Origin of the sequence: Inquilinus sp. CA228 (assembly GCF_052078665.1) — a bacterium.
GTDB lineage: Bacteria > Pseudomonadota > Alphaproteobacteria > DSM-16000 > Inquilinaceae > Inquilinus.
In genome coordinates, this window is record NZ_JBQJIK010000065.1 from 1 (window position 1) to 48,203 (window position 48,203).

The window sequence follows — 48,203 nt, forward strand, 5'->3', positions numbered from 1 at the left end:
GCTGTCGACATAGGACGCCGTGTCCACCCCAGCACCACCGTCGATCTGGTCGGCACCGGCCCCGCCAATGAGCACATCGTCGCCTTCGCCGCCAAGGAGCACGTCATTGCCCTCTTCGCCGTCGAGCGTGTCCGTGCCCGCCCCTCCCTCGAGCCGGTCGGCCCCGGCCCCGCCGCGGAGCTCATCGTCGTCCTCGCCACCCAGGAGCACGTCATTGCCGTCTTCGCCGTCGAGCGTGTCCGCGCCCGCCCCACCGTCGAGACGGTTCGCTGCGCTGTTTCCGCTGAGCGTGTCGTTCAGGGCCGAGCCGACGACGTTCTCGATGCTGGAATAGATCCAGTCACTCTGGGCATCGCCACCAGAACCCACGCTATATGCCGACCACGTATTGCGGTAGTCGGCAAGATCGACAAGGTCGATAGTCACACCTTCACTGCTGTCGGCATAGGACACCGTGTCCACACCGTCCCCGCCATCAAGCATGTCGCCATTGGCTCCGCCCACCAGAAGATCATCACCATCGCCACCCGTAATGTCGTCGTAACCAGCGCCGCCATAGATCTCGTCGTTGTCATCCTCGCCGTATAGCTGGTCGTCGCCCCCTCCACCGCGGAGTACATCATCGCCGGCCATGCCATGGATCTCATCCTGGCCGTCGGTACCCTTGAGCTCATTGTCGCGGCTATCGCCCCAGATGCTCGGGGCCCCCTTGCCGATCGCTCTCTCTTCCCGGCCGCTGTCGGCATAGGCGATGTCGAAGTCGCCCCCGCTTCTCCGCCCCCCGCCGTCAACGGAGACGACGGCAGCGGGGCCGGCCGTCTCGTCGCCGTCATAGAACAAGGTCGCCAGATCGAGGGGCAGTGCACGGTCGTCGCGCATGGGTCGTTCTCCAGCGGATGTGGCGCCGGGGCACGGTCCGTGCTGACGCCGAAGGTAATACCAGGCCCGCAGGTCTGATCCCGCGGACGGTTGGCATGTGAGAGGCGGTCAGAACAATTTCAATACAATTAAACAATATTTAACTATTACCGAATGTCTTCTATTGAATTCCAAATTTTTATTGACATACCCAACCATCATTACCGAGAGCGCTGATGACAATCCGCTGAATGTCCCTTAGTGTCTGCCAACATCACGTATAGCGCACAATGTACGATGGCTCGCCCCGTTGCGTCGGATGCCTTGGCCTGTTCCGCCGTCGGAAAGTCTGCCTTCGCCCGGCGGCCGCTGGCCAAGGAGATCGGCGACTTCGTCTTCGACAGCCCGCCGATCAACGAGCCCCTGGTGCGCGACCTCGCTGAGGGCCGCTTCCTCGACCACCAGCGCAACATCGTCCTTGTCGGCGGCACCGGCACACTGCGGAGCTCGTCGAGACCGGCAAGGACGGCTGGCGCTTCAAGAACCGCGCCTGATCCCCCACCCCGGGGGTTCTTCCCCCGGTGGGTGCACAGGAACCTCCCGCGCGTGCCGCTCCGCCGCTCGCGACGGCCACTCCGCGGTCCACGCGGGTCCCTCCTATGCACTACCGGGACCCCTTTGTGTGCCGATTGACGCTGCGGCCGAACTGTTCGTCCTGGATCCGCGCTTGTTCTAGCCGCCGGGCGCGAAAGGGCTGATACGGCGACGGTCGAGCGGAAGAAAGTGACCGTCAGCATATTTCCGTCCGGGCGGGGCGATGCTCCGCCCTTCGATACGCCTTCCCTGCTGCAGCAGTTGGCAGCCTAGATCACGATCACCGCGGCTGGATACTGAACTGCCGGAGCTTCAGCCGGCTCGCGGGCCATGAATATTGCGGCCGGCATGGTGCCGGGAGGGGTACAAGGTGGCATCGGCATTCCGTGACATGTCGGTGTCCTTGGCCAGTTGCTCGATCAGGCCAACCAACTCCCGGTGGACCACGGAGCCGGGGTCGCGCAACGCAATGGCCGAATGGGCCTGAGTCAGCCGGCTCAGCCGGACCAGGGTGCGGATCCGTTGCCGCCGTGTTTGCTTGAGATCTGAGGTGCGATGCCGGAACAGGATCCGGGCGAGTTCGCCGTAGCCGAACAGGTTGTTCAGCTCGGCGACGGTCGCATAGATCAGAAACAGCACGAGAATCCAGATCTGGATGAACAGGAAGCGGTGCCAAAGGAAACGCTCCGCCAGCTCGGCGCCGAAGCCGGCGATCTGCCCGGTGTCGGCGATGTGGCGGACGAAGGCTTCAAGCAGCCGGGCGATGAAGACGAAGGCCCAGTAGACAGCTGTCTTGAACAGGATGGGCTGGATCAGCGGGGCGCTGTCGAAACGACGCAGGAACGGCATCTTGTCCGCCACCAGCACCGCCTTCCCGACCACCAGTGCCGCCGTGGTAGCGACCAGGAAACTAACCGAGCGCTGGACATATCCGGCGAGCACCAAGTTCTGCGTGAACACGATCAGGTTGAAGCCGACCAGGAAGAACAGGGTCGGTGGCAGCAAGTGGCGAACCTCCCGGCCGAGATGGCGGAGGACGGGACGCCACCGGCTGCCCTGTGTCATGGCCACGGCTTGCCTCCATCTCTTCGAGACCGGTCGGATCGAGCCTAAGCAGGGGCCGAACTCACCGTCACGACATGTCGGACCTGGCGATCCACGCCTTTGCGCCGATCGCAACCGCTTTGGTCCCACTCCACCGATTCCCGTCGCCATTATCCGGTATGGAGAACCGGAGTGCCATCGGGAACGGCGGAAGCGGAATTCGACCGATCCGGTGGCTCGAACACGGCGCCCTATCGGCAGAGATATTGCTTCTTGATCGACTTGATGCCGCCGAGCGGATGGATCTCTCATTTATCAAAAGGCAAATGATCGCAGGAAGTTTTTACATCATTATTTGTCAGAAAAGTATTTATCCTAAATCACTATCGAATAACGTCTCCCGCAATCAACCACGCCCCGCTCGCCACCTTCTCACCCCGGTTGCCGGGGGCGTGATCAGCGATCCGATGCGAGCGCCGTACGGACGGGGAGTACGACACCGGCATCGGTGCACGACGCATGATCGCAACCCGATCCGGCAAGCTGAAGTGTTTCGTATCAATTCATGTGGATTTTTTCTCTGCCGTGATTGACTATTCTGAATGTCGATAGCGACCATCCATAAATAGCGGTCATGGACCTATGTAATATGAGTATAGATAGAGTATCATGCGCCAAGTTAACTTTAGCATCGGCGTACTCTTGATGGGCGCATCGATGCTCGTTGGCCATGGGCCGATGCGTCGGCGGCACCGGCTTCCGCCGCCACTGAGCAGAGCAGGAAGCCAGACTCCAGGATGCGACGAGATGAAGGAGGATTCCAAATGATCGGTTGCGCAGCCCGAAACAAGACCAGCCCAGGCACTTCGATCCGGGCGGCCGCCACCGCGGCGGCGATCCTGGCGCTGGCGGCCTGCTCCAATCATAGCGGTGCGGCGAGTTCAGCTTCGGTGCAGAACCAGGCTCCTTCCGGCACGGTTGAGATGCATCAGGTGCAGGCCGCCTTCATCGGCAGCGGCAACACCGGGGACGGCACGCTCCGGTTCCAGGGCAAGCCCCACAAGTTCAGAGTCTCCGGGCTGGGCATCGGCGGGATCGGAGTCTCGACGATCGATGCCACCGGCGAGGTCTACGACCTGAAGAAGGTCGATGATTTCGAGGGCGCCTATGCCGAGGGGCGCTACGGCTTTGCGTTCGGTGACCAGAGCGGCGGGGAGCTCTGGCTGAAGAACGACAAGAATGTGGTGATGCATCTCAAGGCCAGGCGCGTCGGCCTGATGTTGAGCCTCGGCGCTGACGCCGTCGTGGTCACGCTCGAATAGGAAATCGGAAGGCGCCCGGCTCTAGAAGTCTCGGTGGCCCAGCCCGTAGAGCGGCCGGACGTCGATGCTCGCAAGCTCACCCGCCCCTCTTCGGGCCGGGATGGCGCGATGAACGCCCGGCCAAGCCGGCATATGGCAGGTGGCGATCTGCAAAGGTGCGGGGGCCGGCGGCGGCCGGCCCTCAGTCTCGGCTCAGAGCACGAAGTCGTCCGCCTCTAGGTGGATCGTGCCGACGAGCACGATCTCCAGATCGGCCTGGCCGTCGCCATTGGTGTCGCCCTCGACCACCGTGTTGCCATCCTGCTGCTCGTAGCGCAGCTGCCCGGCCGTCCCGCCAAGAGTCGCCGTGCCGATGAAGGTGAAGGACTGGCTGCCGTCCTTGGTGGTGTCGGCGTCGATCTGCGTCAGCCAGATCTCGTCCTCCCTCTGGCTGAAGTCCGCGATCACGTCGGCCTTCCCCGCCTCGCTGTCGCTCAGCGCAGAGAAGAAGAAGTTGTCCGAACCGGACCCGCCGGAAAGGGTGTCCTGTCCGGCCCCGCCTTCGAGCCAGTCGTGGTCGCTGCCGCCGTCGAGCACATCGGCGCCGTCGTTGCCATAGAGCAGGTCCTGGCTCTCCTGGCCCATCAGCACGTCGTTGTCTGCGCCACCATGGAGTGAGTCGCCACCCGCGCCGCCCTCAAGCACGTCATTGCCTACCTCGCCATAGAGGTAGTCGGTGCCGCCGCCACCGGACATCCGGTCATGACCATCGCCGCCCAGGAGCCGGTTTCCTGCCTCGTTGCCGGTGATCCGGTCGTCCTCGGCCGAGCCGATGACATCCTCGATCCCGACCAGCAGGTCGCCCTCGGCCCAGCCGCCCGAGCACCGGCCGCCCGACAGGTCGAGCACCACCCCGGCACTGCTGCCGCTGTAGTCGACCCGGTCCACACCGGCCCCGCCGTCGATCCGGTTCGCCGTCTCCCCAGCGAGGAAGACATCACCATAGGCCGAGCCGACGACGGCCTCGATGCCGATCAGCACATCACCCATGGCGTCGCCGCCCCAGCCGCTGCCGGCCGCGAGGTCGATCAGCACACCTTCGGCACTGTCAGCGTAAGACGCCGTGTCCACTCCTGACCCGCCGTCGAGCTGATCCGCCCCCGCACCACCGGTCAGCAAGTCGTCACCTGCATGCCCATACAACATGTCACTGCCATCTCCACCATCCAAGGTGTCGCGGCCCGCTACGGAACTGTCGCTTTCCTGGGAGCCCCGATTGTCACCATACAGGGTGTCATCATCGTCACCGCCATCGAGCCGATCGTCGCCAGCGTCACCGCACAGCCGATCGCTAGCGCTGCCGCCTTCGAGCCAATCGTTTCCAGAGAGACCCAAGATATGGTCTTCATGATATCCAACACCACGCAAATGATCATCACCCTCCCCGCCCTCAATAGTGTGATGTGGATTCACCAACCAAATGATAAAACCGATAATTCCCATCGAATAGGCAGCCTGATAACCATCACTGGCGGCAGACGTCCCGTTGGCCGCGTGAAAAAGATGGTCATGGTTCCGTTGCCCACGCGCGGTCTCGACAGCCATCGGGCTGCTGCCGAAAGACAGATCGGCCGCATCTTCAGTCAATTGATATTGGTGGATGGTCACTCTCTCTGACATCTCATCTCTCCGGGATAGGGCAGGGCCGCGCCCCGTGCTGATGTTTATGGACAAGCCAAGCTCATGGATCGGATGGCACTCAACCATACGCAACTTTATAGGCGTCTCAATAACTATTTTTGAAAACCATCCCTATATTACCACAATAGGAAAATTTATTACCTAGATCTATTTTAAATACGAGAACGGAGATAATTACAATGGCGGACGGATATCTGCCCATTCGGAATGACCGAGCCGAAAGGTCTCCCGGACCACCGCCATGCCACATCAGCCCTCGGCTCTAGCACCACCCATTGCGCGATGCCTTCAGCGACGCTGCATTCACATCCAGATCCGTGAAGGAGCATCTATAACAGCGCATCATGCATGCATAAGCGGACGAAACTTGATCCGTCCTCTTCGATATGTTTCCTTCTTCCGGACAACTGAAAATCCAAGCACCGAACCCTGCAATCCAAGATCACGCGGACAGGTGATCCGAAATTTATGTTGGCATCCTGACCTGGAAGTCGTCTAAGCAGCATGCACACCGGCGAGAACGGACGCGATCGTGACCAGATTGGCGATCGACGTCGCGGCTACACGGTCGCCAAAGGCCAGCATATTGACTTTGAACAGTATGGGTTGTCCGACCATTGGCATCTCCAATCCTGACCGAGAGCGAGGGTTCTTCCAGCGCCCCGGGCCTGAGGTCTCAACGCCTCACTTGAAGCGCACGGCGCCAGAGACGGAGCCTGCGTCTCCGTGGGCTCCCACTTCCCGTTCCAAACCGAATGCCGTCCCACGACATGAGATCCACCTTTCCACTTCGCCCTCGGGCAACGCCCGCGTGCCAATGGACTGACCGCCTCAATCAGGGATGAAGCAACCATGCATCAGTCGCGACCGATCCTCTCGGGACTCTTCACCTTGAGCCTTGCGGCCGTCGCTTTGAACAGTATCGAGTTGGCCGGATCCATCGCCAAGGCCGAGCCGGTGGCCAGCCCAGCACGGACGATCTTCGTGAGCGATTTCGAACTCGATGCCGCGAGTGGGCAGGAGGGGGCACCAAATGCCGGTCTCGGCATTCTGCCGCGAGGCGGATTGGTATCGACCCTCCGCCAAGGTCTCGCCCAGGGCCCCACCGATCCGCAAGCCGGGGCCGCCGCGCTCGTGAATCGCATCGCGGACGCCCTGGTCGCCGAGTTGAGCAAGTCCGGATTCGCGAGCCGACGGTTACGCCACGGCGAGCCGTATCCTCCGGCTGGCTGGCTGGTCCGAGGCATCTTCACAGAGATGGACACGGGGAACCGACTCCGCCGCGCGGTCATCGGCTTCGGGGTCGGCGGGACAGAGATGCAGCTTCAGATCGTGGTCAGCGACTTGGCCAAGCATCCCAATGAGGCATTCTACAGCTTCGGAGTTGGAACCAGCAGCGATAAGGGGCCAGGAGCAGTCCTGTTTCGCAATCCCTATGTGGCGCTTGCCAAGTTCGTACTGTCGACGAACGCGCCGGAGCGCGACATTGACAAGACGGCTCGTCAGATTGCCGACGAGATCGCCAAACATGCGGCCGCCCTCCCGCCATAGAATTTCAAAGACAGCCCCGACGAGGGGCTCGATCATTCGGCCTCATCATATAGTCAGGCCGTGCGCCGTCGACATCCCAGCAGCGCATTGCGTGAGCAGGCTCGGCGCCCTCGCCACCGCGCTGGATTGCAACGGCTTTCCAAAATCGGCGCCACGGCCGACCGGATATGACCTCGGAAGCGTCTCGTCGGATTTCAGATAGGCTTCGACCGCCGGGACATGGAACCTCTCCCACACGGACCGGACGCCGCATGCAATAGAGCCAGGCAATTGGTGCAAAACCCATATCGCAGGCCGCTTTCGCACGGATGTCTCGTCCGATAATCGACCTCCGATTCCCGTGATACTCGGGGTGCCATCCGCGCACATGACGGACGCATAGATCCGGCCGCGATAGTCGCCCCCAGATCTTCAAGTGCAATCGACCAGGACGCCGAGCGGCCGAACCCCGACGCCCCCGCGAAGCGCCCGCCCCGTGGATCATGGGCCGGAGGACCGACCGATCAACAGCAAACAGGCGCAGCGCTGCACGGTCGAGCGCCACGGCGCTCCAGTCCCGAGAGGTGGGCCGGCCCACCTCAGGCTCAGAGCACGAAGTCGCGTTCGTTGAGGTTGATCGTGCCGACGAGCACGATCTCGAGGTCGGCCTGGCCGTCGCCATTGGTGTCGCCCCGCACCAGCGTGTTGCCGTCCTGGTGCTCGTAGCGCAGTTCGCCGGCCGTCCCGCCGAAGGTCGCCGTGCCGATGAAGGTGAAGGACTGGCTGCCGTCCTCGGTGGTGTCGGCGTCGATCTGCGTCAGCCAGATCTCGTCGCCCTCCGTCTGGCTGAAGTCCGTGATCACGTCGCGGGTGCCTTGCCCCGCCTCGCTGTCGCTCACCGCATAGTAGTTGAAGTTGTCCGAGCCGGAGCCGCCGGTCAGGGTATCCTGCCCGGCCCCGCCTTCGAGCCAGTCGTGGTCGCTGCCGCCGTCGAGCACATCGGCACCGTCGTTGCCATAGAGCAGGTCCTGGCTCTCCTGGCCCATCAGCACGTCATTGTCCGCGCCACCATGGAGCGAGTCGTCGCCCGCGCCGCCCTCGAGCACGTCATTGCCCGCATCGCCATAGAGGTAGTCGGTGCCGCCGCCGCCGGACATCCGGTCATGGCCATCGCCGCCCAGGAGGCGGTTTCCTGCCTCGTTGCCGGTGATCCGGTCGTCCTGGCCCGAGCCGATGACCTCCTCGATCCCGATCAGAACGTCGCCCTCGGCGAGACCGCCCGAGCACCGGCCGCCCGACAGGTCGAGCACCACCCCGGCCTCGCTGCCGCTGTAGTCGATCCGGTCCTCCCCGGCCCCGCCGTCGATCCGGTTCGCGCCAGTACCGGAGATGAAGGTGTCGTTGTGGCCCGAGCCGATCACGTTCTCGATGCCAACCAGCACATCGCCCATGGCGTCGCCGCCCCAGCCGCTGCCTTTCGCGAGATCGACCGACACTCCTTCGGCACTGTCAGCATAAGAGGCCGTGTCCTCCCCCGCGCCGCCATCGAGCCGGTCACCGCCGGCGCCGCCAACCAGGACGTCAGACCCTTCACCCCCTTCGAGCACGTCGGCGCCATCCTCGCCGCCGAGGACATCATTGCCTGCGTCGCCGTCGAGCCGGTCGCCGCCGGCGCCGCCAACCAGGACGTCAGACCCTTCACCCCCGTCGAGCACATCGTCGCCAACCTCGCCGGCGAGGATATCATTGCCCGTGCCGCCGTCGAGCCGGTTCGCAGCACTGTTACCTGCGATCCTGTCGTCATGGATCGAGCCGATGATGTTCTCGACGGAGAAATACAGTCGATCACCTTGGGCCGTGCCGCCGGAACCCGTGCTGTAGCCGAAACGCTCGTCGTCGACGAGATCGATGGCGACTGCCGCCCCGCTGTCGGCATAAGACGCGGTATCCACGCCGTCGCCGCCGATCAGCTTGTCGCCGCCGGCGCCGCCCACCAGCACGTCGTCTCCATCGTCGCCTCGGAGCACGTCCTCTCCATCTCCGCCAAGGAGCTCATCGTCTCCACCTTCGCCGCGGAGGATGTCGTCTCCTCCCTTACCCGAAAGAGTATCGGCCGACTCACCGCCCCTGAGGGTGTCGTTGTCATCTTCGCCCTCCTGGAATTCAAGACCGTTCAATTCCTCGTCGCTCTTGCGGCTCGCCATTATCCAACCCTGTCTGCCTGCAGCGGACATGAGGGAATTGCCGGGCGAAGATGGAGCGCCCCTGACGGAAGGATCCCCCACGGCGACCGGGCCGCAGGTCTCGCCGCCGTAGAGCAGCGTCGTCAGATCGGCGATTAGGGTTTCGGTCTCGCGCACGGGTCGTTGCTCCAACAGAGTCGGCGCCGGAGCACGATCCCGTGCGGACGCCTGAGGCCAAGCCAAATCCGCGGCTCGGTCACCCACGGACTGCACGGCATGTAGGAGACAGCTCAGAGAATTTCAATAAAATTTCAAGAAAACAGCCGAACATTCCTGGACATCATACAATCAATTCCAAATATTTATTTAGAGCTATCTCGAACATAGCAGACGAAAATTCTGGCCGCCCCGTCCAGGAATGTCCACGGTGCCGTCGCCGTCCGCATGCTGCTACGATTCAACCGGTTCTGATCGCCTCAGCTTCCCAAGACCGATGGCTATGTGGGTGATGACTACATTCGCGGTGGTGGGGATGCGACTGGCTGAACGGCGGGGGAGGATGTGCACACGACATCCTGACATCCTGCGCCGGCAGCGCTGCCGGCATAATGATCGATCTCGCGGCCGGCGGCTGGGGCGGCGACGCGACGGGCGATGTGCTGGGCGCGAGTTTCCAAATGGAGCGTTGCCACATGCAGCATGGGGCCGCCTCAATTTACTGGCGGAGCCGCATCACCAGCTTCCAACGAAAGGCGGGCTCGATCCGATACGGCGGATCGAGCCCGCAAGTCTTCCAATACGTGGCAGTCAGACGCCGCAAGCCGTGATTGTAACGGCATGCGGAGATCCAGCACCGAGGGGCAATGGTGATAGATCCTTTTTAAATCTAAGGCATCTCCATCGTGATATCAATATAAACTATAGGCTAATCTGTATTAATCCATAACTGTATTATATTAATATATAGTAATTATTTATACATGCCTAGCCACGAGGGCTAGAGGGGCCGCAGAGACAGATCTCGACACCACCCCGGTCATCTTGGCGTCAGAGGCCGAGGTTGTCCGCGGTCGACGCATGGGGCCGGAGACCCAATCTCAAATCCACCTTGCCGCCCGGGCATGTCGCCACCCGACGTCACCACACAAGGCAGCCGCCGACCTGTCGGGCGAGGCCCATGGCACCGGCGAGAGCAAAGGTTGAGCGTCGGCGTTGCCCTTGGCAGCGATCGCCGATCGGTCAGATCGGGCCACCTTCCGGCCAGCTGGCATCCACGATCGTTCTGCTTGAGCGCAACCGATGCGATCGACTATTCCCCACTCACTTTTCCGCGAGAACTAGGAGTCGGCAGATTTGAATTCCAACCATAACAATCGCGCATTGAATTTACTTTGTTTGTTTATACATCAGGATCGATTGAATCTCTTGAAGCGCGCAATCTTTCCTGCTAAGAATTACAGACTTTCACATTCAAAAGAATGGCTAGGGAAGCGATCGGCCAGTAACACGCGGTCGTCGAGGTTCGTTATTTGGGTCAAGCAGTACTGTTGTTGGTATTGGTGCTGCTCGCCACCCGCTGTGTCGTCCCGCCGGGAGACGCAGCGGGTGCCGAGCTGGAACGGAGAGGCACAATGCGGTTTCGCATCTTCCTTTCACCGATCGCGGCCGCGGTCTCCTGCGCCTTCCTCGGCAGGGCCACCGTCTTCTGGGAGCGTCGGCCTTTCCGATGGCGCGAGGGCCGTTCCGCGCGAATGACGCATCCTGCACAACAAAGCTCGGACGGTGACATCGCCCCGTTCTATGCCAGAGCCGCAGTCAGCGCCCGTAGCGGCCTCTTTGTCCGGGACGATCAGGCATCGCGACATCGGCCCGGTCGCCCATAGCCCGGCCAAGCCCTTCAACTGCATGGCAAAAGCAAGGCAGCCGAGCTTCCGCAAAACGCCCTGTGCCGACCCGAACATCGACCCTGCGACCCGCACAGGTGGAGGCAAAGGCGAGAGATCATGCATGCAACGGTCATAGGCGCGGGGGTTGTGGGGCTCGCATGCGCGCTCGAGTTGGCCGAGCGTGGCGTCGACGTCAGTGTCATCGACCGCGGCGACAGGCTCGGAGCAGGCAGCGCATCCTGGTACGCGGGCGGCATGCTGGCTCCCTGGTGCGAGCTTGAAAGCGCGGAACCGCTCGTGGCGGAGCTGGGCGAAGAAGCGATCGGCTGGTGGTCCGAAAAGTTCCCCGAGACCGTCCGCAATGGCAGCCTCGTCGTAGCCCAGGGCAGAGACCTGTCGGAGCTTGATCGCTTCGCGCGACGGACGCATCGTCTCGAATCGGTCGGGGAGGCGCGGATCGCCGAACTTGAACCCGACCTCGCCGGTCGATTTCATAAGGCGCTCTTCTTTTCGGATGAAGCCCACATCGACCCGCGGCGAGCGCTCTCAGCCCTGAAGTCGAAGCTCGAGCACCTGGGCGTCAAATTCACCTTCGGCCTGCATGCGCGCTCGGATCTCATGCGCGTCGACGTGACTGTCGACTGCCGCGGGCTGGCGGCACGGGACGTGCTGACGGATCTGCGCGGCGTGAAGGGCGAGATGCTGATCATGCGCACGAACGACGTCTCACTGTCGCGCCCCGTCCGGATGCTGCATCCGCGCATCCCGATCTACGTCGTACCGCGCGCCTCCGGCCACTTCATGGTCGGCGCCACGATGATCGAGAGCGACGACCAGCATCGGATCAGCGTCCGCTCGATGCTGGAGCTCCTCGGCAGCGCCTACGCCCTCCATCCGGCGTTCGCCGAAGCGGAGATCGTTGAAATCGGAACCGGTGTCCGGCCGAGCTTCGCCGACAATCTGCCGCGCCTGCGATGGCGCGGCAACACGCTCTACGTGAACGGCGTCTACCGCCACGGCTTCCTTCTCGCTCCCGCGCTGGCGCGCATGGCGGCCGACGCGATCCTGCACGGTCACAGATTTCCGGAGGTCATGGATGAAGATCATCTTGAACGGCGAACCGTGTGAGGTCGACGGGCGGACCATCAAGACCGCACTCGACGAATGCGGCTATGGCGATGCCGCCGTGGCCACAGCGCTTAACGGAGAATTCGTGCCGAAGGACCTCAGGTCCGAGACCGCGGTCACCGAAGGCGACCTTCTCGAAGTCTTGGCGCCGATGCAGGGAGGCTGACCAATGGCATTTTACGGTGTCGAGCTCACGTCCAGGCTCATGCTGGGGACGGCACGATATCCCTCGCCGGCAATCCTGATCGAAGCCATCAAGGCTTCGGGAACCGAAGTCGTCACCGTCTCGCTCCGGCGCCAGATGATCGGCCAGCAAGGCGGCGCGATGGGCGCCGGACAGGCATTCTGGTCGATGATCCGCGAGCTCGGCGTACGGGTCCTGCCCAACACCGCCGGCTGCAACTCGGTGAAGGAGGCCGTTACCACGGCACAAATGGCGCGCGACGTGTTCGCAACGTCATGGATCAAGTTGGAAGTGATCGGCGAAGACGATACGCTCCAGCCCGACGTGTTCGGACTGGTCGAAGCGGCTCGCATCCTCGTATCCGAAGGCTTCCAGGTGTTTCCCTACACCACGGAGGACCTGGTCGTGGCGGATCGTCTCCTGACCGCCGGATGCGAGGTGCTGATGCCCTGGGGCGCGCCGATTGGCTCCGGAAAGGGGCTCAACAACGTCTTTGGCTTGCGGGCGCTGCGGGCGCATTTCCCGGACGTGCCGCTCGTGGTCGACGCGGGCATTGGGTTGCCGTCGCACGCGGCCCAGGCCATGGAGCTCGGTTTTGACGCTGTGCTGCTCAACACCGCCGTGGCGCAGAGCGGAAATCCCGTGGCGATGGCCCAGGCTTTCGCCAAGGCCCTTGAAGCCGGAAGGCTGGCCCGCCTCGCCGATCCGATGGAGCCGCGCGACATGGCGGCGCCATCCACGCCGACGATCGGCAAGGCCGTTTTGGGAGAACAGACATGATGCTCGATCGTTTCTATCCGGTCGTCGATCATGCGGATTGGGTCGCGCGGCTGGCCCCGATCGGCGCCAAGTTCGTGCAGTTGCGCATCAAGGATAGGCCCGAAGACGATATCCGTCGGCAGGTCCGGGAAGCAAAGGCTGCGGCGGCCGCCTACGGTGCCCAGCTTATCCTCAACGACTACTGGCGAATCGCGCTTGAGGAGGGATGCGACTGGGTTCATCTCGGCCAGGGCGACCTCGACGGAGCCGACCTTGCCGCGCTTCGAGGAGCCGGCATCAAGTTCGGCATCAGCACCCATGACGATGCTGAACTCGAACGGGCGCTCGCCGCCGAACCGGACTATGTGGCACTCGGCCCGATCTACGAGACGTATCTGAAGGAGATGCTCTGGCCGCCACAGGGACTCGACCGGATCGGCATCTGGAAACGAAAGCTGGGCCCGATCCCCCTCGTCGCGATCGGTGGGCTGACGCCCGATCGGCTGCCGGGTGTTTTCCTGGCCGGAGCGAACAGCGCCGCGGTGAGCACCGACATCATCAGAAACGCCGATCCCGAATGGCGGACCCGTCAGTGGATCGAGGCGACGAGAGCAGCCGGCAGAAGCATGGTCGATCGCTACAGCCGCCAGACGATGCTGCCTGAGGTCGGGCCGGAGCGACAGGCGCTGGTCGCCAAGGCCACAGTCCTCGTCGTCGGCGTGGGAGGGCTGGGAGCGCCGGTCCTGCAATATCTCGCCGGCGCGGGGGTCGGAAGACTCATCATCGTCGACCGCGACCGGATCGAGGAGCACAATCTCCATCGCCAGCCGCTGTTCCGCATGGCGGATATCGGCTGCGCCAAGGTCGACGCCGCGCGAGACGCTCTTCTTGCCCTGAACCCTTTCATCACCGTCGACGCGAGATGCGAACGGTTGGTCCCGAACAACGCTGCCAGCCTTGTGGCCGCAGCGGATATCGTCGTCGACGCCGCCGACAGCTTCGCGGTCACCTATATCTTGAATGATGCCTGCAAGGCGGCAGACAAGCCCTTGGTCAGCGCTTCGGTGATCGGCCTCAAGGGCTATGTCGGCACGTTCTGTGGCGGCTCTCCGAGCTATCGCGCCGTGTTTCCCGACATGCCCCAGCAGGCGCAGAACTGTGCAACTGCCGGCGTCCTGGGAACGGCCGTCGCGGTCATGGGCTCTCTGCAGGCACATGCCGTGCTGTCGCTGATCCTGGGCCTGCAATCGTCCCTGGAAGGGAGGGTCGTGTCGGTCGACTTCCAGACATTGGCGATCCGGGCGTTCTCGTTCCACGGCGCAGTCGAAGATCCGGAGGCGCTCCTGCCCTTCATCTCGCCGTCGGACGTCACCAACGAGGATATCGTGATCGATCTGCGGGGACTCGATGAGGCCCCTGCCTCTCCCTTCCCGCGTGCGCTGCGGATGAGCGTGGACGATGTCGGTCGCGGCGAGTGGCGGCCGCCTGATGAAGCCCAGCGTGTCGTCCTGTGCTGCCGCAGCGGCATTCGTGCGGCACGGGCGGCCACCATGCTGAGGACCAGAGGACATCGGGAACTGGCGCTGGTGGCGCTAGGGTGATCGAACACGCGAGCCAAGGCAATCTCAGCTCATGGGATGGCTGCCATAGGGTGCGGTTGCCGATAGGGCCGGTCATTCCTCGACTGGAGCCGTCCCCTGGCGCCCGAAGAACAGACCTGTGCCTCACGGCGATCATGGCCGAGACAATCAGGTCGAATGGGGTGCGGTCGAGCCAGTCCCGCCGGCCAACAAAAGGAGAAACATGCAGGAAACAAGTGATCGGCAGGGACCGCCCTGCCACCTTGATCATATCCCAAAAAATCGGGCGCAGTGGCAGGCGGACAGTGACCGGTATGACCGAGATCATCAAGCCGCGCTCTCAGGGGAACACGCGATGGCCTGGGGCTACTGGCGGGTCCCGGAAGCAGTGCTCAACATCCTCGGCGATGTGTCGGACAGGGATGTGCTGGAACTCGGCTGCGGGGCGGCTCGGTGGTCAATCGCCCTTGCCCAGCGGGGAGCGCGGCCGGTTGCCCTCGACATCTCGCCACGTCAGCTGGGCCATGCGCGCCGGCTCATGGACGCAGCCGGCGTGGACTTTCCTCTCGTGGAGGCATGCGGCGAGCAGGTCCCCTTGCCTGACGCGAGCTTCGACATCGTGTTCTGCGATTGGGGGGCCATAACCTATGGTGACCCCTTGCAGTCGGTTCCCGAGGCGGCGCGCCTGTTGAGGCCCAATGGGCTTCTGGCATTTTCGACATGGACGCCGATCGCGTCATTGTGCCTCGATCTTCCCAAAGGGCAGATCGGGCCTGCGCTCGTCAATGACTACTTTGGTATGCATCGCAAGGACTGGATGGGCATCGAGGTTCAATTCCAGTTGCCTTATGGAGAGTGGATCCGGCTCTTCGGCAGGGCCGGCCTCATCATCGAGGATCTGATCGAGATCCGGCGTCCCGCTGGAGCGACCAGCACTTACCTGGCCCCCGACGCTCCGGAGATGGAGTGGGCGCTGCATTGGCCGATGGAGCATGTGTGGCGGCTTCGACGTAAGCCCTGAGAGCGAAAGTCGAATGCAGCTTGTCGGCCATCTCCTTGTGGCCGGAGTGTCCAGTTCAGCGCAGCCGCTTCTTGCTGCCACCGAATCGACGGCCCCGAGAAGGGATATTGGTCTAGGCTCGCTACAGTTACGACCGGAAGCGCGCGCGGGCAGTGTCGCGACCGCCGCGCCCTGCCTGGCCTCGCCGGTGGCCACTCGCCGCCATCCGGCGTGATCCTGCGCATCCGGATTTCACGCTTCTCACCAATCGACCGGAGGCGGCCGGATTATTGTGAGAGGGTGTCTTCGGTGCGGCAGCAATGCCGGATGATGATGATGTCCGTAGTGTCGGAACGACGGCAAACGCCCGCGGAGATTGCGCCCGGACGTGCTCGACGGGATCGGACTTTGGGCTTTGGTCGGGGTACATCAATGAGATGATTGGCCGGCAGGGGAGTGTTGGCCATCCGGCCCGTCGAGTACGACCCAGGCCTGGACGTTGTCGGGGAGGTCGGACGAAGTGCTCGCCAAGCAACGGGGTGGCGTGGGCGGAGACCTCCGGCAGAGCCGGAGTGAAGCCCTCGGCCGCTGTGGCGGACCGACCCGCGCCTTTGGCAGCAGAACCCCAGGTGCCGCAGCACCCGGGGCCGTGATCCTGCGGCACAGATCAGCGTGGGTCCAAGCAGGGCCCATCGCGACCGGGTCGGGGCCGCACAGGATCACCGCCGCCGGCGTCACCTCATCGGCTTCGGTCAGTCCCGCTGCGGGCGACCCGTCACATGATCCGCGAACACCGGCATCGCGGCGCAGGGTGAGGCACTCCATCCCAGCCGGCCATGCCGCCAACCGGCCTCCCCGGCGCGCCAGGAGGCGCAGTTCCTCCGGCAACCGATCTCCACCGATCTTGGGGGCTGATCCCGTGGCTCCTCCATATCTGGCGGAGCCACAAGAGAATCATGGCTCGACCTTCCAGAGGATCCCCTGGGTCACTTCAAATAGCCACGATATCAGAGCACGAAATCGCTAGCCTTCAGCTCGCTTGTATCCTTGAGCAAGATCTCGAGATCGGCTCGGCCGTCTCCATTGGTATCTCCCTGCACGAGCGCGTCGCCATCCGAAGTGATCTGGTAACGCAACTGGCCGGCCTGGTTGGTGAAGGCTCCAGTCCCAATGAAAGCGAACGTCTGGTTATAGTACATGTTGGAATTGGCATCGATGTTGTGCAGGTCGATCTTGTCATCCTCGCCCGAAGAGAAATCCATGATGGTGTCGGCCGCCCCCGCCAGGCTGTCTTGGACGAATGCAAAGGTGAAGAGATCTGCTCCGGAGCCGCCCTCCAGGCTGTCCTGGCCATCCTGACCATTAAGGTTGTCGTTGCCTGCACCGCCCTGACACAGATCGTTGCCGGTGAAGCCGATCAGCAGATCATTGCCGGAGCCGCCCCGGACGGAATCGGCTCCATTACCGCCATGGAGCCAGTCATCGCCGTCTTCGCCCTCAAGCTCGTCGTTGCCATCTTCGCCATAAAGGTAGTCCTTGTCGGTACCACCGTACAGGATGTCACCTCCCTCACCACCGTACAGCCAGTCGATGCCGCTTCCTCCATCGAGAGTGTCATGGGAGTCGCCGATACCTCCATTCAGGTGGTCGTTTCCGTCGCCACCATCGAGAGCGTCCACGCCAAGCCCGCCATCAAGTTGATCATGGCCTTCGCCGCCCTTCAGTATATCATTGCCGTCTATCCCGGAGAGGATGTCGTCGCCTTCCTTGCCGCGGAGCGTGTCGTCGTTGATCGTTCCCGTATGTTCGTTGTCGCCGCTGTCTCCCTCCCAATCTTCACCCGGAACCCCGGCAGAAGTGGATTCGTCACGATCGAGGATGGCTTCGTCGTGCCCAATGTGCGTTCGGCCGGAGCCCCTTTGGCCAGGATCGAATACGAGGTCGAAATCGATGAGATCGACGCGTGCCTGGTCATCAGGCAGAATCATTGAATCCAGATCCCATGAATGCTTGATCATCTCTTTCTCCAGAAAGCTCGTTGCGGACCGAATTGAAGCGATTGCTTCTTTCATCAACACGCGGTTACTACTCAGCCATCCCGGCTGCGTGCTCAGAGCACGAAGTCGCTGGCCTCCAGCGTGATCGTGCCGGTGAACACGATCTCGAGATCGGCCTGGCCGTCGCCATTGGTGTCGCCCTGCACCAGCGTGTTGCCACCCCGCTGCTCGTAGCGCAGTTCCCCGACCCTGCCGGTGAAGCCCTCGGCGCCGACGAAGCTGAAGGCCTGGTCGCCGGCCTGGCCGGCATCCGCGTCGACCCCGGACAGGTCGATCCGGTCGCCTTCTGTCCCACTGAAGTCGGTGATGCTGTCGCGCGCACCTGCCCCGGCCCCGCTGTCCCGCACCTCGGTGTAGACGAAGGTGTCGGCTCCGCCCCCACCCGTCAGCACGTCCTGGCCCCAGCCCCCGGTCAGCGCGTTCCCCGCCCCGTCTCCGACCAGCTCATCGCCATGCGCCGAGCCGATCACGTTCTCAACCCCCCGATAGCCGTCGCCCTCGGCGAACCCCCCGGCGCCCCGGCCCGTCCCGAGATCGACCGTCACCCGGTCGCTGCCGGAGTAGTCCACCGTGTCCTCGCCGGCGCCGCCGTCGATCGCATCCACCCCGGAGCTGCCCCAGGCCGTGTCGTCCCCGGATCCGCCCGAAAGCTGGTTCACGCCATCGCCGCCATGCAGCCAGTCCGACCCCTCGCCTCCCTCCAGCACGTCGACGCCAGCCTGACCCCGGAGCGCGTCGTCCCCACTCGCCCCCATGAGCCGGTTCGCGCCGCCATCCCCGTTCAGCACGTCGGCATGGGCCGAGCCCTCGAGATCCTCGATCCCGATCAGCTCGTCGCCCTCGGCGTCGCCGCCGACGCCGCGGCCGGTCGCGAGATCGACCGCCACACCGGCGCTGCTGTCACTATAGGACACCCGGTCGGCGCCGCTGCCCCCGTCCAGCCGGTTCGCCGCGCCGTCGGCAACCATCACATCGTCATAGGCCGAGCCGATGACGTTCTCGATCCCCTGATACCGGTCGCCCTCGGCATCGCTGCCAGCTCCGCGGCCGGTCGCGAGATCGACCGTCACGCCGGCGGCGCTGCCCAGATACGATACCGTGTCCACGCCGCCGTCGCCGTAGAGCTCGTCGGCGCCGCCGCCACCCTCCAGAGTGTCATCGCCGGCGTCGCCCATCAGGACATCGTTGCCTGCCCCACCCTCGAGCCGGTCATGGTCGCCGCCGCCGTCGAGCTGGTCCACGCCGTCGCCGCCATAGAGCAGGTCCTGGCCTTCCTCGCCCGAGAGCACATCTCCGCCCGCGCCACCCTCGAGCCGGTCGCTCCCTGTGCCGCCCTCGAGCACGTCATTGCCCGTCCCACCATAGAGCCGGTCGTTGCCGTCGCCACCGGACATCCGGTCATGGCCATCGCCACCCCACAGCCGGTTCTCTGCCCCGTTGCCGGTGATCAGGTCGTCCCCGCCCGAGCCGATGACCTCCTCGATCCCGACCAGCACGTCACCCTCGGCCCAGCCGCCCGAGCACCGCCCGCCCGACAGGTCGAGCACCACACCGGCCTCGCTGCCGCTGTAGTCGACCCGGTCCTCCCCGGCCCCACCGTCGATCCGGTTGGCGCCAACACCGGAGATGAAGGTGTCGTTGTGGGCCGAGCCGATCACGTTCTCGACGTTGACCAGCACGTCGCCCCTGATCTCTCCCAGCGCGTCGCCCATGGCGTCGCCGCCCCAGCCGCCGCCGGTCGCGAGATCGATCAGCACGCCTTCGGCGCTGGCGGCATAGGATGCCGTGTCCACACCTGCGCCGCCATCGAGCGTGTCTGCACCGGCCCCACCCACTAGCACATCGTCGCCGTCGCCACCGCGAAGGGCGTCGCCACCGCTGCCGCCATCCAATTCATCACTGCCAGCGTCGCCGTAGAGGCCATCGGAGTCTTCTCCGCCATGGATCAGGTCATCCCCGTCTCCACCGTATAGGACGTCCGAGCCCGACTGGCCCCAAAGCTCGTCATGTCCTGCGTCGCCGTAGAGCTTGTCGTCGCCCCCCTTGCCTATCAGGGCGTCATTTCCCCCGAGGCCATGGATCTCGTCATTATGATCATCGCCGTACAAGGTATCGCTGCCTTCCGTCGGCCGAAACGAGAACATGATGCCGACTGTGCCGTGGACACCTTCATTGTCGATGCTCCCGTGCAGCCTCAGGCTCGATCCCATGTCGCGTGGGTCATGGCCATGGAGAAGGTTCACCGGATCCTCAGTCAGCGCCCGCTCATTCATACTTCTTCTCCCAGATTCGTGGTGCCGGAGCACAGCCTGCGCGGGCACCAGAACCAAGCCAAGTTCGCAGATCAAACCACCTCAGATCGAGAACATGTATGAGACAACCGGAGCCACGGCAACGGAAACCAAAGCCCAACCCTTTATATTACCAGAGATCTATCGATACTTTACTTCTCCTTATCGAACATACCGTATCTTTCCATTGGAGAATATGTCAAAAAGCCACGTGCTTTTCCGCTTCACTGAGACAGTGAGGTCATTCGTAATTGCCGCGATTCATGCTGCGTAGGGTGAGAGCAGACTGGATGTGCGATACGCCCGGCATGCGCGACAGCTGCTCCTTGTGGATCCGCGCGTAGTCCGCCATGTCGCGGGCGACGACGCGTAGAAGATAGTCCGGCGTCCCGGCCATCAGATAACATTGATCCACCTCCGGGCATTGCCGCACCGCCCGCTCGAACCGGGCAAGATACTCCTCCGTCCGATGATCCAGAGTGATCTGGACGAAGGCGATGATCCCAATTGCCGCCAAGCTGCAGCCTCCTTGATGCATCCCATGCCGAGTGGCCACGCGCGCCGCTGATGCGCCGACGAAGATAGGAAGCCACGGATTTGCATCCCTGGCCGTGGGAACTGCGCGGCCGTTCAAGCCAGCTGGGGTCGGATGTACGCCTCCGCAGCGCTGCGCTCCGGACAGCTGTCGGCGCCCGGCTGGCGGAGTCCGGGGCCGGCGTGGCCGCCCCGCCTCGGGCTCAGAGCAGGAAGTCGCTGGCCTCCAGCGTGATCGTGCCGGTGAGCACGATCACGAGATCGGCCACCCTGTCGCCATTGGTGTCGCCCTGCACCAGGGTGTTGCCGCTCCGCTGCTCGTAGCGCAGCTCCCCGGCCTTGCCGGTGAAGCCCTCGGCGCCGACGAAGCTGAAGGCCTGGTCGCCGGCCTGGCCGGCATCCGCGTCGACCCCGGACAGGTCGATCCGGTCGCCTTCTGTCCCACTGAAGTCGGTGATGCTGTCGCGCGCACCTGCCCCGGCCCCGCTGTCCCGCACCTCGGTGTAGACGAAGGTGTCGGCTCCGCCCCCACCCGTCAGCACGTCCTGGCCCCAGCCCCCGGTCAGCGCGTTCCCCGCCCCGTCTCCGACCAGCTCATCGCCATGCGCCGAGCCGATCACGTTCTCAACCCCCCGATAGCCGTCGCCCTCGGCGAACCCCCCGGCGCCCCGGCCCGTCCCGAGATCGACCGTCACCCGGTCGCTGCCGGAGTAGTCCACCGTGTCCTCGCCGGCGCCGCCGTCGATCGCATCCACCCCGGAGCTGCCCCAGGCCGTGTCGTCCCCGGATCCGCCCGAAAGCTGGTTCACGCCATCGCCGCCATGCAGCCAGTCCGACCCCTCGCCTCCCTCCAGCACGTCGTCCCCGCCATCGCCAAAGAGCCAGTCGTCGCCGCCTCCTCCCGAAAGCCGGTCGGTGCCGTCACCGCCTTGGAGCCCGTCGGTGCCGTCGCCGCCCTCGATCACATCGTCGCCCGCATCACCCCTGAGATCATCGTCGCCAGCGCCACCGTCGAGCGTGTCCTGGCCGCCGGCGCCGGAGAGCACATCCTCCCCCGCACCGCCGGCGAGCCCGTTGGCTCCCTCTTCACCAGCCAGCACGTCGGCCCAGGACGAGCCTTCGAGCGTCTCGATCCCGGAATAACTGTCGCCCTCGGCGTCGCTCCCCGAGCCGCTGCCGGCGGCGAGATTGACGGTCACGCCAGCAGCGCTGCCGGCATAGGAAGCCGTGTCCACGCCTTCGCCACCATCGATGAAATCGGCACCTTCGCCGCCCTCGAGCCAATCGTCGCCGGAACCGCCGGACAGTTCGTCATTGCCCATGCCGCCGAAGAGCCAATTCGCGGCCTCGTGGCCGGCGAGAATGTCGTCGCCGGCCGAGCCGATGATGTTCTCGATGTCGACGAGCGTGTCGCCCTCGGCATCGCCGTTGGAGCCGCGGCCAATCCGGAGATCGACGACCACCCTGGCGACGCTGTCGGCGTAGGACACCGTGTCCATGCCGGCGCCGCCGTCGAGCCGGTTCACGGCCGCGACGGGGCCTTCGGCACCGCCTTCGATCCAGTCGTCGCCGGCGCCGCCATAGAGTTCGTCGTCGCCGGCGCCGCCGTTGAGCCGATCATTGCCGTCACCACCTTCGAGCCGATCATTGCCCTCGCCACCGGCCAGCCGGTCGTCGCCGAGGCCACCCGCAAGCCGGTTCGCGGCCCCGTCCCCCTTGAGTGCATCGGCATAGGCCGACCCTTCGATGTCCTCGATTCCACAGAGACTGTCGCCCTCGGCCGCCCCGCCAGAGCCATGGCCCCAGCCGTAGCGGTCTTGGGAAAGATCAACGCTCACACCGGCGGTGCTGTCGCCGTAGGAAACGACATCCCGGCCATGACCACCGCTGAGGACATCGATGCCATCGCCACCGTAGAGCGCGTCATCGCCATCACCGCCATCAACGATGTCGCCGCCCGCACCTCCGTAGAGGATGTCATCGCCGACGTCTCCAACGAGGCGGTCTTCACCATCGCCGCCAGAGAGCCGGTCGTCGCCGGCGTCGCCGACGAGCACATCGTCACCGTCTTCCCCATGGAGCACATCGGCTCCATCGCCGGCATCGAGCAGGTCGTCGCCGGTGTCGCCATCGAGCCGGTCGTCGCCGTCGCCGCCGTCGAGCACGTCGGCACCGTCACCGCCCCCCAAAATGTCGTCGCCGCCCTTGCCGACCATCTGGTCGTCGCCATCGGTGCCCATCATCTCGTCGTCGCCTTCGGTACCATCGAAGACGCCGGATCCTCCCAAGGGAGCGCCACTGGCGTCGCCGCGAGCGCCGGCGTCGGCATGGCCGCGGATGATGGCCTCGCCGGCGGAGCGGGACGCATCGCCGGCCTCACGGTCGGGCGGCACCGTCCGGCATGCTCTGTCGAGCGCCATACTGAACTCAGCCTCTGCCGCCGACCATTCGGCCAACTCACCTCCGTAGAGGCGGGACATCAGCTCAGCCGTCAAGATTTGTTTGTCCACAAGTGGCCTCCCGGAGATGAAGATTGATATTACGTCACACAACCACAATTGATAACTTATCGCTTACCTAAAAATATTAATGCAAAATCAAATTTCAACAAACCCGTGTCAGCGCAATAAATATATTCATTACTGTTATTATGCTGCATATTTTACATTCCTTGTCCAACACGAGACATCGACGCTTAAGATCGAGATGGGAGCGGAGACAGACCAGAGACAAGCGGCCCGCATCCACCGACCCCGGATCGGCCATCCGGCTATCGACAATTGTGCCCCCCGACCTACGGCCGCACCGCCATGGCATCGCGTGGCAACGTCACCCGGAGGGTCGGCAACACGTCGCCATCCCGCCGGTAGCGATCTCAGAGAAGAAAGTCCTGAGCCACGAGGCTGGGCGCACCGACGAGCAGGATCTCGAAATCCACCTCGCCATCACCGGTCACGTCGCCCTGCACCACTGTGTTGCCGCCTTGTGCCTCATAGCGCAGCTGGCCGGCGTGGTTCTTCTCGAACGGCGCGGTGCCGATGAAGCTGAAGGCTTGGTCGCCAGCCGCTTGGTCCTCGGCATCCACCGCCGACAGATCGATCCGATCACCCTCCGCCTGGCTGAAATCCGTGATCAGGTCGGCGGCCCCGGGAGCACTGTCACCCACCGCCGAATAGACGAAACGATCCTCGCCGGCGTCGCCGCTCAGCTGATCACGTCCGGTTCCACCCTGAAGATCGTCGGCGCCGTCTCCGCCCGCCAGAAAATCCTCGCCATCGTCACCCTCGAGGATGTCGTTGCCGTCGTCACCCTGCAGCCAGTCATTGCCGGAGCCGCCACAGACCTGATCGTTGCCGTCTTCGCCGTGGAGCCAATCACCACCAGCTCCGCCGCAGGCTAAATCGTTGCCTTCTCCGCCATACAGTTCGTCATTGCCGGCATCGCCATCCATGGTGTCGGTGTCGTCCCTGCCATAGAGCCTGTCGTCGCCGGCACCGCCCGTGAGAAAATCGTCACCGGCACCACCGTCAAGGGCGTCAGCACTCTCATCATCGCCGCCGTAGAGCTTGTCGATACCGTCGTCACCACGCAACTCGTCGGCGCCCTCACCGCCATCAAGAACATCTGCGCCGTCTCCGCCGTTCAATTCATCGGCACCTTCATTGCCATAAATGGAGTCGTTCCCGTCGGCGCCATAGAGCTTGTCATCACCGGAGTCGCCGTGAACGATGTCGCTGCCGCCGCCGCCATCGAGCCTGTCGTCCCCAGAGCCACCCTGGATGTTGTCGTTGCCTTCCTCGCCAAATACCCTGTCATTGCCGGCTCCGCCATCGAGGGCGTCTGCACCGTTCCCGCCGTATACCTCGTCCTCGCCATCACCACCGTGGGCGGTGTCATCGCCGTCCTCGCCCTCCAATTCGTCGTCACCCGCACCACCTTCAAGGGCATCCTTGCCGCTCCCACCGAAGAGCTTGTCATCATCGTCGCCTCCAAGGAGAAGATCGTCACCGCCCTCGCCATACAGCTGATCGTCACCTGCATCGCCGCGAAGCACGTCATTGCCGTCATCGCCGTAGATGACATTGTCCCCGGCGTCGCCGTACAGCTCATCATCGCCGACGGTGCCGCGATCCGCACTGGACGGTGCGCCATCATCGACGCCTGCCCAAGGCAGGAACGCCAGATCTGTCACCGATCGATGTTTGCCCACAGTTGCTCCGAACGGAATTGAGACATCGCATTCGTCTCGACCATACGAGATCAAACGACCTCTACGGATGTCGAATACCGACGACAGCGATATTCGATACCGAAATGGGCGTCAACCGGATTTCTTATTATAATTGTTTCCCAGATCAGCATAACCAAATGTAATACTATACCGATATTTTCGTGGCATTTCATTGTGTAATCTTGTTATCAGTACGGAAGATTGATCAATCGGCAGAGCAACTGAGACCAGACAAGCGACGCAATCGATCGGAAGCACAAGGAGCCGGAACCGACACCCGCATCCCGGACTGGTCTCATATTTGCCTGTCTCGGCACGCTGCCAGTCGACTTGTCGTGCGATGCGACCAAGCCGGCCCCGAGGCAGAAGGCCGGAGCATCGAAGCATCCGGCACCGAAGTCGGCTCCAACCGCCTTCCGAAAGTGCCAACGGACCGGCCGTCCTCCTTCACCGACCAGAACAACCAGTCAGGGAAATCAACAGTCCTTCGTCCCTGGTGACGCGAACAGCCCTCCATGCCGTGGCTTTTCGTCCGCGCGCGGCGCCGCTCCGACGGCGGGCCCCGCGCCCATCCGTCCATCCTTCCGCGCCTTGGCAAAAGCACGGTCGCTCGCGAGGAAACTTGAGACGATGGACAATCTGCCGCTCAGTTTCCTTGCAGATCTTTCAACTAATTTGAATAACTACATGTAATACGTTGTGATATATTCAGTAATATTGAAGTAGATTCTTATTTCATATTGAACTGTTTTTGGCGATTTCATACAAATTTCCCGTCTACAGAGTTCTGATCTGCGAGGCTCGCCTTGTCTTAGGTGTCAGCACGGATCGTGCCCCGGCACCACATTTTGGGAGAAGAATCGTGCGTGAACATCAGCTGACTGGAGATCTGGCGGCCGTCCTCCATGGCGACGGCCGGAGCGAGGTGGTGCCGGGCGTGAGCTGTCTTGCTCGCGGCGGCGACATCCCGCCCCTGAGATCTGACGGAAGCGTCGCTCATGACGATGGCCCCGACGCAGCCCGCGATTGGCCTTCGAAGCCGCCGACGGAAGGTGACGACCGTCTAATTGGTGATACCGCGGACGATGAAATTCACGGCGAGGAAGGCAATGACACAATCGAGGGTCGTGGCGGCGATGACCGGCTCTATGGCGACGATGGAAATGACGAGATCAGGGGCGAGGATGGCGAGGACCGGCTCTCTGGCGGCGACGACCAGCTCTATGGCGGCAACGGCAATGACTCCCTCTACGGTGACGCTGCAAACGACAAGCTCTATGGCGACGCTGGAGATGACAAACTCGATGGCGGCTCGGGCATAGACCTGCTCTATGGCGGAGATGGCAACGATCTGATCCGCGGTGGATATGACCATAGCTCTGACGGCCTCTTCGGCGACGCCGGCGACGACGTGCTGCGTGGTGAGGATGGTAACGACGGGCTTCGTGGCGGTGACGGCGACGATGTGCTGGTGGGCGGTGCGGGAGCGGACAAGCTCGACGGCGGCGCGGGTGTGGACACGGCATCCTACGCGGACAGCGCGGCCGGCGTGATGATCGATCTGGCGACCGGCGGCGGCTGGGGCGGCGACGCCATGGGCGATGTGCTGGTCGGCATCGAGACCGTCATCGGCTCGGCCCACGACGACGTCTTCGTCGCCGGCACCGCCGCGAACCGGATCGACGGCGGAGCCGGGGCGGACCGGGTCGACTACAGCGGCAGTGATGCCGGGGTGGTGCTCGACCTGTCGGGCGGCCGGTGCTCCGGCGGCTGGGCCGAGGGGGACGTGCTGGTCGGGATCGAGGATGTCGTCGGCACGGCCCAGGACGACCGGATCACCGGCAACGGGGCGGCGAACCGGCTCCTGGGTGGCGATGGCGATGACCGGCTGTTCGGTGGCGACGGCAGCGACCGGCTCTATGGCGAGGCGGGGGCCGACGTGCTCGAGGGCGGCCGCGGCAGCGACTGGCTCGAAGGTGGCGCCGGCGCCGACACGCTGTCGGGCCAGGAGAGCCAGGACCTGCTCTATGGCGGCGACGGCGACGACAGGCTCGACGGCGGCAGCGACCACGATCAGCTCGAGGGCGGGGCGGGACGCGATGTCCTGACCGGTGGAGCGGGTGCGGACGGCTTCTTCTACTACGCGGTGAGCGACAGCGCCGCAGGCAGCGCCGACCAGATCACGGATTTCAGCCAGGCGGAGGGCGACCTGATCTGGCTGTCGCCGATCGACGCCAACATCCACACCAAGGCCGACGATGAGTTCGCCTTCATCGACACCGCCGCGTTCACCGTGGGGGTGCCTGGGCAGCTACGCTACCAGGCGACGGCTTCAGGCGACACGCTGATGCAGGGCGACACCAATGGCGACGGGGTGGCCGATATCGAGATCGTGCTCACCGGCACGATCACGCTGGAGGCCAGCGACTTCCTGCTCTGAGCCTGGGCGGGGCCGGCTTCGGCCGGCCCCCTGACTTCGCGCCTGGGGTGACACCGTGACGCTCAACCGCACGCGGGCGCCGGTTTGTTGTTGATCGACCGGCCCTCAAGCTCACGATGGCCGGTGGCCTCCATGGCAACGAGCGTTGGAGCCGGGTCGAGCAGCTTCGCGGAACCCTCCCAATCCCTCCGAGAAGGCCACATGTCTGCCGATCGGCATGCCGTTCATCGGCCCGGACCGCAGCCAGGATCACGAAATTGACCGCTGCCCGCCCGCGCTGCCCATTGATTGAGCATGGAGCGATACTAATGCCGGCCGGCATTCACATCCATGCAACGCCCTTATAGAAGGGTCCGCCTTTAAACCATAATCAGCAAATGTTATTGAATATTCATTTTCGGCAATGCTTAATTCTTCAAAATATATCTTGAGCTGCCATTTCCTTCTCTTTATGGTGAGTTCAGATTGCCGATCTTGAAGCGGCGATCTTGTCACGCACGATCTGATGCTGTGTGGCTTAGCCTCCCTGTTCAATGGAAAATTGACCTTCAGGCTTGATCCGTAGCATCGGATCAAGCCTCCTCTTTCTCGATAGACGCCGCTCGGCATCGTGGAGACTGCGTGATGCCGGTCTCGGCCGGCGGTGACGAGAAGATCGCGCATCTCGAACGCGGGAGAATTCCAGCGGCCCATCGCCGCCGGGACCACGAATGCCGTGCACGCCCACCCGTGCCTCCCACAACTCGTCCGCGGCATCCCTGTCCAGGCCGATCCCTCCTCGGCACGCGCCGTCCTGCTCGGACCAACGCCGAAGGATGGCTATTCATCATCGGTCGCCGAAACGGGCGCCCTCGCTCTCGTATGCTCGGATCGTCCGGGCGTCACCGAGCCGCCGAGGGAAGAGAGGCTGGAGTTCCGAGCGAGGCCCTGAAAATAGGCAAGGACGAAGGTCCGGACAGCACTCGTCAGATTGGCATCCCTATGTCGTGCGGCATCGATCATCGAACAAAGCTCGTTGAGTGAAAATCCTTCACGCGAGCAGATTTCGTCGAGCCCGCTCCAGAACGTCTCCTCCATTTTTATGCTCGTGCGTCGCCCCGCAATCGTGACATTTCGCAGCGCACTTGAGACAGCTCTAGCCCCTCCTGGAAGCCCAAGAAATTCGAGCAACCAGACTCCAATCCTATTCCTTTCGCGAATACTTCTATACACATCTGTTCTCCAAACCACGGACAGGAATTTACTTAGATCACATTTATAACAACCAAGAAAGAAAGTCTTCACCAAGATCACATCAAACCACGTCCCGAACGGCAATAATCTATCCTCGGGTCTTCATCTGTACCGGCCCCTCAGTCCCTGCGGCGCCGTCGCTGGCGCCAGGATCCGGCCCCCATTGCCACGCGAACCGAAGACAGGCATGAGAGCCTGTTTGTAAATGCTACTGGTGCGGCCCGTCTGACGGCGGTTTCTGCGCTTCCGGTGCTCACGGACCAAACGTCCGCTGCGCACCGGTTCTCGAAACCACCGCCAGCCGACTCACACCAGCGCATTTCCAAACAGGCTCTGAGGTCCCCATGACCCCGACCAGTGGCATTGTCACGGGAACCTGAATGAGCCGCACTTTTGCTCGGTTCGATACGGTACTCAGGCCGCGGCGGTCGCGGTCTGCCATTGCTGGGCAGCCGCGGCTCGGAAAAGGCGCAGCGTCCTTCGGGAAATCAGATGGCGCTCGAGATTGAAGGTGTTGTGGACGGCGGCGTGGGAGAAAAAACGTTGGGCGGATCCGGGTGACTTGAACCGCTGCATCTTCCGCTCGCGTCGTCGCACCGCCCGATGGGAGTTCTCGGCTCGGTTGTTCTGGCGCAGGCCTGCTCATGAAGCGCCGAGAGGCGGAGCTCTCGCCCGGCAGCACCATAGGAGCGGAGCTTGTCCGTCACGAGCACCTTGGGTGCAAAGCCTTGCTTCTTCAGCAGCTTGCGCATCAGCAGCAGCGCCGCGGCCTTGTCGCGTCTCGGCTGCACCAGCAGGTCGAGGATCTCGCCCTCGCTGTCGACGGTTCGCCACAGATACATGCGCCGGCCCTGGATCGAGACGACCATCTCATCCAGGTGCCAGATGTTCGCAGGGCGTGGTCGCAGCCGACGCAGGTTGCGGGCATAGGCCGTTCCGAACTTGTCGACCCATCGGCGGATCGACTCATAGGAGACGTCGAGCCCGCGTTCGGCCAGCAACTCCTCGACATCGCGGTAGCTCAAAGTGAACCGCAGATAGAGCCATACCGCATGCCGAATGATCTCTGGCGGGAACTGGTGACGGGCGTAGGAAATTGGCTCCATGCCCCTGCCCTACCGCGACACCGCTCACTCCGTCAAAGTTCCCGTGACAATGCCTTCCGAGACCATGCTCGTCCGCGAGCCGCTTGAAGGCCCCGAACTGGTCGGCCGGGTGCAGGTTTTCGCGCACCAAATTCTCGGCCAGGGACAGTTCCTCGCCTTCCCCGTCTGCGATGAGGCAGGGAATGGGGGCGGATTTCGAGATCTGCTTGCGCTTCGCCAGCAGCTTCAGGGCGGCGAGGCGCCGGCCGCCACCGATCACCTCGTACTTGCCGGTCTCGGCCCCCTCCCCGTCCAGCACCGCCCGCACCGACAGGCTCTGCAGCAAGCCGTGCGCGGCGATGCTCGCCGCCAACTCCTCGATCCCGTTCTCGCGCCCGGTCCGGCGGACGTTCTGTGCCGAGGGCACGAGCTTCGACAGCGGGATATCGCGAATGATCGTCGTCATGGTCGCTCTCCATTGGCAAAACCACCGCGCCTTGCCCCGGCAAGCGGGGTGGGCGGCGGAGAGCGGCCGGCAGGCCCGCCGAGGGAGGCGGTCCGCACCTGGTCGGAGCGGTCGCGGCCGTGCGCGACGTGAGCGCCAGGGCCGAAACGGAGTGGAGGACGCGCGGCACGCGCGTTGCGGACCGGTGCGGCGGGCCTATAGGCAAGCGACGCCCACCCCGCGCCGTCGGGGAAAGACCAGAGCGGGGCGGTGTGCCGCGTCGCGACGATCGAGGCGATGCCGTCCCGGTCGCCACAAATCCTGAGAAGCGGAGAAACGGACAATGTAGAAGCGCCCAGCCCGAAGGCAGGGCGCTGAAAATACATCAGGCCCGGACGCCCCCGAGACGCTGCGCCTCATCGGCGTACCGGCTCAGCGGCTGGTCGGCCTTGAAGAACAGGTCGCGTTCGACTGGGAGTCCGAGTGCGCCGCGGACGGACGCGATTTCCGAGAGGCGGACATAGCCGAGTTCCGGGTAACCGAGACCGAGATCACAGAGGCCGAAAGCAAGATCGGGATCGGTCGGATCGAGTTCGGTGAGGAGCCAGGTGGCACCGGCATCCGGAGTGAAAAGCTTGACGATGGGACACGGATCGATGTCCTCGCCGCCCGCAGTGCGAGCGCCATTGGCGGGCAGTTCGGTGCGCTGCTCGTCGGTGATGAGGGGATGGGACATGGTTGCCTCCGTTGCGATCACCCTCCGGTCGAGGGCGGGGAGGCAAAGGGCCGAGGCAACGACGCCGCGGCGTCAGGCCCAACACGGTCCGGTGCGGGGTAGTGCATCAGTTTTGATGCACTACCCACCCGCGACGGCGGACGCTGGGGGATTGCCTCGGTCCACAAGATCCTCTCCCGGACCAGCTATGTCGGCCGGCATCGTTTCAATAAGATCAACTACAAGACCCAGGCACAGAAGCCGGACGAAGAAGTCATGGAGATCGCCGTTCCGCCGATCGTGACGGACGAGGAATTCGACGCAGTCCAGAAGAGCCTCCGATCACGCAGCCCGCAATGGACGGCGCCGCGTGCGGTCAGCGGCCCGACGTTGCTGACTGGCATCTGCTTCTGCGCCACATGCGGCGGCCCGATGACCTTGCGCACGGGAAAGGGCAGTCGGTATCGCTACTACACCTGCTCAACGGCTGCCCGACAGGGCAAGCAGGGCTGTCCTGGCCAAAGCGTGCCGATGGACAAGCTCGATCGCGCGGTGATCGATCATCTGGAGTGGCGCCTGTTGGATCCCCAGCGTCTACATGGCATTTTGAGCCACCTTCTGGAACGGCGTGAGGAATGGATCGAACGCCGTCGTGGCCATATTGCCGAGCTCAGGAAGCGGGCAACGGAAGCCGAGGCGAAGCTGAAGCGGCTCTACGAGGCCATCGAGAACGGAGTGGCCAACCTGGATGACCCGGCCCTCAAGGATCGCGTCACCGAACTGGCTGCAATCCGTGATCAAGCACGGACGGATGCGGATCGGGTGGCGTCTCTCGTAGAGCGGGCTGGAACCACAGTCACGCCGGACACGCTGCGCGAGTTCGCTCGGGCCGCGCGCCGCAAGCTCCAGAACGAAGATGGAACATATCGGCGCGACCATCTGCGCGCGCTGGCACAGCGCGTCGACGTGATTGATGGGCGAGAGGTTCACATCACCGGCTCGAAAAGCGAGCTTCTACGCATCCTATCAGCCACACCCAGCGTAGATGCGGCGCCAATTGGCGTTCGCACTTTTGTACCGAAGTGGCGTCCCCTAGGGGATTCGAACCCCTGTTACCGCCGTGAGAGGGCGGTGTCCTAGGCCTCTAGACGAAGGGGACTGAGGCGCGGGCCCGGATATAGGGGAGCCGGCGCGCCGACGCAAGACATTTCCGTACCTTTTTTGACAGCCCTATCCGGCCGCCGCCACTGCCCCCGAAGCGACGCAACGGCGCGCCCGCTCCAGCACCGTCTCGATGGTCGCGGCGTCGGTGTCGAAGGCGCCGACGAAGCGCCAGATCTCGCCTTCCCAATGCGCCGCGAACACGCCCTGCCGCTTCAACCCTTCGGCCAGCGCCGCCGGCAGGCGCACGAACACCTCATTGGCCTCGACCGGATGCTCCAGCGTCACGCCCGGCAGCGCCTGCAGCCCCTCGGCCAGCTGCCGCGCCCGGGCGTTGGCGTTGCGCGCCAGGCGCAGCCACAGCCCGTCGGCCAGATAGGCCTCGAGCTGGGCCGAGACGAATCGCATCTTCGACAGCAGGTGCCCGGCGCGCTTGCGGCGGAAGGCGAAATCCGCCGCCTTGTCCGGGTCGAAGAACACCACCGCCTCGGCCATGACGCAGCCATTCTTGGTGCCGCCGAAGGACAGCACGTCGACGCCGGCCTTCCAGGTCAGCTCGGCCGGCGAACAGCCTTGGCCCGCCAGGGCGTTGGCGAAGCGCGAGCCGTCCATGTGCACCGCCAGGCCGTGGCCCCGCGCCGCCTCGGCCAGCGCGCCGATCTCGGCCGGGCTGTAGACAGTGCCGGACTCGGTCGCCTGCGACAGGCTCAGCATCGCCGGCTGGCTGCGATGGACGTCGCCGCGCCACTCCGGCACAGCGGCCGTCAGCGTCGCCGGGGTCAGCTTGCCATGCGCGCCGTCGGCCACCAGCAGCTTGGCGCCATGGGTGTAGAACTCCGGCGCGCCGCATTCGTCGACCGCGACATGCGCCTCGCGGTGGCACACCACTGCTCCCCAGGGCGGGGTGAAGGTGGCCAGGGCCAGGGCGTTGGCCGCCGTGCCGGTCGGCACCGGGAAGGCGGCGACGCGGCGCTCGAACAGCTCGGACAGGCGGTCCTGCAGCCGGGCGGTGATCTCGTCGCCGCCATAGGAAGGCTGGCGGCCCCCGGCGGCGCCGGCGATCGCCGCCAGGATCTCGGGCGCGGCGCCGGCGACATTGTCGCTGGCCAGATTGATGACATCGGTCATGCCGAATTCTTCCGGTTACGGAGCGGTGGTCAGAAGGGTCGCGGCGGCGCCGGTGCGCGGGTCGATGCTGCGCACCTCCTGCCCGCCGCCGGGCAGTGTGATCAGGATCACTGCGCGATCGCCCGCGACGGTGATGCTGGCGATGCGGCTGCCGGCGGGCAGCGCGGACGGCGCGGCGGCGGTCGCCGGCGTCGTGGCGGGAGCGGCGGCGGCCGGTGCCGGGGCGGACCCCGGGGCGAGGAACCGGCGGCCCAATTCCCCGACGACGACGGCAGCGATCAGGATGATGACCACAAGCATCGCCCAAACGGTTATCTTCACCGCCCGCAATGACCCAGCTTCCAGACGCACCCACCACACCCCTGTCCATGGACGGGACCATTCCCGTCACGATCAGCCCGGACGCCGCCGGCCAGCGGCTGGACCGCGCCCTGGCCGCCGCGGTGCCGGACCTGTCTCGGTCACGGCTGCAGGCGCTGATCGCCACGGGCTGCGTGCGGGAGGGCGAGCGGACAGTAGAAGACGCCTCGGTCAAGGTCAAACCCGGCCAGCGCTTCGAAATCCGGGTGCCGCCGCCGGTGCCGGCGGAGCCGGAACCCCAGGCGATCGGGCTTGATATCGTGTACGAGGATTCCCAACTCATCGTCATCGACAAGCCGGCCGGGCTGGTGGTCCACCCCGCGGCCGGCAATCCCGATGGCACCCTGGTCAACGCCCTGCTCGCCCATTGCGGCGCGCAGCTGTCCGGCATCGGCGGCGTCGCCCGCCCGGGCATCGTCCACCGGCTCGACAAGGACACCAGCGGGCTGATGGTGGTGGCCAAGACCGACGCGGCCCACAAGGCGCTGTCGGCCCAGTTCGCGGACCGCACCCTGTCGCGCACCTATCTCGCCCTGGTCTGGGGCCGGCCGAGCCCCTCGGCCGGGACCATCGAGGGCGCGATCGGCCGCGACCCACGGAACCGGCAGCGCATGGCCCTGGTCAAGGCTGGAGGCAAGGCGGCGCGGACCCACTACCGGGTGCTGCGCCCGGCCGGCACCGAGGCCAGCCTGGTCGCCTGCAAGCTGGACACCGGGCGGACCCACCAGATCCGGGTCCACCTGACCTCGATCGGCCACCCGCTGATCGGCGACCCGGTCTATGGCCGACGCCCGCGCTCGGCTATCGGGCCCAAGACGGCCGGCAATGAGATGGCGCGCGACTTTCCGCGGCAGGCGCTGCATGCGGCGAGGCTGCGCTTCCGCCATCCGGCGGATCAAAATGAACTCGAATTCACGAGGCCCCTGCCGGGAGACATGCGAGATTTGCTCGTCTCCCTCGCAGGGGAAGACCGTATACCCGACTACTGAAGTCGGGTATTATGACTGGGTCCGGATGAGTCATCCGGAAGGGCGCCCGCCTCCCGAGGCCTGGGCGCCGGAGAGGGAGCAAGATTATGGCACAAGCAGCACGCCTGCCGGTCCTGGGGGCCGAATCCAACCTGAGCCGCTACCTGCAGGAAATCCGGCAGTTTCCGATGCTGGAGCCGCAGGAGGAGTTCATGCTCGCCAAGGCGTGGCGGGAGCATGGCGACACTGAATCGGCGCATCGGCTGGTGACCAGCCACCTTCGGCTGGTCGCGAAGATCGCGATGGGCTACCGCGGCTACGGCCTGCCGATCTCGGAGCTGATCTCCGAGGGCAATGTCGGCATGATGCAGGCGGTGAAGCGGTTCGACCCGGATCGCGGCTTCCGCCTGGCGACCTACGCCATGTGGTGGATCCGCGCCGCCATCCAGGAATACATCCTGCACAGCTGGTCGCTGGTGAAGATGGGCACCACGGCGGCGCAGAAGAAGCTGTTCTTCAACCTGCGCAAGCTGAAGGGCCAGCTGCAGGCGATCGAGGACGGCGACCTGAAGCCGGAGACCGTGACCAAGATCGCCACCGAGCTGTCGGTGCCGGAGCAGGACGTGATCTCGATGAACCGCCGCCTCGCCGCGCCGGACCATTCGCTGAACGCGCCGCTGCGCGTCGACGGCGAGGGCGAGTGGCAGGACTGGCTGGTCGACGAGCGCGACAGCCAGGAGGTGATGCTCGCGGACAAGCAGGAGCTCGGCAAGCGCCAGCAGCTCCTGAAGGATGCGATGGCGCATCTGAACGACCGCGAGCGCCGCATCCTGAGCGAGCGCCGGCTGCGCGACGAGCCGACCACGCTGGAGGATCTGAGCCAGGAATACGGCATCAGCCGCGAGCGGGTGCGCCAGATCGAGGTGCGCGCCTTCGAGAAGCTGCAGAAGGCGATCCGCAACGCCGCGGTCGAGGCCAAGCTGGCCCACTGACCCGCGAATCGGAGTGAAGCTGAGACGGCCGGGGCCTCGCCCCGGCCGTTTTCGTTTGCGCCGGCCGCCGCGGCCTCAGCCGCCGATGTCGATCCGGATCAGCTCGGTCACCCCGGTCTTGACCGGCTGGGTCCAGCTGTCCGGCGTGTAGCGGGTCGCGGCGAGGCTGCGGGAATCGGCGCTCCAGACCAGGTTGCGGAAGGTCTCCCGGCTGGCGACGCGGCGCAGCAGCCGGCCGCCATCGACCTCCCAGACAAACAGCGCGGTGGTGTCGTGCCCCCAGCGGTCGGACATGCCGAAGCTGGCGGCCAGACGCCGCCCGTCCGGGCTGAAGGCCAACTCCGGCAGCAACTGCTGCAGGCCGGGGACGAAGGTCGGGACGTCCAGCGCCCCGGTCAAAACCAGGCTGGACCGCGCACGGTCGGCCGCATCGGCCAGGCGGATCGCGACCACGCCGCTGTCGCCGCGGGTCTCGACATGCTCGGCCAGGATCGTGCCGTCGGGCGATTGCGCGACCGAGACGCCCTGGGCGAACAGGCCGGGTACCTCGGCCACCGGCCGCGCCGGCAGGTCGCCGTCATCGGCGACCGAGACGACCGGCGCCGTGTCCGGCACGCCCCAGAAGGTCACGCCGGGGTCGAGCGCGACGGCGTCCTCCGAGACGAAGGCCAACCTGGCGGCGCCGCGCCGCAGGCTCGACCGGGTGGCCCCCGTGCCGGTGTCGACCACCTGGATCGGGCTGTCGAAGAACAGGCCGGCGATCCAGCGGCCGGAGGGCGAGACCGCCGCGGCCATCCAGCTGGCGCCCGGCGGCACCTGGGCGAGCGCCACCCGCGACCGGACCCGGCCGGTCTGCGGATCGATCCGCAGCAGCTCCTGCGGCCGCTGCGGCTCCCGCCCCGGCTGGCGCGACACCGCCAGCAGCGCCCCGTCCGGCGCGGCGATCATGTGGGTCAGGTCCTGGTCGTCGAACACGGCCAGGCGCCGGCAGGCGCTGGCATGGACGATGCGGTCGAGCAGGCCGCAGGGCCGGAACGCTCCCTCCCCCCAGGCATAGACGCCGCCAGCGACTGCCACGATCGCCAGGATCACCACCGCCCCGCGCTGCCAGCCTCGCATGAGATCCCCCTCGATCACCGCCACCGATCCTGCCGCGGAATCCGGGCGATTTCATGAAGGCCGGATGGCGTCCGGCGACCGAAGGCTCTCAGTGGCTCGACGGCGTGATCGGCTCGTCCCGGAAGCAGACCATGGCGCTCGCCTTGCCGAGATTGGGACAGGTCCAGCCCGGACCGAAGCCCGCGGCCGCCACCTCCACGTCCGTGTAGCGAGTCGCGGCCCAAACCGCGAAGCCAGTCGCGATCAGAAGGCACATGCAGCCAAGCGACAGGCCCCGGGACGGCAATCGACGAAACCACCAGATCTGATCGATCGCCCGAAACGACAGGTATCCGGCGACAATAGCCAGGGTTGCAGCGATGCCCCAAAGCCCCGGACCGATCGTGTGCACGGATGTCTCCCGCATCTGAGCCATCCAAACATAGCACAAACGGCGGCAAGGCCGCCGAACCGCCTCTTCAGGCCTTGAGCTGGAGCAGGTCCCAGAGGTTGCCGTACAGATCCTCGAACACGGCGACGGTGCCGTAGGCCTCCTCGCGCGGGATCTCGCGGAACACCACGCCGCGCGCGCTCATCGCCGCATGGTCGCGCCAAAAATCGTCGGTGTGCAGGAACAGGAAGACGCGGCCGCCGGTCTGGTCGCCAATCCGGCTCTCCTGCTCCGGCGTCGCCGCCCGGGCCAGCAGCAGATTCGGGCCGCCCCCGCCGGGCGGCGCCACCATTAGCCAGCGCTTGCCGCCGCCGAGCGGTGTGTCCTCGACCAGCTCGAAGCCGAGCACGCCGGTGCACCAGGCCCTGGCCTCGTCATAATCGCGGACCACCAGGGTCACCGCGCCGATCCTCTGCATGCTTTCCCTATCTCCGTTCCAGGAGCAGCGCCTCGCCGATCCGATCCGTCATCCGCCTGCCCTCCCCGGCCGCGTCATCATGTCCGCGAACCGCCCCGCGGCGAAGTGTTGCCTGCGACTCCCCGGCCCCCATCTCAGACGGATCGAGTCCGAGACGAGGAGAGCTCCATGCGCATGCCCATCCCCGCCTTCGTCGCCCCTGCCCTCACCGCCATCCTGCTGGCCCCGATCCCGGAAGCCGCCGCGGTCGACGCCGTCTACGACACCGAGAAGGGCCGCATCCGGGTCCAGACCATCGTCGAGGGGCTGAGCCACCCCTGGGGGCTGGCCTTCCTGCCGGACGGACGGATCCTGGTGACCGAGCGCGACGGCAATCTCCGCCTGGTCGGCGGCGGCAGGGTCTCCGAGCCGCTGGAAGGGGTGCCGGAGGTGGACGCCGGCGGCCAGGGCGGGCTGCTCGACGTCGCGATCGACCCGTCCTTCATCCAGAGCCGCATGGTCTATCTCAGCTATTCCGAGGCCGGCGACGGCGGCAACTCCACCGCCGTGGCCCGCGGTCGGCTCAGCGAGGACGGCACGCGGCTGACCGGGGTGCAGGTCGTGTTCTCGCAGAGGCCTAAGCTCGACAGCTCGGCGCATTTCGGCTCGCGCCTCGTGTTCGACCGGCAGGGCCACCTGTTCATCACCCTCGGCGAGCGCTCGAAGGCGCAGTTCCGCGGCCAGTCGCAGCAGCTCGACTCGCATCTCGGCAAGGTGATCCGGATCCGGCCGGACGGCTCGGTACCCGAGGACAACCCCTTCGCCGGCCGCCGGGACGCGCTGCCGGAGATCTGGTCGTATGGCCACCGCAACGCCCAGGGCGCGGCGCTGAACCCGGACACCGGCGTGCTCTGGCTCAACGAGCACGGGCCGCGCGGCGGCGACGAGATCAACATCCCCGAGGCCGGCAAGAACTATGGCTGGCCGGTGGTATCCTACGGCGTCAATTACAACGGCAGCCCGGTCGGCGCGGGCCAGCGCGAGGCGCCGGGCATGACCGGGCCGATTTACCATTGGACGCCGTCGATCGGCGTCTCCGGCATGGCCTTCTACACCGCCGACGCGATGCCGGGCTGGCGCGGCAGCGTCTTCGTCGGCGGCCTCGCCATCCCCAAGCTGGTGCGCCTGGAGCGCGACGGCGACCGGATCACCGGGTCGGAGGACCTGCTGGAGGATCTCGGCCTGCGCATCCGCCAGGTGATGCAAGGCCCGGACGGCGCGCTGTACCTGCTCACCGACGACAGCGACGGCGAGATCCTGCGCGTCGGGCCGGCGACCTAGTCGGCGAACGGATCGCGCACCAGGATGGTGTCGTCGCGCTCCGGGCTGGTCGAGAGCAGCGCCACCGGCGCCTCGATCAGCTCCTCGATCCGGCGGATGTACTTGATCGCGGTGGCCGGCAGGTCGGCCCAGGAGCGCGCGCCCTTGGTGCTCTCCTCCCAGCCGTCCCACTCCTCGTACACCGCCTTGGCGTTGGCCTGGGCCGACTGGCCGGCCGGGAAGTGCTGCAGCACCTGGCCGTCCAGCTCGTAGCCGATGCAGATCTTCAGCGTCTTGAAGCCGTCCAGCACGTCCAGCTTGGTCAGGGCGATGCCGTCGATGCCGCCGGTCTTCACCGCCTGCCGTACCATCACCGCGTCGAACCAGCCGCAGCGCCGCGGCCGGCCGGTGACCGTGCCGAATTCGTGGCCGCGCTCGCCCAGCCGGCGGCCGATGTCGTTCTCCTGCTCGGTCGGGAACGGACCGGAGCCAACGCGGGTGGTGTAGGCCTTGGTGATGCCGAGCACGTAGCCGATGCCCTTCGGCCCGATGCCGGAGCCGGCGGCCGCCTGCCCGGCCACGGTGTTGGACGAGGTGACGAAGGGATAGGTGCCGTGGTCGATGTCCAGCATCGCGCCCTGGGCGCCCTCGAACAGGATGCGCTTGCCCTCGCGCTTCAGCGCGTCCAGCCGCTCCCACACCACGCCGACATAGGGCAGGATCTTCGGTGCGATCTCGCGCAGCTGGGCCAGCAGCTCGGCCGGGTCGACCTCGTCGGCGCCCAGCGCACGCAGCAGCGCGTTGTGATGCGCCAGCAGGTTTTCGATCTTGCCCGGCAGCGCCGCCTCGTCGGCCAGGTCGCAGACCCGGATGGCGCGGCGGCCGGTCTTGTCCTCATAGGCCGGGCCGATGCCGCGGCCGGTGGTGCCGATCTTGCTCTCGCCGCGCGCCGCCTCGCGGGCCCGGTCCAGCGCGCCATGCACCGGCAGGATCAGCGCCGCGTTCTCGGCCAGCAGCAGGTTCTCCGGCCCGACCTCGACATCCTGGGCGCGGATCCGCTCGATCTCGGCCAGCAGCGCCCAGGGGTCGACCACCACGCCGTTGCCGATGATGCCGAGCTTGCCCGGCCGCACGATGCCCGAGGGCAGCAGCGACAGCTTCAAGACCTTGTTGCCGATGACCAGCGTGTGGCCGGCATTGTGGCCGCCCTGGAATCGCACCACCACGTCGGCCCGGCTGGACAGCCAGTCGACGATCTTGCCCTTGCCCTCGTCGCCCCACTGGGCGCCGACCACGGCCACATTCGCCATCGGAATACCTCGTGCTTCTTCTTTTAGAGCTCGTCGAGCCGGCCGTCCCGCAGGACCCAGCCGCAGCCGAGGCGGCGCGCCTCGACGAGAGGATCGGCGCCGGGCTCCAGCCCGGCGATGGTGATAGTGCCCTCGGCCCGCAGCGCGGCGCCCTCGCCCCGCGCGGTGCCGCGCGGCAGGAACACCCGGCGCGGCGCCTGCGGCGGCGTGGCCGCGCGCAGCACCGTGTCCATGTAGAGGGTGAAGCCGGTCGCCTCCTCGCCCTCGGCGCCATTGGCGCGGTAGCGGCCGCCGCGGCCGACCTCGCCGCGGGCGCCGCGGGCGAACAGGGTAAAGGCGACGCCGGTGTGGTACTCGAAGCCGCGGTGCTCGACGAAGTCGACCGTCACCATCAGCTCCGGCGCCGAGGCGCGGATCAGCCGCACCACCTCGGCCAAGCGGTCCAGGATCGGCCGGGTCACCGCCGGCAGGTCGATGCCCGAAAGCGCCGCCAGCGCCGCATCGGCCGGGCCGGAAGCGGCGAGCAGACCGCCGAGGGCGGCTGCGGCAGCAGCACCATGCTGGGCGACGGCGGCGGCGTCCTTGCGGTCGAGCGCGTGGCGCAGGGCGGTGGCGGCCCCACCGTCGACATCGAGGGCGCCGAGCAGCGCCGGCACCAGGGTCGGCTCGGTCAGGTCCAGCGCCAGCCGGTCGACCCCGACCGCCTGCAGCGCCTCGACCGCCAGCAGCGCCGCCTCGGCATCGGCAGCCGGCTGGGCGCCGCCGATCAGCTCGGCGCCGACCTGGGCGAACTGCCGCTCCGGCCGCAGCTGGGTGCCGCGCACCTGCAGCACCTGGCCGGCATAGGCCAGGCGCAGCGGCCGCGGCGCCGCGGCCAGGCGGGAGCGGGCGATGCGGGCGACCTGCACCGTCATGTCGGCGCGCAGGCCGAGCATGCGGCTGCCCATCGGGTCCATCAGGCGGAAGGTGTGGCGCGCCATGCTGGCGCCGACGCCGGACAGCAGCGTGTCCTCGAACTCGACCAGCGGCGGCTTGACCCGGTCGAAGCCGTGGCCGCCGAGGACGGCCATCATGCGTTCGATCACCGCCGCCTCCTGCGCCGCGTCGGGCGGAAGGACGTCGTAGAATCCCTCGGGGAGAAGGGCGGCGTTGGGTGCGTCGGTCATGACGTGCCGCACGCTAGGGCCTTCGGGCCCCCGGCGCAACGACGAAGGCGGCCCGATCCCCCCGTCTCGCGCTCACCCCCCATGCGCGGCGAGATACGTCGCCAGCGTATCCGCGAAGGCCCGGCTGTCGACCGCGAGATAGGCGTTCCCATCCCCGCCGTCGCGGAAGAAGCGGGTGACCACGGCGACCACGGCGTAGCCGCCGGCTTCCTTCATGAAGATCGGGCCGCCGCTGTCGCCCTTGGTCATGTCGCAGTCGTGCTTCATGGTGTGGTCGCGGCGCAGCCCCAGGGCATGGCAGCCGCTATGCGCCGTCATCCGGTCCGGCGCGTCCCAGGCATAGCCGGCCTGGACCAGCGGCACCCAGCTGCCGGCCGCGATCCGCTCCTCGTCCGCGGCGGTCAGCCGGTGCACCGCCATGGTGCCGGCCCGGTCGCCGATATCGGCGTCGAGCAGCAGGATGGCCCAGTCCGAGCCGAAATCGGAGCCCTGCCCCTCCTCCTCCCGATCCACCTCGGGGCGGTAGCCCGGCGCCAGCTGGATCGAGACGATACCGGCCTCCGCCACCGCGCCGTCGCCGTCGCGCCCGGCGCGGAAGCCGTCCGGCTCGTCGCGCCCGCCATCGTCGCGGAAGAAGCAATGCGCCGCGGTCAGCACCACCCGGCGGCCGACCAGCGTGCCGGTGCAGCTGCCGCCGCTGTCGAAGGCGATCTCGCCGATCGCGGTCCAGGGCATGCGGTCGGGCCGGACCATGCGGCGGTCGTCACGGCCGAAGAAATGGTCGCGGATGCCGGGGACCGTGTCGCGGCCCAGGCAGTCGGCGGTGTCGCTGCGCACGGCGCAGCGCCCGGTGCCCATGCCGGGCTCGTCGCAGACATCGTCGAAGGCGGTGGCGCAGCTGTTGATGTGGTTGCGCCGGGCGTAGAACGGCCGGCAGTCGCTGATGTCGGTGCCGTCCGGGCAGACGCCGGTGCCGATGCCGGGCTCGTCGCAGGCGCCGTCATCCGACCAGTAGCAGCCATCGCCGCCGCCGGTCCGCAGCGGCCGGCAATCGGTGCTGTCGCGGCCGGCATCGCATTCGCCGGTGCCGATCTCCGGCTCGTCGCACTGGCCGTCGAAGGCCCAGCGGCAGCTGTTGTCGCCGGTCTTGAAGCCGGCGCAGTCGGCATCGTCGGTGTCCGCGGCGCATTCGCCCGAGCCGCCGAAGCGCTGCTCGTCGCAGGCGCCATCCTGGGCCCAGCGGCATGTGTCATCGGCGATGGCCGGACCGGCCAGGGCGAGGGCGGCCAGCGCCGCGAGGAGGCCCCTCACCGCTCAGCCGCCATGGGCGGCGACATATTTCGCCACCGCCTTCTCGAAGGCCCGGCTGTCGACCGCGAGATAGGCCGAGCGGCTGCCGTCGTCGCCACCGTAGAAGCGGCTGACCACGGCGACCACGGCATAGCCGCCGGGCCGCTTGATGAAGATCGGCGAGCCGCTGTCGCCCTTGGTCATGTCGCAATCGTGCAGCAGGGTGCCGTCGTCGCGCAGCGAGACGATGCGGCAGCCGATATGCTCGGTCATCCGGTCCGGCGCGTCCCAGGCGTAGCCGCCCTGCATCGCCCGCACCCAGCGCCCGGCGGCGATGTCGGCCTTGTCCTCCGGCTTCAGCCGGTGCACCTGCATGATGCCGGTGACGTCGCCGATATCGGCGTCGAGTTCGACCAGCGCCCAGTCGAGATTGTACCAGGACTCGCCGCCATGGCTGCGGCCCTCGCGGAAGCCGGGCGGCAGGGTGAAGCCGGCAATGCCGGCCTGGGCCACCTGGCTGGACCCGTTGCGGCCGGCGCGGAAGCGGCGCGGCTTGTCCAGCGTATCGTCGTCGCGCATGAAGCAATGCGCCGCGGTCAGCACCACCCGCCGCCCGACCATGGTGCCGGAACAGGCGCCGCTGTCGAAGGTCAGCTCGCCGATCGCGCTCCACGGCATGCGGTCGACCCGGGCCAGGCGGCGCTGGTCGTGGCCGAAGAAATGGTCGCGGATCCCGGCCGGGGTGTCGCGGCCGAGGCAGTCGGCGGTGTCGCTGCGAATGGTGCAGCGGCCGGTGCCCGTCCCCGGCTCGTCGCAGATGTCGTCGAAGGCGCTGGCGCAGCTGTTGTCGCGGTTGCGCCGGGTGTAGAGCGGCCGGCAGTCGCTGGCATCGGTGCCGTCGGCGCAGACCCCGGTGCCGATGTTCGGCTCGTCGCAGCTGTGGTCCTCGGCCCAGCGGCAGCTGTCGTCGCCGCCGGCCCGGACCGGCCGGCAATCCGCGGTGTCGGTGCCGCGGGTGCAGTCGCCGGAGCCGATCTCGGGCTCGTCGCAGCGGTCGTCGAAGGCCCAGCGGCAGCTGTTCGGGCCGGATTTGATGCCGGCGGCCTCGGCCGGGGCCGCCCAGGCCAGGCACAGCAGCGCGGCGGCGATCCACGGGCGTCGGGTCACTCGGCGTGCCTCGATTCGAGCTCCATCGACACCAGCCGGGCCAGCAGGATGGCCGGGAACAGCTGGCCGCACAGCCCTTCGAGATTGGCCAGCGACCGGGCCAGCGGGAACACCGGCGTGATGTCGCCGTAGCCGACCGAGGTCAGGGTGGTGAAGCTGAAATAGATCATCCGCGACAGCAGCCGGACATGCTCGCTCTCCAGCGCATCGGCGAAGGCGTAGGCCTTGTCGCCGACATGCAGCACCAGCAGCGTGCCGAGCAGGGCGAAGATCAGGCCGAGATGCAGGTAGACCGCGATCGCGCCGAGGATGCAGTGCAGGTTGATCCGGCTGCGTCGGAACACATGCACCAGCACGACCCAGCTCAGCAGCATCAGGAAGGCGACGAACAGCAGGATATAGGCCGAGGTCAGCCAGAGCTGGCCGACATAGAGGCTGAGCGGCTGCAGCGGGATCAGCAGCACGCCGAGGCCGGCCACGACCTTGGCCAGGCGGGTGTGGCGCGCGACGGCGAAGATCCCGGCCAGGACGATGAAGCAGAAGTTGAAGACGAAGATGTGGCGCGAGGCGTCGTGCACGGTGGCGAGCGGCCCGAACACGAAGATCGCGAGCGCTTCGAAGCCGACCAGCGCGCTGAGGCTGCGGTCGCGGCCGATCCCCGTCGATGGTGCAGTGGCGGTGGCGGGCATCGGGTCGAAGGAAACCGTCCGGAACGAGGCGATCCGTCATCCTAGGCGGAATCGCGCGGCGAAACGATGGCGGATCGCGCGATCGCCCTACCTCTCTTAGAATGGAACCCGATGGGCCGCGGCGGGGTTTCGGCTGCGCGATCAGGGGAGAGAGCATCCATGCGGTGGCAGGATCTGAGGCGCAGCAGCAATGTCGAGGACCGGCGCGGCATGCGCCCGGCCGCGGTCGGCGGCGTGGGCGGCATCGGCGCGATCGTGATCGTGCTGGTGGCGCTGTTCTTCGGCGTCGATCCCACGGCCCTGCTGCAGCAGGTCGACCCCGGGCCGTCCCAGACCGAGACCGCCTCCGGCCCCGCTCCGCAGGACGAGAACTCCCAGTTCCTCGCCGCCGTGCTCGGCAGCACCGAGGACACCTGGGGCGCCATCTTCCAGGAGGCCGGCAGCCGCTACGTGCCGCCGAAGCTGGTCCGGTTCAGCGGCGCCACCCGCTCCGCCTGCGGCTCGGCCAGTTCCGCCATGGGGCCGTTCTACTGCCCGGGCGACCGGATGGTCTATATCGACACCGATTTCTTCGACGAGCTGAGCCGCCGCTTCGGCGCGCCCGGCAAGTTCGCCGAGGCCTATGTCGTGGCGCATGAGGTCGGCCACCATGTCCAGAACCTGCTCGGCATCATGGACAAGGTCGCTGAGCTGCGCAGCCGCGGCGGCGACGGCAACGCGTTGTCGGTGCGGGTCGAGCTGCAGGCCGACTGCTTCGCCGGGGTCTGGGCCAAGCGCGGCGACCAGCAGAGCCGGTTCATCGAGCCGGGCGACGTCGAGAGCGCGATGAAGGCCGCCGCCGCGGTCGGCGACGACGCGCTGCAGAAGCAGAGCCAGGGCTATGTCGTGCCCGACAGCTTCACCCATGGCAGCTCGGAGCAGCGGGTGCGCTGGTTCCGCCGCGGCTATGACAGCGGCAACCCGACCACCTGCGACACCTTCGCGGCGTCGTCGCCGTAGCCGCCGACCATCGGACAGGCCGGCGACGTTCCCTCACCCGGTGTCGGGCGCCTTCGGCTCCGGATAGGTGTTGTCGGACTCGATGCCGAGGGAGGCGCAGAGGCGTCTGGCGGCCCGGACCGGGGGCTCGGCGTCGATCAAAGCCTCGACGTCGGGCTCCTTGAGCCGGGCCTCCAGCCCGGCCTGGAGGGCGGGGACCGTGTCGGCGGCGATGCCGTCGATCGTGTGCTGCATCAGTTCGCGCAGCCGGGCCCGGCGCCGCTTGCGGGTCCCGGCCGGGGTGTCGGTCGGCGGCGGCGGATAGGACAGGTCCGACCAGTCGGTGGCCCGGCGGTGCCATTGCTCGGACAGGCGAAGGCCGCAGGCCAGGCCGGCGATGACCGACCCGACCGGCCGGTCCTCGACCCGGTCGTCCTCGTCGCCGTAGAACTCGTCGAGCTGGTCATGCATTTCGGTGATGCGGAATTCGGCCTCCTCGAGATCCCGGGTCGCGTCGGCGGCCCCCCAGATCAGGGCGAAGAGGGCCTCGGTGACATGGTCGCGCTGGCGGGCACGGCGGGCCTTCCGGTCGGCCTTGTCGCGGGCGCACAGGCTGTCGGCGGTGCGGGCCCGCAGTGCCAGGGCCCGCTGCACCGTATGGGCATGGCGGGCGAAGGCGAGGCCGTGGTCCACGGTCGCCGGGGCATCGGCCCGGGGCGCCTCAGCCTGCTCGGCCTCGGGCCGCTCGGCCTGGGCGATGGCCTTGGCGCCCGTCGCCTCGACCAGCCTCATGCCGATCTCGGCGATGCGCGTCAGCATGCCGATCTGCTGCAGCGCGAGGCTGCGGCATTGGGCTTGGACGTCGAGATCGGATTCCGTGCCTCTTTTCATAGAACGTATCATGAACGATAACCAGAAGGGCGCGCAATGAACATTGCGTTTACAACCGTCCTGCCGATGCGAGCGGCCTATCCGCCCTCGGCCTCGCGCCAGATCGTCACCAGCGGCCCGTCGGCGCCTAGCACCGGGTCGGTGTCCGGCACCGGCACGGCACGGATGCTGTCGCGCAGGACACGACCGTCACCGTCGCCTTCCCTGACGAGATCCGGATCCTCGCCCGGCGGATAGGCGCCGATCACCAGCAGGTCCCCGCTGCCCTCCTCGCGCTTGTGTCCGACCCCGGCCGGGATCACCACGACGTCGCCGGCCAGGAGCTCGAGCGAGACGCCGGCGGCGCCGCCGAACCGCACCTTGGCGCGGCCGCCGGCCAGGCCCAGCGCCTCATGCGCGTTGCTGTGGAAATGGTGGAACGGGTAGATGCCGTTGCGCCAGCCCTTGCCCCAGCCGTTCTGGCCGAAGCGCGCCTCGATCGCCGTGGCGACGTCGCCGAGGCCGAGGCCGCTGACCTGGCGATAGACCAGCAGCGGCAGGGCCGGGTTGTTCGGCACGGCGCCGCCATCCTCGAAGTAATGGGCCTCGACGCCCGGATCGGCTTCGGTCATGGCCTGTCTCCTCGGCTGCTGCTCAAGGAGTCTGGCCCGAAGGCGGCGGGCGGCAAGGGCCGGAGGCTGCGAGGCGCCGCGTAGGTTGGGTTCGCGGCAGCGAACCCAACGAAAACCCCGGCGGCATGATGTTGGGTTCGCATACGCGAACCCAACCTACGTCTGGTCTGCTACGCCAGGCTCTTGGCGACGTCCTCGCACATCTTCTTGGCGTCGCCGAAGAGCATGAGGGTGTTGTCGCGGAAGAACAGCTCGTTCTCGACGCCGGCATAGCCGGACGCCATCGAGCGCTTCACGAACAGCACCGTCTTGGCGTTCTCCACATCCAGGATCGGCATGCCGTAGATCGGGCTCGCCGGATCGGATTTGGCGGCGGGGTTGGTGACGTCGTTCGCCCCGATCACGAAGGCCACGTCGGCCTGGGCGAAGTCGCGGTTGATCTCCTCCAGCTCGAACACCTCGTCATAGGGCACGTTCGCTTCCGCCAGCAGCACGTTCATGTGCCCCGGCATGCGGCCGGCCACCGGATGGATGGCGTAGCGCACATCCACCCCTTCCTTCTTCAAGAGGTCCGACATCTCCCGCAGCGCATGCTGCGCTTGGGCCACCGCCATGCCGTAGCCCGGCACGATGATCACCGACCGGGCGTTCTTCATCACGAAGGCCGCGTCCTCCGCCGATCCCTGCTTCACCGCACGGTCGCCCGCCGGTCCGCCGGCCGCCGCGGCGCTGGAGTCTCCGCCGAAGCCGCCCAGGATCACGTTGATGATCGACCGGTTCATCCCCTTGCACATGATGTAGCTGAGGATCGCGCCCGACGACCCGACCAGCGCGCCGGTGACGATCAGGAGATTGTTCTGCAGGGTGAAGCCGATACCCGCCGCCGCCCAGCCGGAGTAGCTGTTCAGCATCGACACCACCACCGGCATGTCCGCCCCGCCGATCGGCAGGATCAGCAGGAAGCCGAGCGCCAGCGCCACCAGGATCAGCAGCAGGAACGCCGCCCCCGACTGCCCGGCGCACATCCACACGATCAGGAGGATGATCACCACGCCCAGCGCCGCGTTCAGCGGGTGCTGGAAGGGGAACACCAAGGGCTTGCCCGAGACCAGCCCCTGCAGCTTGGCGAAGGCCACCAGCGAGCCGGTGAAGGTGATCGCGCCGATCGCCGCCCCCAGCGCCATCTCGATCAGGCTGCCGACATGGATCGCCCCCGGCGTGCCGATGTTGTAGGCCGCGGGGTCCAGGAACGCCGCCGCCGCCACGCACACCGCCGCCAGGCCGACCAGGCTGTGGAACGCCGCCACCAGCTGCGGCAGCGCCGTCATCTGGATCCGCTGCGCCACCACATAGCCGATGCCGCCGCCGATCGCGATCGCCGGCACGATCAGCCAGTAGTTCCGCACCTGCGGCACCAGGATCAGCGTCGTCGCCACCGCGATCGCCA

At 66.1% G+C, this 48,203-nt stretch carries 40 protein-coding genes, 1 tRNA gene and 5 pseudogenes; 14 read left to right on the forward strand and 32 right to left on the reverse strand.

Features of this window, described 5'->3' with window-relative positions; translation table 11 throughout:
- On the reverse strand, positions 1-879 hold an 879-nt coding region (locus ACTOWL_RS27425), incomplete at its 3' end, for a calcium-binding protein (protein WP_441324462.1).
- Positions 880-1,764: 885 nt separating this feature from the next.
- Entirely contained in the window at positions 1,765-2,457 is a 693-nt protein-coding gene (locus tag ACTOWL_RS27430; RefSeq protein WP_441324463.1) for a hypothetical protein, read from the reverse strand.
- Between the two features lie 836 nt (positions 2,458-3,293).
- Here ACTOWL_RS27430 and ACTOWL_RS27435 point away from each other — a divergent pair.
- Positions 3,294-3,818 (forward strand): hypothetical protein, encoded by a 525-nt coding sequence (locus ACTOWL_RS27435; RefSeq protein ID WP_441324464.1) that lies wholly within the window; start codon positions 3,294-3,296, stop codon positions 3,816-3,818.
- 192 nt (positions 3,819-4,010) lie between these two features.
- Here ACTOWL_RS27435 and ACTOWL_RS27440 read toward each other — a convergent pair whose 3' ends face one another.
- From ACTOWL_RS27440 to ACTOWL_RS27450, 3 genes and pseudogenes are all read right to left on the reverse strand, one after another.
- Entirely contained in the window at positions 4,011-4,928 is a 918-nt protein-coding gene (locus ACTOWL_RS27440) for a calcium-binding protein (RefSeq protein ID WP_441324496.1), read from the reverse strand.
- A gap of 39 nt (positions 4,929-4,967) precedes the next feature.
- Positions 4,968-5,564: pseudogene (locus tag ACTOWL_RS27445) on the reverse strand (hypothetical protein); the annotation flags it as partial.
- Between the two features lie 429 nt (positions 5,565-5,993).
- On the reverse strand, positions 5,994-6,116 hold the full coding sequence (locus ACTOWL_RS27450) for a hypothetical protein (protein WP_441324465.1): 123 nt from the start codon (positions 6,114-6,116) through the stop codon (positions 5,994-5,996).
- A 234-nt stretch (positions 6,117-6,350) separates the two neighbouring features.
- Between ACTOWL_RS27450 and ACTOWL_RS27455 the strand changes: the two genes are divergently transcribed.
- Entirely contained in the window at positions 6,351-7,049 is a 699-nt protein-coding gene (locus ACTOWL_RS27455) for a DUF4410 domain-containing protein (protein ID WP_441324466.1), read from the forward strand.
- 584 nt (positions 7,050-7,633) lie between these two features.
- Here the strand turns inward: ACTOWL_RS27455 and ACTOWL_RS27460 are convergent.
- Positions 7,634-9,388: a calcium-binding protein gene (locus ACTOWL_RS27460; RefSeq protein ID WP_441324467.1), complete on the reverse strand. Its 1,755-nt coding sequence runs from the start codon at positions 9,386-9,388 to the stop codon at positions 7,634-7,636.
- Between the two features lie 1,826 nt (positions 9,389-11,214).
- On the opposite strand from ACTOWL_RS27460, the gene thiO reads away from it, so the two are divergent.
- The 5 genes from thiO to ACTOWL_RS27485 all read left to right on the forward strand — a co-directional run bounded on the left by thiO (position 11,215) and on the right by ACTOWL_RS27485 (position 15,769).
- Positions 11,215-12,225 (forward strand): glycine oxidase ThiO, encoded by a 1,011-nt coding sequence (gene thiO, locus ACTOWL_RS27465; RefSeq protein ID WP_441324468.1) that lies wholly within the window; start codon positions 11,215-11,217, stop codon positions 12,223-12,225.
- Positions 12,194-12,391, forward strand: a complete 198-nt coding sequence (gene thiS, locus ACTOWL_RS27470; protein ID WP_441324469.1) for a sulfur carrier protein ThiS — start codon at positions 12,194-12,196, stop codon at positions 12,389-12,391. The genes thiO and thiS overlap by 32 nt, the downstream gene beginning before the upstream one ends.
- Positions 12,392-12,394: 3 nt before the next feature.
- Positions 12,395-13,189 carry a thiazole synthase gene (locus tag ACTOWL_RS27475; protein WP_441324470.1) on the forward strand — a complete coding sequence of 265 codons (795 nt, stop codon included), beginning with the start codon at positions 12,395-12,397 and terminating at the stop codon, positions 13,187-13,189.
- Positions 13,186-14,769, forward strand: a complete 1,584-nt coding sequence (locus ACTOWL_RS27480; protein WP_441324471.1) for a thiamine phosphate synthase — start codon at positions 13,186-13,188, stop codon at positions 14,767-14,769. The genes ACTOWL_RS27475 and ACTOWL_RS27480 overlap by 4 nt, the downstream gene beginning before the upstream one ends.
- A gap of 334 nt (positions 14,770-15,103) precedes the next feature.
- Complete coding sequence (locus ACTOWL_RS27485) at positions 15,104-15,769, forward strand: class I SAM-dependent methyltransferase (RefSeq protein WP_441324472.1); 666 nt, start codon at positions 15,104-15,106, stop codon at positions 15,767-15,769.
- A gap of 986 nt (positions 15,770-16,755) precedes the next feature.
- Here ACTOWL_RS27485 and ACTOWL_RS27490 read toward each other — a convergent pair.
- From ACTOWL_RS27490 to ACTOWL_RS27500, 3 genes and pseudogenes are all read right to left on the reverse strand, one after another.
- A complete protein-coding gene (locus ACTOWL_RS27490) occupies positions 16,756-17,766 on the reverse strand; it encodes a calcium-binding protein (protein ID WP_441324473.1) in 1,011 nt (336 codons plus the stop codon).
- 92 nt (positions 17,767-17,858) lie between these two features.
- A complete protein-coding gene (locus ACTOWL_RS27495; RefSeq protein WP_441324497.1) occupies positions 17,859-19,598 on the reverse strand; it encodes a calcium-binding protein in 1,740 nt (579 codons plus the stop codon).
- Positions 19,599-19,637: 39 nt separating this feature from the next.
- Positions 19,638-19,913, reverse strand: a pseudogene (locus tag ACTOWL_RS27500) (calcium-binding protein); the annotation flags it as partial.
- On the opposite strand from ACTOWL_RS27500, the gene ACTOWL_RS27505 reads away from it, so the two are divergent.
- The gene (locus ACTOWL_RS27505; RefSeq protein WP_441324501.1) at positions 19,812-20,180 is read left to right on the forward strand and encodes a hypothetical protein; all 369 of its coding nucleotides are present in this window, start codon (positions 19,812-19,814) and stop codon (positions 20,178-20,180) included. The pseudogene ACTOWL_RS27500 and the gene ACTOWL_RS27505 overlap by 102 nt on opposite strands.
- Positions 20,181-20,337: 157 nt before the next feature.
- On the opposite strand, the gene ACTOWL_RS27510 is transcribed toward ACTOWL_RS27505, so the two are convergent.
- The 4 genes and pseudogenes from ACTOWL_RS27510 to ACTOWL_RS27525 form a co-directional block, all read right to left on the reverse strand.
- Positions 20,338-20,613, reverse strand: coding sequence for an Lrp/AsnC ligand binding domain-containing protein (locus ACTOWL_RS27510; RefSeq protein WP_441324474.1), 276 nt, complete (start codon positions 20,611-20,613; stop codon positions 20,338-20,340).
- A gap of 220 nt (positions 20,614-20,833) precedes the next feature.
- Positions 20,834-22,468 (reverse strand): calcium-binding protein, encoded by a 1,635-nt coding sequence (locus ACTOWL_RS27515; RefSeq protein ID WP_441324498.1) that lies wholly within the window; start codon positions 22,466-22,468, stop codon positions 20,834-20,836.
- A 57-nt stretch (positions 22,469-22,525) separates the two neighbouring features.
- Positions 22,526-23,110: pseudogene (locus ACTOWL_RS27520) on the reverse strand (calcium-binding protein); the annotation flags it as partial.
- 395 nt (positions 23,111-23,505) lie between these two features.
- Positions 23,506-24,822, reverse strand: a complete 1,317-nt coding sequence (locus ACTOWL_RS27525) for a calcium-binding protein (protein WP_441324475.1) — start codon at positions 24,820-24,822, stop codon at positions 23,506-23,508.
- A 976-nt stretch (positions 24,823-25,798) separates the two neighbouring features.
- Here ACTOWL_RS27525 and ACTOWL_RS27530 point away from each other — a divergent pair.
- A complete protein-coding gene (locus ACTOWL_RS27530) occupies positions 25,799-27,301 on the forward strand; it encodes a calcium-binding protein (RefSeq protein ID WP_441324499.1) in 1,503 nt (500 codons plus the stop codon).
- Between the two features lie 819 nt (positions 27,302-28,120).
- On the opposite strand, the gene ACTOWL_RS27535 is transcribed toward ACTOWL_RS27530, so the two are convergent.
- The 4 genes and pseudogenes from ACTOWL_RS27535 to ACTOWL_RS27550 form a co-directional block, all read right to left on the reverse strand.
- Positions 28,121-28,594 (reverse strand): ribbon-helix-helix domain-containing protein, encoded by a 474-nt coding sequence (locus tag ACTOWL_RS27535; protein ID WP_441324500.1) that lies wholly within the window; start codon positions 28,592-28,594, stop codon positions 28,121-28,123.
- Positions 28,595-28,948: 354 nt separating this feature from the next.
- Positions 28,949-29,598, reverse strand: a pseudogene (locus ACTOWL_RS27540) (IS6 family transposase).
- Entirely contained in the window at positions 29,501-30,085 is a 585-nt protein-coding gene (locus tag ACTOWL_RS27545) for a ParB/RepB/Spo0J family partition protein (protein ID WP_441324476.1), read from the reverse strand. Before ACTOWL_RS27545 ends, ACTOWL_RS27540 begins: the two are co-directional and overlap by 98 nt.
- A gap of 364 nt (positions 30,086-30,449) precedes the next feature.
- Entirely contained in the window at positions 30,450-30,800 is a 351-nt protein-coding gene (locus tag ACTOWL_RS27550) for a DUF2958 domain-containing protein (protein WP_441324477.1), read from the reverse strand.
- Positions 30,801-30,905: 105 nt separating this feature from the next.
- Here ACTOWL_RS27550 and ACTOWL_RS27555 point away from each other — a divergent pair.
- Positions 30,906-31,334 (forward strand): annotated as a pseudogene (locus ACTOWL_RS27555) (recombinase family protein); the annotation flags it as partial.
- A 39-nt stretch (positions 31,335-31,373) separates the two neighbouring features.
- Here the strand turns inward: ACTOWL_RS27555 and ACTOWL_RS27560 are convergent.
- The 4 genes from ACTOWL_RS27560 to ACTOWL_RS27575 form a co-directional block, all read right to left on the reverse strand.
- Positions 31,374-31,769: a hypothetical protein gene (locus ACTOWL_RS27560; RefSeq protein WP_441324478.1), complete on the reverse strand. Its 396-nt coding sequence runs from the start codon at positions 31,767-31,769 to the stop codon at positions 31,374-31,376.
- A gap of 93 nt (positions 31,770-31,862) precedes the next feature.
- Positions 31,863-31,938, reverse strand: a tRNA-Glu gene (locus tag ACTOWL_RS27565).
- Between the two features lie 71 nt (positions 31,939-32,009).
- Positions 32,010-33,068, reverse strand: coding sequence for a threonine aldolase family protein (locus ACTOWL_RS27570; RefSeq protein WP_441324479.1), 1,059 nt, complete (start codon positions 33,066-33,068; stop codon positions 32,010-32,012).
- Positions 33,069-33,083: 15 nt separating this feature from the next.
- Positions 33,084-33,362 (reverse strand): hypothetical protein, encoded by a 279-nt coding sequence (locus ACTOWL_RS27575; RefSeq protein ID WP_441324480.1) that lies wholly within the window; start codon positions 33,360-33,362, stop codon positions 33,084-33,086.
- Positions 33,363-33,436: 74 nt separating this feature from the next.
- Between ACTOWL_RS27575 and ACTOWL_RS27580 the strand changes: the two genes are divergently transcribed.
- Both ACTOWL_RS27580 and rpoH read left to right on the forward strand, forming a co-directional pair.
- Positions 33,437-34,417, forward strand: coding sequence for an RluA family pseudouridine synthase (locus tag ACTOWL_RS27580; RefSeq protein ID WP_441324481.1), 981 nt, complete (start codon positions 33,437-33,439; stop codon positions 34,415-34,417).
- Between the two features lie 86 nt (positions 34,418-34,503).
- Positions 34,504-35,388, forward strand: a complete 885-nt coding sequence (rpoH, locus tag ACTOWL_RS27585) for an RNA polymerase sigma factor RpoH (RefSeq protein WP_441324482.1) — start codon at positions 34,504-34,506, stop codon at positions 35,386-35,388.
- A gap of 75 nt (positions 35,389-35,463) precedes the next feature.
- On the opposite strand, the gene ACTOWL_RS27590 is transcribed toward rpoH, so the two are convergent.
- From ACTOWL_RS27590 to ACTOWL_RS27600, 3 genes are all read right to left on the reverse strand, one after another.
- Complete coding sequence (locus ACTOWL_RS27590) at positions 35,464-36,507, reverse strand: WD40 repeat domain-containing protein (RefSeq protein WP_441324483.1); 1,044 nt, start codon at positions 36,505-36,507, stop codon at positions 35,464-35,466.
- Positions 36,508-36,595: 88 nt separating this feature from the next.
- Complete coding sequence (locus tag ACTOWL_RS27595; protein WP_441324484.1) at positions 36,596-36,898, reverse strand: hypothetical protein; 303 nt, start codon at positions 36,896-36,898, stop codon at positions 36,596-36,598.
- Positions 36,899-36,965: 67 nt separating this feature from the next.
- Positions 36,966-37,355 carry a VOC family protein gene (locus ACTOWL_RS27600; protein WP_441324485.1) on the reverse strand — a complete coding sequence of 130 codons (390 nt, stop codon included), beginning with the start codon at positions 37,353-37,355 and terminating at the stop codon, positions 36,966-36,968.
- A 168-nt stretch (positions 37,356-37,523) separates the two neighbouring features.
- On the opposite strand from ACTOWL_RS27600, the gene ACTOWL_RS27605 reads away from it, so the two are divergent.
- Entirely contained in the window at positions 37,524-38,675 is a 1,152-nt protein-coding gene (locus tag ACTOWL_RS27605; protein ID WP_441324486.1) for a PQQ-dependent sugar dehydrogenase, read from the forward strand.
- Here the strand turns inward: ACTOWL_RS27605 and ACTOWL_RS27610 are convergent.
- The 5 genes from ACTOWL_RS27610 to ACTOWL_RS27630 form a co-directional block, all read right to left on the reverse strand.
- Entirely contained in the window at positions 38,672-39,964 is a 1,293-nt protein-coding gene (locus tag ACTOWL_RS27610) for an adenylosuccinate synthase (protein ID WP_441324487.1), read from the reverse strand. The two genes, ACTOWL_RS27605 and ACTOWL_RS27610, sit on opposite strands and share 4 nt — an antisense overlap.
- Positions 39,965-39,987: 23 nt before the next feature.
- A complete protein-coding gene (locus ACTOWL_RS27615) occupies positions 39,988-41,130 on the reverse strand; it encodes an ATP phosphoribosyltransferase regulatory subunit (protein ID WP_441324488.1) in 1,143 nt (380 codons plus the stop codon).
- A 72-nt stretch (positions 41,131-41,202) separates the two neighbouring features.
- A complete protein-coding gene (locus tag ACTOWL_RS27620) occupies positions 41,203-42,441 on the reverse strand; it encodes a trypsin-like serine peptidase (RefSeq protein ID WP_441324489.1) in 1,239 nt (412 codons plus the stop codon).
- 3 nt (positions 42,442-42,444) lie between these two features.
- The gene (locus ACTOWL_RS27625; protein WP_441324490.1) at positions 42,445-43,587 is read right to left on the reverse strand and encodes a trypsin-like serine peptidase; all 1,143 of its coding nucleotides are present in this window, start codon (positions 43,585-43,587) and stop codon (positions 42,445-42,447) included.
- Positions 43,584-44,276 (reverse strand): ion channel, encoded by a 693-nt coding sequence (locus ACTOWL_RS27630; RefSeq protein WP_441324491.1) that lies wholly within the window; start codon positions 44,274-44,276, stop codon positions 43,584-43,586. The genes ACTOWL_RS27625 and ACTOWL_RS27630 overlap by 4 nt, the downstream gene beginning before the upstream one ends.
- A gap of 159 nt (positions 44,277-44,435) precedes the next feature.
- Between ACTOWL_RS27630 and ypfJ the strand changes: the two genes are divergently transcribed.
- Positions 44,436-45,275 carry a KPN_02809 family neutral zinc metallopeptidase gene (gene ypfJ, locus ACTOWL_RS27635; protein ID WP_441324492.1) on the forward strand — a complete coding sequence of 280 codons (840 nt, stop codon included), beginning with the start codon at positions 44,436-44,438 and terminating at the stop codon, positions 45,273-45,275.
- A 33-nt stretch (positions 45,276-45,308) separates the two neighbouring features.
- On the opposite strand, the gene ACTOWL_RS27640 is transcribed toward ypfJ, so the two are convergent.
- From ACTOWL_RS27640 to ACTOWL_RS27650, 3 genes are all read right to left on the reverse strand, one after another.
- Complete coding sequence (locus tag ACTOWL_RS27640) at positions 45,309-46,145, reverse strand: hypothetical protein (RefSeq protein WP_441324493.1); 837 nt, start codon at positions 46,143-46,145, stop codon at positions 45,309-45,311.
- A 77-nt stretch (positions 46,146-46,222) separates the two neighbouring features.
- A complete protein-coding gene (locus ACTOWL_RS27645; RefSeq protein WP_441324494.1) occupies positions 46,223-46,756 on the reverse strand; it encodes a cupin in 534 nt (177 codons plus the stop codon).
- A gap of 170 nt (positions 46,757-46,926) precedes the next feature.
- A partial coding sequence (locus tag ACTOWL_RS27650) for an NAD(P)(+) transhydrogenase (Re/Si-specific) subunit beta (RefSeq protein WP_441324495.1) occupies positions 46,927-48,203 on the reverse strand: 1,277 nt, incomplete at its 5' end.

What these genes read in the sequence shown, in the direction of transcription:
- ACTOWL_RS27435 (WP_441324464.1), top strand. Translation starts at nt 3,294, where the DNA reads ATGCGACGAGATGAAGGAGGATTCCAAATGATCGGTTGCGCAGCCCGA.
- ACTOWL_RS27450 (WP_441324465.1), bottom strand. Translation starts at nt 6,116, where the DNA reads ATGGTCGGACAACCCATACTGTTCAAAGTCAATATGCTGGCCTTTGGC.
- ACTOWL_RS27455 (WP_441324466.1), top strand. Translation starts at nt 6,351, where the DNA reads ATGCATCAGTCGCGACCGATCCTCTCGGGACTCTTCACCTTGAGCCTT.
- thiO (WP_441324468.1), top strand. Translation starts at nt 11,215, where the DNA reads ATGCATGCAACGGTCATAGGCGCGGGGGTTGTGGGGCTCGCATGCGCG.
- thiS (WP_441324469.1), top strand. Translation starts at nt 12,194, where the DNA reads ATGAAGATCATCTTGAACGGCGAACCGTGTGAGGTCGACGGGCGGACC.
- ACTOWL_RS27475 (WP_441324470.1), top strand. Translation starts at nt 12,395, where the DNA reads ATGGCATTTTACGGTGTCGAGCTCACGTCCAGGCTCATGCTGGGGACG.
- ACTOWL_RS27480 (WP_441324471.1), top strand. Translation starts at nt 13,186, where the DNA reads ATGATGCTCGATCGTTTCTATCCGGTCGTCGATCATGCGGATTGGGTC.
- ACTOWL_RS27485 (WP_441324472.1), top strand. Translation starts at nt 15,104, where the DNA reads ATGGCCTGGGGCTACTGGCGGGTCCCGGAAGCAGTGCTCAACATCCTC.
- ACTOWL_RS27490 (WP_441324473.1), bottom strand. Translation starts at nt 17,766, where the DNA reads ATGATCAAGCATTCATGGGATCTGGATTCAATGATTCTGCCTGATGAC.
- ACTOWL_RS27505 (WP_441324501.1), top strand. Translation starts at nt 19,812, where the DNA reads ATGTCCTGCGTCGCCGTAGAGCTTGTCGTCGCCCCCCTTGCCTATCAG.
- ACTOWL_RS27545 (WP_441324476.1), bottom strand. Translation starts at nt 30,085, where the DNA reads ATGACGACGATCATTCGCGATATCCCGCTGTCGAAGCTCGTGCCCTCG.
- ACTOWL_RS27550 (WP_441324477.1), bottom strand. Translation starts at nt 30,800, where the DNA reads ATGTCCCATCCCCTCATCACCGACGAGCAGCGCACCGAACTGCCCGCC.
- ACTOWL_RS27570 (WP_441324479.1), bottom strand. Translation starts at nt 33,068, where the DNA reads ATGACCGATGTCATCAATCTGGCCAGCGACAATGTCGCCGGCGCCGCG.
- ACTOWL_RS27580 (WP_441324481.1), top strand. Translation starts at nt 33,437, where the DNA reads ATGGACGGGACCATTCCCGTCACGATCAGCCCGGACGCCGCCGGCCAG.
- rpoH (WP_441324482.1), top strand. Translation starts at nt 34,504, where the DNA reads ATGGCACAAGCAGCACGCCTGCCGGTCCTGGGGGCCGAATCCAACCTG.
- ACTOWL_RS27590 (WP_441324483.1), bottom strand. Translation starts at nt 36,507, where the DNA reads ATGCGAGGCTGGCAGCGCGGGGCGGTGGTGATCCTGGCGATCGTGGCA.
- ACTOWL_RS27600 (WP_441324485.1), bottom strand. Translation starts at nt 37,355, where the DNA reads ATGCAGAGGATCGGCGCGGTGACCCTGGTGGTCCGCGATTATGACGAG.
- ACTOWL_RS27605 (WP_441324486.1), top strand. Translation starts at nt 37,524, where the DNA reads ATGCGCATGCCCATCCCCGCCTTCGTCGCCCCTGCCCTCACCGCCATC.
- ACTOWL_RS27610 (WP_441324487.1), bottom strand. Translation starts at nt 39,964, where the DNA reads ATGGCGAATGTGGCCGTGGTCGGCGCCCAGTGGGGCGACGAGGGCAAG.
- ACTOWL_RS27615 (WP_441324488.1), bottom strand. Translation starts at nt 41,130, where the DNA reads ATGACCGACGCACCCAACGCCGCCCTTCTCCCCGAGGGATTCTACGAC.
- ACTOWL_RS27630 (WP_441324491.1), bottom strand. Translation starts at nt 44,276, where the DNA reads ATGCCCGCCACCGCCACTGCACCATCGACGGGGATCGGCCGCGACCGC.
- ypfJ (WP_441324492.1), top strand. Translation starts at nt 44,436, where the DNA reads ATGCGGTGGCAGGATCTGAGGCGCAGCAGCAATGTCGAGGACCGGCGC.
- ACTOWL_RS27640 (WP_441324493.1), bottom strand. Translation starts at nt 46,145, where the DNA reads ATGAAAAGAGGCACGGAATCCGATCTCGACGTCCAAGCCCAATGCCGC.
- ACTOWL_RS27645 (WP_441324494.1), bottom strand. Translation starts at nt 46,756, where the DNA reads ATGACCGAAGCCGATCCGGGCGTCGAGGCCCATTACTTCGAGGATGGC.